A 55,589-nucleotide genomic window follows, 5' to 3' on the forward strand; every position below is an offset into this window, starting at 1 on the left:
CTCTGGCTCTGGCTCAACCTCGGCCAGCGGCTGCAGCACCGGCTCGGCCATCGGCAATACCACCGGCGCCGGCGCTTCGGCAACCGGTTCGGCTTCTACTATAGGGTCCGGGATCGGTTCGGCTGGAACCTGCGGCTGTTCGGCGACGGGGGTTTCCTGCGGCTTTTTGCGCAGCCATCCGAACAGGCCTTTCTTCTCGCCAGCCGCAGCTGGGGTCTTCTTGTCGTCGTTGGAACCAAACATGGAGACGGCTATCTCAAGGTAGCGACGCGCCTGGGGGGCGTCGGTAAATAAAATTCGATGCGTAACAGACTGTTTTTTAGCCAGCTCGTTCATGCGCAACATTTCGTAAGGCCTAAAACGGCCTCAACACGACTGCCGCAGTGGCCGTCCTTAAATCCGATCAGTATCCTAGCACCTCCTCGCCCGCCGACGCTAAGACCAAGCGGGCAGCCCAACAGGTTTAAAAACGAATGAATGCTCTAGCCCGCCACGCCGCAGGCCTGCTGTTCAGCACAGTTTGTCTGCCTCTCTCAGCCCTGGCTGCCGACCCACAACCCACCCACGAACTCACCCTGGATAACGGCCTCAAGGTGGTCGTGCGCGAAGACCATCGCGCGCCGGTGGTGGTTTCCCAGGTCTGGTACAAGGTCGGCTCGAGCTACGAAACCCCGGGCCAGACCGGTTTGTCCCACGCCCTGGAGCACATGATGTTCAAGGGTAGCGCCAAGGTCGGCCCCGGCGAAGCGTCGCTGATCCTGCGCGACCTGGGCGCCGAAGAAAACGCCTTCACCAGCGATGACTACACCGCCTACTACCAAGTGCTGGCCCGTGACCGCCTGGGTGTTGCCTTCGAGCTCGAAGCCGACCGCATGGCCAGCCTGCGCCTGCCGGCCGACGAGTTCAGCCGCGAAATCGAGGTGATCAAGGAAGAGCGCCGCCTGCGCACCGACGACAATCCAATGTCCAAGGCCTACGAGCGCTTCAAGGCCATGGCCTACCCCGCCAGCGGCTACCACACGCCGACCATCGGCTGGATGGCCGACCTGGACCGCATGAAGGTCGAAGAGCTGCGCCACTGGTACCAATCCTGGTATGTGCCGAACAACGCCACCCTGGTGGTGGTCGGCGACGTGACCCCGGACGAGGTGAAAAACCTGGCCCAGCGTTACTTCGGCCCGATTCCCAAGCGCGACGTGCCACCCGCCAAGATCCCGATGGAGCTGGCCGAGCCTGGCGAGCGCCTGCTGACGATGCGTGTGCAGACCCAACTGCCGAGCGTGATCCTCGGTTTCAACGTCCCGGGCCTGGCCACCGCCGAGGACAAGCGCTCGGTACAAGCCCTGCGCCTGATCTCGGCCCTGCTGGACGGCGGATACAGCGCGCGTATTTCGGAGCAACTGGAGCGCGGTGAGGAGCTGGTCTCCGCCGCATCCACCAGCTACGACGCCTACACCCGTGGCGACAGCCTGTTCACCCTGACCGCCACGCCGAACCAGCAGAAGAAAAAGACCGTCGCCCAAGCCGAAGCGGGCCTGTGGCGCCTGCTGGAAGAATTGAAGTCCAAACCGCCGACCGCCGAAGAACTGGAGCGCATCCGCGCCCAAGTGATCGCCGGCGTGGTCTATCAGCGCGACTCCATCACCAGCCAGGCCACAGCCATCGGCTCACTGGAAACCGTGGGGCTGTCCTGGAAGCTCATGGACACTGAACTGGCCGACCTGCAAAGCGTGACCCCGGAAGATATCCAGAAAGCCGCGCGCACCTATTTCACCCGCGAACGTCTGAGCGTCGCCCATGTTATGCCTGAGGAGACCGCTCATGAGTGATCGCAAAAGCAGCCGCCTGGTCCTGCCGGGCTTGATCGTCGTCACCTTGATCGCGGCAAGTGCCGTGTATTTCCTGCGCCCGAGCGACTCGATGGCCAGCCAGGCGCTGGACACGGCGCAATCGGCCAACACGCTGCAATCGCTGGCTGAGCTGGACGGCAAGGCGCCGACCAACCGCAAGCTCGACGTGCAGACCTGGACCACTGCCGAAGGCGCCAAGGTGCTGTTCGTGGAAGCGCATGAACTGCCGATGTTCGACATGCGCATCCTGTTCGCCGCCGGCAGCAGCCAGGACGGCAACACCCCAGGTGTGGCACTGCTGACCAACGCCATGCTCAACGAAGGCGTGCCGGGCAAGGACGTCAGCCAGATCGCCAGCGGTTTTGAAGGCCTGGGCGCCGACTTCGGCAATGGCGCTTATCGCGACATGGCTCTGGTATCCCTGCGCAGCCTCAGCGACAGCGATAAACGCGACGCCGCCCTGGCACTGTTCGACCAGGTGATCGGCAAGCCGACCTTCCCTGCCGACTCTCTTGTGCGGATCAAGAACCAGATTCTCGCCGGCTTCGAGTACCAGAAGCAGAACCCCGCCAAGCTGGCCAGCCTGGAGCTGTTCAAGCGCCTGTATGGCGATCACCCGTACGCGCACCCGAGCGAAGGCACGCCGCAAAGCATCCCGAAGATTACCCTCGCGCAGTTGCAGGCGTTCCACGCCAAGGCTTATGCAGCAGGTAATGCGGTGATCGCCGTGGTCGGCGACCTGACCCGCGCCGAAGCCGAAGCCATGACGGCCAAGGTCTCGGCATCGTTGCCCAAGGGCCCGGCGCTGGCCAAGATTGCCCAGCCGACCGAACCCAAGGCCGGCCTGAGCCATATCGAGTTCCCGTCCAAGCAGACGCACTTGCTGTTCGCCCAACTGGGCATCGACCGCGCCGACCCGGACTACGCAGCCCTGTCCCTGGGCAACCAGATCCTCGGCGGCGGCGGTTTCGGTACGCGCTTGATGAGCGAAGTGCGCGAGAAGCGTGGCCTGACCTACGGCGTGTACTCCGCTTTCTCGCCGATGCAGGTGCGCGGCCCGTTCATGATCAACCTGCAGACCCGCGCCGAGATGAGCGGTGGCACCCTGCGCCTGGTCGAGGAGGTGCTGGCCGACTACCTCAAGACCGGCCCGACACAGAAGGAGCTGGACGACGCCAAGCGTGAGCTGGCCGGCAGCTTCCCATTGTCCACCGCCAGCAACGCGGACATCGTCGGACAACTGGGCGCGATGGGTTTCTACAACCTGCCGCTGAGCTATCTTGAAGATTTCATGAAACAATCCCAGGCCCTGACCGTAGAGCAGGTCAAGGCGGCCATGAACAAACACTTGAGCGCCGACAAGATGGTCATCGTGACCGCCGGCCCGACGATTGCGCAAAAGCCACTACCGCCCCCCACTGACAAACCCGCCGAGCAGCCGCTCGGGGTTCCGGAGCATTAATGGCCAGTTCATCTCGCCCGAAAAAACCTGTCCACAACGTGCATAACGGTGTGGGCCAACTGCGCATCATTGGTGGCGAATGGGGCAGCCGCAAGCTGAGCTTCCCCGACGTCGTCGGCCTGCGCCCCACGCCTGATCGCGTGCGTGAAACCCTGTTCAACTGGCTCGCGCCGTATATCGGCGGGGCCAAAGTGCTGGATCCGTTTGCCGGCAGCGGCGCATTGTTCCTCGAGGCGCTGTCCCGTGGCGCAGCCCAGGCCCAGGCGCTGGATGCAAGCAATGTGGCGGTGTCCACCCTCAAGGAACACCTCGGCACCCTGCGCTGCGCCAACGGCCAGGTGCAAACCGCCGACGCGCTGCGTTATCTGGAAACCCAGCCGGCAAGCGAATACGACGTGGTATTCCTCGACCCGCCCTTCAACCAGAACCTGTTGCCCGCCGTGTGCACCTTGCTCGAAGAGCGCCAATGGCTGGCGGCGGATGCGTGGATCTACACTGAAAGCGAGACCGCGCCGTCAACCCTCGGCTTGCCTGGCGCCTGGCGCCTGCACCGCGAGCAGAAGTCCGGTCGAGTGTATTACGCGTTGTGGCATCGGTTGGTCGACAGCGTCGCTTAATCTGTGGCGAGCAAGCTTGTTGTGATGAGCGGCCTTGCTGTGGTGAGCGGGCTTGTTGTGGTGAGCGGGCTTGCCCCGCGTCGGGCTGCGCAGCAGCCCCATAACCGCGACGGTGCTCTAACTGAATTAATGCGGCGCTCGTGTTGGGGCTGCTTCGCACCCCGACGCGGGTGCAAGCCCGCTCGCCACAGACTGAGAGTTTCATGACACCGTCTTCCGAACTGTTCACCCCCGCCTTCGGCCTCGGCAACCCTCACCTGCAAACCCTGTGGGGGCCGCTATGGCGCCCGACGACCCATATCGAACGCCAGCGCGAACGCCTGTGGCTGGAAGACGGCGATTTTCTGGACCTCGACTGGCATGGTCCGCATGACGCGCAGGCGCCATTGGTGCTGGTGCTGCATGGGCTGACCGGCTCATCCAATTCCCCCTATGTGGCCGGCCTGCAAAAAGTCCTCGCGGCTCAAGGCTGGGCCAGTGCCGCCTTGAACTGGCGTGGCTGTTCCGGGGAGCCGAACCTGTTGGCACGCAGCTATCACTCGGGCGCCAGCGAGGATCTGGCCGCGGCGATTGCCCACCTGCGCGCGAAACGGCCGTTGGCGCCGTTGTATGCAGTGGGTTATTCGCTGGGGGGCAATGTGCTGCTCAAACACTTGGGCGAAACCGGCGAAGCCTCCGGCTTGCAAGGCGCGGCGGCGGTGTCGGTGCCGTTTCGGCTTGACCAGTGTGCGGACCGGATCGGGCTGGGTTTCTCGCGGGTTTATCAAAAGCACTTCATGCGTGAAATGCTCGCGTATATCCGCGTCAAGCAAAGCCGTTTTTTACAGGATGGCCGGGCAGACGGGCTGAAAACCCTAGAAGCCCTCGGCTCACTGGAGAAGATGCGCACGTTCTGGGACTTCGATGGCCGGGTCACCGCGCCACTGCACGGTTTCCTGAGTGCCGAGGACTACTACCGCCGTGCGTCGAGCCGCTACTACCTGGGGGCGATCCGCACCTCGACGCTGATTATCCAGGCCGCCGATGATCCATTTGTATTCGCCCATAGCCTGCCCGAGGCCAGCGAGTTATCGGAGTGCACCGAGTTTGAGCTGACGGCAAAGGGTGGGCATGTGGGGTTTGTCGACGGCTCGCTGAGGCGCCCGGGTTATTACCTCGAACGCCGAATCCCTCAGTGGCTACTGGCACAACACGGCTGAACATGGAGAGGCTGGCTTGCCTGCGATAGCAGTGTGTCAGCCGATTATCCGCTCGCTGACACGCCCTCATCGCAGGTAAGCCAACTCCCACACTTGATGCGGTTCACACCGCAACCTACTCAGTCGCCCGTAGCAATTTCACGCTGCGGATCGGTAATCCACTCACTCCACGACCCCGCATACAACTTGCCCAACGGGTAACCCGCCAGGCTCAGGGCGAACAGGTTGTGGCACGCCGTCACCCCTGAACCGCAATACGCCACCAACTCCTCCGGTGAACGCCCCTGCAATTGAGCGGCGAAACGCTGCTTGAGCTGGTCGGCTGGCAGGAAACGGCCATCACTGCCAAGGTTTTCGGTGAACGCCGCACACTGCGCGCCGGGGATGTGCCCGGCGATCGGGTCGATGGGTTCCACGTCACCGCGAAAACGTGGCTGGGCGCGGGCATCGATCAAGGTCAGGCCCGGTTGGCCCAGGCGTTTTTGCAGGTGTTCGGCATCCAGCACCAGGCGGTTGTCCGGCGTCCCGGCGAAGGTACCCGGCTCGACCACCGGCGCGTCCAGGCTCAGCGGGAAACCGGCGGCGTGCCAGGCCTTGAGGCCGCCGTCCAGGATAAACACGCCGTCACGTTTGCCCAGCCAGGCCAGCAACCACCAGGCGCGGGCAGCAAAAGCACCGGGGCCGTCGTCATACAGCACGACATCGGTGTCGGCGTTAATACCCCAGGCGCGCAATTGCCGGGCAAAGGTGTCCGCCACCGGCAACGGGTGACGACCGGTCACGCCCTTGGTCACCGGGCCGCTGAGATGGCGCTCGAGGTCGGCGTACTGCGCGCCCTCAATATGCCCTTCGGCATAGCTGCACAGCCCGTAGTCCGGGTCTTCCAAGGCAAAACGGCAATCCAGGATCACCAGCCCGGCCGACTTCTGGCGCTCGGCCAATTGCTGGGGGCTGATCAGTTGGGCAAGCGGCATGACGGACTCCTGTGAACAGATTCGGGAAAGGTCCTACTTCACTTCTTCCAGTGCCTGATTCAACGGCACGTAAAACTCTTTGAACAGGGCATCCACCGCGTCTTTCGCCTGGGGCGTGACGAACCCGGCCTCCAGCACCAGCACCTGGTAGACCCCGCGCTTGATGGCTTCGGCGCTCAAATGGGCGGAGTTTTCATTGGTGGTGCACAAGAACCGCACCCACGAGGTGAGGATGATCCACGCATTGAGGGTCAGGGCCTCGGTCTGCACCGGGTCCATGTTGAGGATGCCGGCATCGACAAACCCCTGGTAAATGGCATTGCCCTGGATCAGGCAGCGCTGGGAAAACCGTCGGTAGCCAGTCGCCAGTTCCGGGTCGCTTTCCAGCAAGTGCTCGAGGTCGCGGTGCAGGAAGCGGTAGCGCCACATGCCGGCCAGCACGGCCTGCAGGTAAAAGCGCTTGTCTTCGACGGTCACGGCGCGGCCTTGGGGCGGGCGCAGAAAACTGTCCACCAACGCTTCGTACTCACGAAACAACACGGCGATGATCGCCTGCTTGTTGGGGAAGTGGTAGTACAGGTTGCCCGGCGAAATTTCCATATGGGCGGCAATATGATTGGTGCTCACACTGCGCTCGCCCTGCTGGTTAAAAAGCTCCAGGCTGGTTTGCACAATGCGCTCGCTGGTCTTTACTCGTGGTGCCATAGGGGATCAGCTTCTAAACACGTGATGGGGCATCTTACGGCCTATCCTTGCCAGGATAAATCTGCATGTTGCTGCAATGTTATTTGACAATTTAGAGCAATGACTCTAAAAATCCACGCAGACCTATAACAATCGGGAACTGCGCCATGTCTGCCAACATTGCCTATCTGCAAGATTCCCAGGCGCTGGATCATCTCCAGGACCTGTTCGACGCGCAACGCCGTGCCTATGCCGCCAACCCGATGCCGCCGGCGGCGCAGCGCCAGCAGTGGCTCAAGGCTCTGCGTGATGTGCTCAGCGACGAACGCCAGGCGTTGATCGACGCGATCAGCCAGGACTTCAGCCACCGCAGTGCAGACGAAACCCTGTTCGCCGAATTGATGCCCAGCCTGCATGGCATTCACTACGCCAGCAAACACCTCAAGGGCTGGATGAAACCTTCCCGTCGCGCTGTAGGCATTGCCTTCCAGCCGGCTTCAGCCAAGGTGATCTACCAACCGCTGGGCGTGGTCGGGGTGATCGTGCCCTGGAACTACCCGCTGTACCTGGCCATTGGCCCCCTGGTCGGGGCGTTGGCCGCCGGAAACCGGGTGATGCTCAAGCTCAGCGAGTCCACACCGGCCACCGGCGAGTTGCTCAAGGCGCTGCTGGCGAAGATTTTCCCCGAGGACCTGGTGTGCGTAGTGCTCGGCGAAGCCGAGGTGGGCATGGCGTTCTCCAAGCTGCGTTTCGATCACCTGCTGTTTACCGGCGCCACCAGCATCGGCAAGCATGTGATGCGCGCCGCGGCCGAACACCTCACGCCGGTGACCCTGGAATTGGGCGGCAAGTCACCGGCCATCGTGTCTGCCGATGTGCCACTCAAGGATGCCGCCGAACGAATCGCCTTCGGCAAGGCCTTGAATGCCGGGCAAACCTGCGTGGCGCCGGACTACGTGCTGGTGCCGGAAGATCGCGTTGAGGGTTTCGTTGAGGCTTACAGCAAGGCCGTGCGCGGGTTTTATCCGACGTTAACCGACAACCCGGACTACACCGCCATCATCAATGAGCGGCAACTGGCCCGGCTGAATGCCTACGTCAAGGACGCCACCGACAAGGGCGCCACGCTGATCCCCTTGTACGATCAGGGCCAGGCCCGGCGCATGGCCCACAGCCTGTTGCTGAATGTCAGCGATGACATGACCGTGATGCAGGACGAGATCTTCGGCCCGGTGCTGCCGATCGTGCCGTATCGAGGCCTCGACCAGGCGTTTGCCTACATCAACGAAAGGCCTCGCCCACTGGCCCTGTATTACTTCGGCTACAACAAGGGCGAGCAGAATCGCGTACTCCACGAGACTCATTCCGGCGGCGTGTGCCTGAACGACACCCTGCTGCACGTGGCCCAGGATGACATGCCCTTTGGCGGCATCGGCCCCTCGGGCATGGGCCACTACCACGGCCACGAAGGTTTTCTCACCTTCAGCAAAGCCAAGGGCGTGCTGGTGAAACAGCGCCTCAATGCGGCCAAGTTGATCTACCCGCCGTACGGCAAAGCCATCCAGAAGTTGATCCAGAAGCTGTTCGTTCGCTGATTCCGCCACTCTCGGGATAACAATAACAATGAACCCTAGCCTGACTGATTCACCCGCGCTGTCGCGGCGCGGCGTATTGAAAATCGGCTTGTGCGCCAGTGCTTTCCTGGCCACGGCCGGGCTCGGCGCCAGCCTCAGCGGCTGCTCCAGCAGCACCCCGGCCAGCGGCTTTGCCATGCTGCGCAGCAGTGACCTGCCGTTTTTGCGCGCGGTAATCCCGGTGTTGCTCGAAGGCGCGGCGAGCGCCCAAGAGGTGGTCGCCGGGATTGAAGACACCCTGAAAAAGCTCGACTACAGCCTGCAGCACCTGTCGCCGGAAATGTTCAAGCTCACCCAGCAACTGTTCGACGTATTGGGCATGGGCATCACCCGTGGCCCATTGACCGGCATCTGGGGCAGCTGGGAAAACGCCAGCGCGGAGCAGATCCGCAACTTCCTGCACCGCTGGGAAAACAGCTATCTCAACCTGCTGCGCATGGGCCAGGGCTCGCTGCTCAAGCTGGTAATCATGTCGTGGTACTTCCGCCCGCAGTCCTGGGCGCATTGCGGCTATCCGGGCCCGCCCAAGGTCTAGCCCTGGCTGATAACCCGCTCCAATGTGGGAGCTGTACCCGCAGGCAGGCCGCTTTCGCAGGCAAGCCAGCTCCCACACCGACTGCAACTTCGTATAACAATAAGAGTGCCTGTCTATGCCCGTACCCGATCTGTTCCGCGACGGCCTGGCCCGTGGCTGGAAAACCCACAATGGCGCCGCCCTCGACAACGACCTGACCCTGGAGGCCGACGTAGCGATCATCGGCAGCGGTGCCGGTGGTGGCACCACCGCCGAGATCCTCAGCGCCGCCGGCTACAAGGTGTTGCTGATCGAAGAAGGCCCGCTCAAGACCAGCAGCGACTTCAAGCTGCTCGAGGACGAGGCCTACACCAGCCTGTATCAGGAAGGCATCGGCCGCATGAGCAAAGATGGCGCGATCACCATCCTGCAGGGCCGCGCGGTGGGCGGGACCACGCTGATCAACTGGACCTCCAGCTTTCGTACGCCGGACGCGACACTTTCACACTGGGCCAGCGAATATGCGGTGAAGGGCCACAGCAGTGCCGAAATGGCGCCCTGGTTCGAAAAAATGGAGCAACGCCTGGGGATTGCCCCCTGGGCCATGCCACCCAATGCCAACAATGACGTGATCCGCAAAGGCTGCGAAAAGCTCGGCTACAGCTGGCATGTGATCCCCCGCAACGTGCGCGGCTGCTTCAACCTGGGCTATTGCGGCATGGGCTGCCCGGTCAACGCCAAGCAATCGATGCTGGTAACCACCATCCCCTCGACCCTGGAAAAAGGCGGCGAGCTGCTGTATCTGGCCCGCGCCGAACGCCTGCTCTACAGCGGCGACCACATCAGCAGCCTGGAATGCGTGGCGATGGATGAACGCTGCGTGGCACCGACTGGCCGCAAAATCACGGTCAAGGCCAAGCATTACGTGCTGGCCGGCGGCGGCATCAACAGCCCCGCCTTGCTGATGCGCTCGGATGCCCCGGACCCGCATTCGCGGCTGGGCAAGCGCACCTTCCTGCACCTGGTGAATTTCTCCGCCGGGCTGTTCGAGGAGGTGATCAACCCGTTCTACGGCGCGCCGCAGTCAATCTACTCCGACCATTTTCAATGGCAGGACGGCACCACCGGCAAAATGTCCTACAAGCTTGAGGCGCCGCCGCTGCACCCGGCACTCGCCAGCACCCTGCTCGGCGGCTACGGCACGCAGAACGCCTTGGACATGAAGCAATTGCCCAACACCCACGCGATGCTGGCCTTGCTGCGCGACGGTTTCCACCCCGACAGCCCGGGCGGCAGCGTGGAGTTGCGCGGCGATGGCACCCCAGTGCTCGACTATCAGGTATCGGCGTACGCCTGGGACGGCCTGCGTCGCGCCTTTCACAGCATGGCCGAGATCCAGTTCGCGGCGGGAGCCAAGTCGGTCAAGCCGCTGCACCACGATGCGCGCTACGTGACGAGCCTGGGCGAAGCCCGCACGCTGATCGAAGGGCTGAACCTGGAACTGCACCGCACCTGCCTGGGCAGCGCCCATGTGATGGGCGGTTGCGCCATGGGTGAAGACCCGAAAAATACGGTGGCCGACAGCCTTGGCCGTCATCACCAATTGCGCAATCTGTCGATCCACGATGGTTCGTTGTTCCCCACCAGCATTGGGGCCAACCCGCAATTGTCGGTGTATGGATTGACCGCGCAACTGGCGACAGCCTTGGCCGAACGTCTGAAAACAGCGTGAAAAAACACGCTATTCGCCATGTCTATAGTGCTTTCTTCTGCATAAGTTGACTTGGCCGACCGGGACGGCTGCGATACCATCCGGTTCCCCAACGGACTCCGCCAGGACGACGCGATGAACCGAGTGTTGTACCCAGGTACCTTCGACCCGATTACCAAAGGCCATGGCGATCTGGTCGAACGTGCCTCACGCTTGTTCGACCATGTGATCATCGCGGTCGCGGCCAGCCCCAAGAAAAACCCGCTGTTTCCCCTGGAACAGCGCGTGGAGCTGGCGCGTGAGGTCACCAAGCACCTGCCCAACGTGGAAGTGGTGGGCTTTTCCACATTGCTGGCGCACTTCGCCAAAGAGCAGAACGCCAATGTGTTCCTGCGTGGCCTGCGTGCGGTGTCGGACTTCGAATACGAATTCCAGCTGGCCAACATGAATCGCCAACTGGCACCGGACGTGGAAAGCCTGTTCCTCACGCCGTCGGAGCGTTATTCGTTCATTTCCTCGACGTTGGTCCGTGAAATTGCCGCTCTGGGCGGAGATATCACCAAGTTCGTGCACCCGGCCGTAGCCGATGCGCTGACACTGCGTTTCAAGAAGTAGTTTCTGTAAGCGGGCTTATTGTGGCAAGCGGGCTTGCCCCGCGTTGGGCTGCGAAGCGGTCTCAATAAAGCCACCGCGTAGTTTCAGCCAGCGCACAGCCGCCTGTTCCGGGGCCGCTTCGCAGCTCACGCAGGGCAAGCCCGCTCGCTACAGATCAGCATGCCAGTTGGCCGCAGGTCATGTGCACTCGCACTGCGGGCGCCAATGCGGCACAATTGCGCGCATTAGTTTTCAGATGCCTTGGCTGACAGCCCTGGCAGGAGTTTCCATGTCCCTGATCATCACCGACGATTGCATCAACTGCGACGTCTGCGAACCCGAGTGCCCGAACGCTGCGATTTCCCAGGGCGAAGAGATCTACGTGATCGACCCGAACCTGTGCACCCAGTGCGTCGGCCACTACGACGAGCCTCAGTGCCAGCAAGTGTGCCCGGTGGATTGCATTCCGCTGGATGAAGCCCATCCGGAGACGGAAGAGCAGTTGATGGCCAAGTACCGGTTGATTACCGGCAAGGCCTGAGATTCTTTAGTGACTGTAAGGGCCTCCTCGCGAGCAAGCCCGCTCCCACAGTTGACCGAGTTCCAAAATGAGAATGCGGTCGAATGGGAGAGCAGGCTTGCTTGCGAAGGCGGCAACAGCCATCACCTGGCAATCAGCTCTGGCACTTGGGGCAAAACACACTCGCCCGCTGCCCCAGCACCACATTGCGCAGCTCGGTCCCACAGACCTTGCACGCCTCGCCCCCGCGGCCGTAGACGAACAGCTCCTGCTGGAAATAGCCCGGCTGCCCGTCGCCACCGATAAAGTCCCGCAGCGTCGTGCCACCCCGCTCAATAGCGGCGGCCAGTACGCGCTTGATCTCGATCGCCAGCTTCAAATAACGCGCCCGAGAAATCCCTCCAGCCGCGCGACGCGGATCGATCCCCGCCGCAAACAGCGCCTCGGTCGCGTAGATATTGCCCACCCCCACCACCACCGCGTTGTCCATGATGAATGGCTTCACTGCCATCGACTTGCCGCGGGACAGTTGGAACAAACGCTCACCATCAAACAGGTCGGTCAACGGCTCCGGCCCCAGGCGAATCAGCAGCTCATGGTTGTGCGGGTCCTGGCTCCAGAGCATCGCGCCAAAGCGCCGGGGGTCGGTGTAGCGCAGGGCCATACCCGATTCCAGCTCGATGTCCACATGCTCATGCTTGGCTGCCGGCATGCCGACTTCCACCAGCCGCAAGTTGCCCGACATACCCAGGTGGCTGATCAAGGTGCCGACTTCGGCGTTGATCAACAGGTACTTGGCCCGCCGTTCCACCAGCACGATGCGCTGCCCGGACAGGCGCACATCCAGGTCTTCCGGGATCGGCCAGCGCAGGCGTCGCTCGCGCACTACCACGCGACTGACCCGCTGGCCTTCCAGGTGCGGCGCAATCCCGCGCCGGGTGGTTTCGACTTCTGGTAACTCGGGCATGTGTACCTCTTGAAGGAAGGGTCAGTGCGCGCCCAGTTCGCGGATCGACAACTTCATGCTCTCGAAGTCGTAGTCCGACAGGCCCACGTAGTCCAGCACCATATGCCCGATCGCATTCCATTCATGATCGACCGCCTGGTTGCCCAGCACCCGGTACGACGAACAGATGTGCTCGGCCATTTTCAGGATCGCCAGCAGGTTTTTCAGCTGAGAGTTGCGCGACGACTCATCGCTGAAAATCGCCAGGGCGTTGTGGTGGTTGGCGATGGCGTCGGTTACATGTTCCGGCAGGCGCCAGGACTTGGCGGTGTAGTAGCCGACCACCGCGTGGTTGGTGTTGAACGCGTTGTTCTCGGTGTCGACCACACGGCAGTCGGGGCCGGCATTGCCATAGGCCTCTTCCAGCACCGCCATGTAGTTGGGGAAGCGCTTGAGCATCAGCGGCACGCCGCAATCGTGGAACAGGCCCAGCGCATACGCCTCGTCGACGGCTTGCGAGCCGGTGCGCTTGGCGAGTGTCAGGCAGGTCATCGCCACATCCTGGGCGGTGTCCCAGAAGCGGTTGAGGGTGACGATGGTGTCATCGCTCATCTCGCCCTTGATCGACTGCGCGTTGATCAGGTTGATGATCGAACGGCTGCCCAGCAGGTTCACCGCGCGCTGGATCGAGGCGATCTTGTTGCTCAGGCCGTAATACGGCGAGTTGACGATTTTCAGCAATGCACCGGACAGGCCCGGGTCCTGGGAGATCAATCGCGCGATCACTTCCAGGTCCGGGTCGGGCATGTATTGCTCCATCTGCAAATCCACCATGATTTGCGGCTGGGGCGGCACGCTGATGCCTTGCAGGGCCTGTTGGATCTGTTCGGCGGAAAGCTCTTGGGACATAAGTACATACTCTGGGCTAGGCGGGGATTCTAACCTCTAAGCAAAGGCGACCGACACCTCAAAAACCCGAACCGAACCGCGATCAAATGTGGGAGCTGGCTTGCCTGCGATTGCATCACCGCCGTACGTCAGATACACCGCGCCGTCTGCATCGCAGGCAAGCCAGCTCCCACATGAACGGGTGCGCAAAGGGTATACTCCCGCTCTTTTTTCCGGAGCGACGTCATGTCCCTGCCAAGCCTGCGTCTCAAAGCCAACGCCGATCGTCGTTTGCGCAACGGCCACCTGTGGGTCTACAGCAACGAAATCGACGTGGCCGCCACCCCACTTCACGGCTTCCAGGCGGGCGACCAGGCCATCCTCGAAGCGGCCGGCGGCAAGACCCTGGGCATCGTGGCCATGAGCCCGAACAACCTGATCTGCGCTCGCCTGCTGTCGCGCGACATCAAGCTGCCATTGGACAAGTCGCTGCTGGTGCATCGCCTGAACGTCGCGCTGTCCCTGCGTGATCGCCTGTTCGACAAGCCATTCTACCGCCTGGTCTACGGCGATTCCGACCTGCTGCCAGGCCTGGTGGTCGACCGTTTCGGCGACATCCTGGTGGTGCAGATCGCTTCGGCGACCATGGAAGCGCATAAAGAAGACGTGATCGCCGCCCTGACCCAAGTGCTCAAGCCGAGCGGCATCCTGTTCAAGAACGATTCCGCCGCGCGCGACGCCGAAGGCCTCAACCGCTACGTCGAAACCGTGTTCGGCCTGGTGCCGGAATGGGTTGCGCTGGAAGAAAACGGCGTGAAATTCGAAGCCCCGGTGATCCAGGGCCAGAAGACCGGCTGGTTCTACGACCACCGCATGAACCGCGCACGCCTGGCCCCGTACGCCAAAGGCAAGCGCGTGCTCGACCTGTACAGCTACATCGGCGGCTGGGGCGTGCAGGCTGCGGCCTTCGGCGCCAGTGAAGTGTTCTGCGTCGACGCCTCGGCCTTCGCCCTTGATGGCGTGGAGCGCAACGCCGCGCTGAACGGCTTCGCCGAGAAGATGACCTGCATCGAAGGCGACGTGTTCGAGGCCCTCAAGGAACTCAAAGCCAGCGAAGAACGCTTCGACGTGATCGTCGCCGACCCGCCGGCCTTCATCAAACGCAAGAAAGACATGAAAAACGGCGAAGGCGCCTACCGCCGCCTGAACGAGCAAGCCATGCGCCTGCTCAGCAAGGACGGCATCCTGGTCAGCGCGTCGTGCTCCATGCACTTGCCCGAAGACGACCTGCAAAACATCCTGCTGACCAGCGCCCGTCACCTGGACCGCAATATCCAGATGCTCGAACGCGGCGGCCAGGGCCCGGACCACCCGGTGCACCCGGCGATTGCCGAGACGCGGTATATCAAGAGCATTACGTGCCGGTTGTTGCCGAATAGCTAAGTTTTCCCCGCGATGCTGCCCGACTGGCTCCGGGCAGCATCAATTCACAAAGCCGCCCCTTCAAATAAAAGCAAACTTTTTCATTTCTTGTACAAAGTCAAAAACCACATATAGCTTCATCGTTACAGCAAAAACATACTACAACGCCATCAGAACCCTCCTACGCCTCCTGACTAGATAAATCTAAAGCCAGCGCCTAGCCTAGTTTCCGTCACGATCAATTTGTGTGACAGCCATTTAACTTAATGAAATGGAGAGCTGATATGAACGCAATCGTTCTTGAGTCAAAAGCACTGGCAGCATTCGCATTGATCGGAATGCCTAAATAAGTCGTTGATGACAAGCTGGGTTGTACGCCAACCCAGCCCTAAGAACGGGAAAAAAACAATGCAAATAAATCCCAACTTATTTTTCTTAACCAAATCACAACATCTGATTATCTGGAACTACAAAACTCATGAGCAATTTGAATTAGATCGCGCACACTCGCAGCGACTGCTAGAGCTAATATACGACCTTTCGCTTTATAATCCCGAGCTTGAGATCGACTCGACGTTCACTCACCATGCAATCATTCAACAAAGTGCGCCAACGTTAGATAACCAGTGGGGATGGGATGACTTGTCGAGGATATTCCACATCGGCACAAAAGACCTATCAGACGCTGATCAGCCTACAGACAGCGTCAGTTGGGCAGTTCATTATTTGGCCCACTGCCAGGGCGTAATGCGCACGAGTCCTCCTGATTCGAATCGGTTCGCCCATCTCCAATCAGAAGACTTTATCAGTCTACCGCAACCCTCACCACACGAATCTCTCAGAACATACCCGTTACTGCAACACACGCTAATTAAGCGAAAAACCTGCCGCACCTACTTAAATAAAAGCGTTTCTTTAGAAGACCTAAGTACGCTGCTCTACCTGTCTCTAGGGCACTTAAAAGAACGCCTGCAAGACACCTCATATTTAACGCCCTCCTCTTTCCGCGCTAGACGAAGCAGCCCATCAGGTGGTGGATTAAGCTCCAGCGAAGGTTATCTGTATGCGCACAACATAAGAGGCGTAAATCCCGGATTTTATTATTACCACCCGGAGTTACACGCACTCAGGCTGATTCGTCGAATACAAGAGCCTCTTGGAAACTACCTTAACGGCCAGCATTTCATCGATAACCTTCCCTTTGGTATTTTTATTACATCACGATTCGACAAACTGTGGTGGAAGTATCCACACTCCAGAGCCTACCGAGTTGCCCTGATAGAAGCCGGGCACATCTCACAAACAGCTCAGCTCATTTCAACCGCCATGGGGCTTAACACTTGGATTTCCTCCGCTCTCAACGACACCAAGATCGAGAAAGCCCTTGGCATACAGGACCTTAAAGAGCAGTTGGTTCTTTTCGTAGGCGCCGGTTACAGCGACGGTCAGGTTTTCAGCGATGAATTCGAAAAGCTTTTGAGGACTGATTGAGGCCTTGGCGATGCAGCCTTTTACAACATGCCTTTGGAAGAGAATGACTCCACCTTTATTGATTGAATTCTCGCCACCCAAGGCTAATATCGGTTTTTGGCACCTCATCGGAAATAAAAACAATGTCTGAGTCTTCCTGCTCGCCCTTACTCGGCAGCGAGATAAAACGCCACCAACTCTCACGCTTCATCCTCATCACTTGCATCTCACTTATCAGCTTCTTCCCGATCAACATCCTGCTGCCCTCCTTTCCCGCCTTGGCTGAAAGGTTCGATACACCCACCGCCGATGTGGCGCTGTCCATCAGCCTGTTCACCCTGGTCTTTTCCATCTCCCAACTGATCACTGGCCCGCTCTCGGATAAATGGGGGCGCAAGGAAGTCCTGCTCGGCTGCATCACATTGTCGATCCTGGGAGCGATCGGTTGTGCACTGGCGACAGACTATCTGACCTTCTTGTTGTTTCGCAGCGTCCAGGCCATGGGTTGCGGTTTCTTTGTGTTGGGCCATGCCTTGGTGGAAGACCTGTTCGAGGAACAGGACCGCGCCCGTGTGCGCCTGTACTACATGACGCTCAGCGGCTCTTTTGTCGCGCTGTCACCGCTGATCGGCTCCTGGCTGCAGACCACCTTCGACTGGCAGGGCAGCTTCTATGGTTTTGCGGTGATGGCCGCGGGCATGCTGATCCATGCGTTCTGCATCCTGCCTTCCAAATCCGCCAGCCCACATCGTGCGCCAGTGTCCATCCTCGGCACGCTAAAGGCTGTCGCCCGCAATCGCGACTTCCTGCGCTACTGGTGGATTGCCGCACTGGTATTCGCCTGTTACTTCGCCTTGATCAGCGTGACACCGCTGATTTTCATGGATGTGCTGAAGCTCTCCGAATACCAGTACGCGATGGTACTGATGGTGTACGGCGTGGCCTATCTGCTTGGCGGCGTAGCAGCCTCATACCTGCAAAAGCGCATTTCACTGTCCCGGCAAATCAATATCGGCCTGGGGCTGCTGCTCGCCGCCGGCGTACTGCTGACCCTGATCGTCAGCTTTGAAGCCATCACCACGGTGAGCCTGCTGATTCCGATGTTGATCAGCGCGCTGGGTGTCACCCTTGTGCGGCCCGCTGCGATTTCGGCGGCGATGCTGCTGTTTTCCAGCAGTGCAGGCACGGCGGCATCGGCGGGTAACAGCATCATGTTCCTGACAGCCGCCATCAGCAGTGCCGCTCTGGCGCAAACCGGCCATAATTTGTTGATGACGATTGCCGTCAGCTTCATCGTTTCCAGCCTGTGGGGTTGGCTGACGAACGCACGCGTAGTCCGCTGACCCTTTCCCCCGGAGCGAGGGTGCCTAGTCTTTGCTCGCGAAAACTCAAAGGTGGCGCGAGCTATCTGTTGGTGCTGCGTTATCGTTGACGTTTTTCGCGAGCAAGCTCGCTCCTACGGGTAGACGGCCATTCCCTCCAGCCGCCAGCGGTGTAGAATCGGGCGTATTCATCGCCAGTCATCCCCCGGCGGGTTTATGAGCTCGAGGCCCAAGCACGCGGCGATCCCGCGACGCGAGTGGCAACTTCCGGACACACGGCCATTTTCTGAGTGTTCCAGACGTCAATAGAAGCTCACTCCCCAGTAGTAGTTACCTGATTAGCCGCCCGGAGTGCTCCATGCCAGATTACCGCTCGAAAACATCCACCCATGGCCGCAACATGGCCGGCGCGCGCGCACTGTGGCGCGCCACGGGGATGAAAGATGACGACTTCAAGAAGCCGATCATCGCGATTGCCAACTCGTTCACCCAGTTCGTACCGGGCCACGTCCACCTCAAGGACCTGGGCCAACTGGTCGCCCGCGAGATCGAACGTGCCGGCGGTGTAGCGAAAGAATTCAACACCATCGCCGTGGATGACGGCATCGCCATGGGCCATGACGGCATGCTGTACTCGCTGCCGAGCCGCGAGATCATCGCCGACTCCGTGGAGTACATGGTCAACGCCCACTGCGCCGACGCCATCGTATGCATCTCGAACTGCGACAAGATCACCCCTGGCATGCTGATGGCCGCCCTGCGCCTGAACATCCCGGTGATCTTCGTCTCCGGCGGCCCGATGGAAGCCGGCAAGACCAAACTGGCCTCCCACGGCCTCGACCTGGTCGACGCCATGGTCATCGCCGCCGATTCCAGCGCTTCTGACGAGAAGGTCGCGGAATACGAGCGCAGCGCCTGCCCGACGTGCGGTTCGTGCTCCGGCATGTTCACTGCCAACTCGATGAACTGCCTGGTCGAAGCCCTGGGCCTGGCCTTGCCGGGCAACGGCTCGACACTGGCCACCCACAGCGACCGTGAGCAGCTGTTCCTGCAGGCCGGCCGCACCATCGTCGAACTGTGCAAGCGCTACTACGGCGAGAATGACGAGTCGGTGTTGCCGCGCAACATCGCCAACTTCAAGGCGTTCGAAAACGCCATGACCCTGGACATCGCCATGGGCGGTTCCACCAACACCATCCTGCACTTGCTGGCCGCGGCCCAGGAAGCCGAGATCGATTTCGACCTGCGCGACATCGACCGCCTGTCCCGTCACGTGCCGCAACTGTGCAAGGTCGCGCCGAACATCCAGAAGTACCACATGGAAGATGTGCACCGTGCCGGCGGGATCTTCTCGATCCTCGGCTCGCTGGCCCGTGGCGGCCTGCTGCACACCGACCTGCCGACCGTGCACAGCGCGTCCATCGCCGAAGGCATCGCCAAGTGGGACATCACCCAGACTGACGACGAAGCCGTGCACACCTTCTTCAAGGCTGGCCCGGCTGGCATCCCGACCCAGACTGCGTTCAGCCAGTCGACCCGTTGGGACACCCTGGATGACGACCGTGAAAACGGCTGCATCCGCAGTGTCGAACACGCCTACTCCCAAGAAGGCGGCCTGGCCGTGCTGTACGGCAATATCGCGCTGGATGGCTGCGTGGTGAAAACCGCCGGTGTGGATGAGTCGATCCATGTGTTCGAAGGCAACGCGAAGATCTTCGAAAGCCAGGACAGTGCCGTGCGCGGCATCCTCGCCGACGAAGTGAAGGCCGGCGACATCGTGATCATCCGCTACGAAGGCCCGAAAGGCGGCCCGGGCATGCAGGAAATGCTTTACCCGACCTCCTACCTGAAATCCAAGGGCCTGGGCAAAGCCTGCGCCTTGCTGACCGACGGGCGTTTCTCCGGCGGTACTTCCGGCCTGTCCATTGGCCACGCTTCGCCTGAAGCCGCTGCCGGCGGCGCGATTGGCCTGGTGCAGGACGGCGACAAGGTGCTGATCGACATTCCGAACCGTTCGATCAACCTGTTGATCAGCGATGAAGAGCTGGCGGCACGCCGCGTTGAGCAAGACAAGAAAGGTTGGAAGCCGGTCGAGAAGCGTCCGCGCAAAGTCACCACTGCGTTGAAGGCCTATGCCCTGCTGGCCACCAGTGCCGACAAGGGTGCAGTGCGTAACAAAGCGATGCTCGACGGCCTGTAAGCCTCGCGCATAAAAAATGCCCCGCCAAGTGCGGGGCATTTTTTTGCCTGGAACAACGCTCCAAAACACTGCAGATCAACTGTGGGAGCTGGCTGCCTGCGATTGCGGCCTTGAGTCCTGCATTGATCTCGTTGACGCCATCGCTGGCAAACCGGGCTCCCACACGGGCAGGCTGAGCCTGAACGAACTCGGTTCATGTGGGAGCTGGCTTGCCTGCGATGGCGGCCTTGAGTCCTGCATTGATCTCGTTGACGCCATCGCCGGCAAGCCGGGCTCCCACAGGGGCAGGCTGAGCGTGAACGAACTCGGCTCATGTGAGAGCTGGCTTGCCTGCGATGGCGGCCTTGAGTCCTGTATTGATCTCGTTGACGCCATCGCCGGCAAGCCGGGCTCCCACACGGGCAGGCTGAGCCTGAACGAACTCGGCTCATGTGGGAGCTGGCTTGCCTGCGATGGGCGCGCCTCGGTGTTACTGGATTTCCTCAGGCTTGACGATCACCCAGTTCTTGTCCGCCGTCACCGGCAACCCTTCCTTGGCCTGCGCCGCCGCATGCTTGGCGATCATGCCGTTGAGTTGGGTCATGTATTTGTCCTTGCGGTTGATCCACAGATGGATGCCGCCCTTGGCCACGTCCACATCGTGGAACAGCATGTAGCCATCGCTGGTCGGCGTATCGCCGCCGACGATCACCGGTTTTTTCCATTCGTCGATGTAGGTGAGGATGGCTGCGTGCTTGCCCGCCATCCAGGTGGCCGGGGTCCACAGGTACGGGGTCAGCTCCAGGCCGAGGTTGGCCTTCTCGTCATATTTGCCGGCGGCAATCTGCTTGCGTGCGGTGGTCAGCTCGCCGGTCTTGCGGTCCTTGAGCAAGGTGCTCACGCCGATCACATTCTCCGGCTTGACGTTGTAACCGTACTTCGGATCGGCGGCGACCATGCGCACCAGCTCTTCCGACGCGGCGGTCATCACATACACCTCGATGCCGTTTTCCATCAGCTTGTTGTACAGCTCGGCCTGGCCGGTGAAGACTTTCGGCGGCTGCACCTCAGATTGCTTCACCACGTCGCCTTCAAAATAGCTGACCGGCACGGGCTTGCCGGAGGCCATCAGTTCATCGACCTGCACCTTGAGCTCCTTGAGGGTGAAACCGGAGAACACCTGGGCAACCCACGGGTAGCAGACCATGTCGTCCACTTCGCAGAGGCGATAGTAGTAACTGAACAGACTTTCCTTATGGTCGGCGGTGTCTTTGAACGGCATAAGCTTGAGCGACGGATCAAGGCTGTCGCGGGTGATCAGACCCTTGTTTTCCATGTAGGGCAGCAGGGATTCTTCGAGGTCGTAGCGGTAGCTGGTGTTGTCCATGTCGAACACCGCGTAATTACCCTTGTTGGCGTTGGCGGCGATCATTTTGTTCAGTTGCTCGGCGGCCGGTGCCGGCCAGTGTTTCAACTCGGTGGCGGCCATGGTTTGTCCGGCAAGGCCCAGACACAGCGCGGCGGCAAACAATCTCGAAGCGAGCTTCATATGCGTTTTCTCCCTGAGTTAAAAACATCGACGCTAACAAATCCCTGTGACAGTTACCGCCCGAGCGCGACCGCTTGCGTCGTGATTGCGCCAAAGGCGTGTGCATGCGCGCCAGATGCTTATTCCAAAAACGACAGCCACCATTCCATATCGGTATTAAATCAATATATTTCAAGCTGTTAGGCTTTCCGGTTCGCAATCGCAGGCTCACGCGATTGGCTGCCTTCTCAACGGAGCTTCAATGAATCTGCCCCTGATTCTCAACTTACTGGTGTTCGTGGCCCTGCTGCTGGGCCTGGCACAAACTCGTCGCACCAACTGGAGCCTCGCCAAGAAGGTGCTGGTTGCGCTCGTACTCGGCGTGGTGTTCGGCACTGTCTTGCACACGATCTACGGCGACGGCAACCCGGTGCTCAAAGCCTCCATCGGCTGGTTCGACCTGGTCGGCAACGGCTACGTGCAACTGCTGCAAATGATCGTGATCCCGTTGGTGTTCGCCTCGATCCTCAGCGCCGTGGCGCGCCTGCACAATGCCTCGTCACTGGGCAAGATCAGCTTCCTGACCATCGGCACACTGCTGTTTACCACCGCGATTGCGGCGCTGATCGGCATCGGCCTGACCAACCTGTTCGGCCTCACCGCCGAAGGCCTGGTGGCCGGCACCCAGGAAATGGCGCGCCTGCAGGTGATCCAGAGTGATTACGCCGGCAAGGTCGCCGACCTGAATATCCCGCAACTGCTGCTGTCGTTCGTGCCGGCCAACCCGTTTGCCGACCTGGCCCGAGCGAAGCCGACCTCGATCATCAGCGTGGTGATTTTCGCTGCTTTCCTTGGGGTTGCCGCACTGCAGCTGCTCAAGGATGACGTGGAAAAAGGCCAGAAAGTGCTCAACGCCATCGACACCCTGCAAGCCTGGGTGATGCGCCTGGTGCGCCTGGTAATGAAGCTGACGCCGTACGGCGTATTAGCGCTGATGACCAAAGTGGTCGCCGGTTCCAACCTGCAGGACATCATCAAGCTCGGCAGTTTTGTCGTGGTCTCGTACCTTGCCCTGGGCCTGATGTTTGTGGTGCACGGCCTGCTGCTGTCCCTGGCCGGGATCAACCCGCTGCGTTTCTTCCGCAAGGTGTGGCCGGTGCTGACCTTTGCCTTCACCAGCCGCTCCAGCGCGGCGGCGATCCCGCTGAGCATTGAAGCGCAGACCCGCCGCCTGGGCATCCCGCAATCCATCGCCGGGTTCGCCGCCTCGTTCGGCGCCACCATCGGCCAGAACGGCTGCGCCGGCCTCTACCCGGCGATGTTGGCGGTGATGGTCGCGCCGACCGTAGGCATCAACCCGCTGGACCCACTGTGGATCGCGACGTTGGTAGCAATTGTGACCCTGAGTTCGGCCGGCGTTGCCGGCGTGGGTGGCGGTGCAACCTTTGCCGCGCTGATCGTGCTGCCCGCGATGGGCTTGCCGGTGTCACTGGTGGCGCTGCTGATTTCCGTGGAGCCACTGATCGACATGGGCCGCACGGCACTGAACGTGAATGGCTCGATGACGGCCGGCGCGATCACCAGCCAGGTCATGGGGCAGACGGACAAAACGTTGTTGAATGCGGATGAGCATGCGGAGTTGGCGCAGGCCTGATAGACCGCATTTGCGAGCAAGCCCGCTCCCACATTTTGACCACATTCTCATGTTAGAACTCGGTCAAATGTGGGAGCGGGCTTGCTCGCGAAGCTCTTAGGCTTTTTCCCAAACCTCGAAGTTATACGCCGGCTTATCTCCCTCAGCCGCATTCTCGACATTCGACACCAGCTTCCACTGCTTCGTATCAAACTGCGGAAACCACGCATCCCCTTCCGGACTCAGCGCCACCCGCGTCAAATACAGGCGATCCGCCTGCTCCAGCCCCTGCGCATACAACTGCGCACCGCCGATCAGCATCAGTTCGTCCACGCCTTGCGCCTTGGCCCATTCCTCAGCGCGCTCTACCGCCGCGTCCAGTGACGGAAAAACTTCCGCACCTTCCAGCGCCAGGCCGGTCTGACGGCTAACCACAAGGTTCAAGCGCCCTGGCAGCGGTCGGCCCAGGGAGTCCCAGGTCTTGCGCCCCATGATGATCGGCTTGCCGAGCGTGGTGGCCTTGAAATATTTGAAATCCCCCGGCAAATGCCAGGGCATGCTGTTGTCGACGCCGATCACGCGGTTTTCACCGAGGGCTGCGATCAGGCTTAAAGGGAGAGTTTTTTTCATGGCGACGAGAATACCAGAGGTGCGAGCCAGCGGTTATGCTCCAACCTCACTTGCTCAACAGGACGGCGCGTGACTGCACTGAACCCCCTGCAAAAACTCTGGCTGACAGAAACCGTGCGCCTGCGGGAAGAACACGCCGGCCCCCTGGAAGACCTGGAAGCCAATCGCCTCGCCCGCACCGCCGGTGGCGACCTGCCGACACGCATCCAGCAGCGTGCCTTGCACCTGGCCGAGCGCGATGGGCTCACGGCCGCCCTCACCCGCTGGCTGCAAGGCGCGCGCCTGGCGCTGGTGCTGCTGGCCATCGTCGCGGTGATCAGTGGCGCGGGCCTGGCGTTTGCCGCATTGGGCAACGGCCTGACCCCGGTGAATGTGTTCTGGGCGCTCGGCAGCCTGCTCGGCTTGAACCTGATCCTGCTGCTGAGCTGGGCGCTGGGCCTGCTGTTTGCCGGCGAACACAGCGCCAGCCTTGGGCGCCTGTGGTTATGGCTCAGCGAAAAACTCGCGCGTGATGCCAAGGCCGCCCAACTGGCGCCGGCATTGCTGCTGTTGCTGCAACGGCAAAAGCTCAATCGCTGGGCCGTGGGTGTGCTGGTCAACAGCCTGTGGCTGCTGGCGTTGCTCAGTGCCCTGGTGATTCTTCTGACGCTACTCGCCACCCGCCGCTACGGCTTTGTGTGGGAAACCACCATCCTCGGTGCCGACACCTTTGTTGCCGTGACCCAGGCCCTCGGCACCCTGCCCGCCCTGCTCGGCTTCAATGTGCCGAGCACCGAGATGATTCGCGCCAGCGGCGATGCCGCGCTGAACATCGAAAGCGCTCGCCAGGCCTGGGCCGCCTGGCTGGTGGGCGTGCTGCTGGTCTATGGCCTGCTGCCCCGGCTGATCCTCGCCCTGCTGTGCCTGTGGCGCTGGAAACGCGGGCGCGCCGCGCTGCGCCTGGACCTCAACCTGCCCGGCTACAGCAAACTGCGCGAACGCCTGATGCCGAGCAGTGAACGGCTTGGGGTCAACGACGCTGCGCCCGAACAATTGCATCACGCCACCGGCGGCGTCAGTGAACTGGAAAGCGACGGCGCGTTGCTGGTGGCCATCGAGCTGGATGACCAGCACCCTTGGCCGCCGAAACTGCCGGCCAGCGTGAAGAACGCCGGCATCCTCGACAGCCGCGAATCGCGCAACAAACTGCTGGAGCAGCTCAGCCGCTTCCCGCCGGCCCGCCTGGCCATCGCCTGCGATCCACGCCGCTCGCCCGACCGTGGCAGCCTGGCGCTGATCGCCGAACTTGCGCGCAGCGCCACCGCCACCCGTGTATGGCTGCTGCAGGCCCCGCCTGGCCAGGCGCTGGACGCAGAGCGCCTGGGTGATTGGCATGTCGCGCTGCACCAACTCGAGCTGCCCTTCGCCGACTGCGCGCCGCTGAACTGGCTGGAGACCGGTCATGACTAAACCGCTGAAACTCGCCGTGGTCGGCCACACCAATGTCGGCAAGACCTCCTTGCTGCGCACCCTCACCCGGGATGTCGGCTTCGGCGAAGTCTCCCATCGCCCCAGCACCACGCGGCATGTAGAAGGTGCGCGCTTGTCGGTGGACGGCGAAGCCTTGCTGGAGCTGTACGACACGCCCGGCCTGGAAGATGCCATTGCCCTGCTCGACTACCTGGAGCGCCTGGATCGCCCCGGCGAACGCCTGGACGGCCCGGCACGCCTGGCGCGCTTCCTGGAGGGCAGCGAAGCCCGCCAGCGTTTCGAACAGGAGGCCAAGGTGCTGCGCCAACTGCTGGCCTCGGACGCCGGCCTGTATGTGATCGACGCCCGCGAGCCGGTGTTGGCCAAGTACCGCGACGAGCTGCAAGTGCTGGCCAGCTGCGGCAAGCCGTTGCTGCCGGTACTCAACTTCGTCAGCAGCAGTGACCACCGCGAGCCGGACTGGCGTGAAGCCCTGGCACGCCTCGGCCTGCATGCGCTGGTACGGTTCGACAGCGTCGCGCCGCCGGAAGACGGCGAGCGGCGCCTGTATGAAAGCCTCGCCCTGCTATTGGAAAACGCCCGTCCGCAACTGGAGCGGTTGATTCTTGACCAGCAAGCCCAACGCCAGGCCCGCCAGCAAAGCGCCGCGCGATTGATTGCCGAGCTGCTGATCGACTGTGCCGCGTGTCGACGCAGCGTGGTCACCGAAGACGAACAGCAGGCCATCGTGGAATTGCGCAAGGCCGTACGCCAGCGTGAGCAAAAGTGCGTCGAGGCGTTGCTCAAGCTGTTCGGCTTTCGCCCACAGGACGCCGCCGCCAGTGATTTGCCGCTGCTGGACGGTCGTTGGGGCGATGACCTGTTCAACCCGGAAACCCTCAAGCAGCTCGGCGTGCGCGTCGGCGGCGGGATTGCGGCAGGCGCGGCCGCGGGTGCCGGCGTGGACCTGCTGGTCGGCGGCCTGACCCTCGGCGCCGCCGCCATCGCGGGTGCCATCGCCGGCGGCGCGCTGCAGACCGCGCGCAGCTATGGCAGCCGCCTGCTCGGCAAGATCAAGGGCCAGCGTGAGCTGACCGTCGACGACAGCGTGCTGCGCCTGCTGGCCCTGCGCCAACGCCAATTGCTCAAGGCCCTGAACCTGCGTGGCCATGCGGCGATGCACAGCATCAAGGTCGATACGCCTCAGGACAAAACCTGGCGCGAAGGCAAGTTGCCGGATGCGCTGCACAAGGCTCGCGCCCATCCACAATGGTCATCCCTCAACCCGCACGCCAAACTCAACCAGGCCGAGCGCCAGGAACAGGTCGAAGCACTGGCCCAGCGTCTCGACCAGACTTAAGCCGCCAGCAGCTGCCGAGCCTTGGCCTTGAGCACGTCGAGGTCGAGCACCGGCACGTGCATTTCCTTGGCCTGCTCGTCCCAGTGGCGCAGGCGCAGGCTGACCTGGCACAGCGGATCCTGCTCGAAGGCCCGGGCCTCCTCGGCTGTCATGACCCCGCCCTGGTAACCCAGGGTGCGCCGGCTGGCTTCGCTCAAGCGCGCGTAGTAGTCCGGCTGGCTGAAGGTCAGGTAACGCTTGGCCTGCACGTGGTACTCCACGAGTTTGGCCAGGCGCTCGCTGAAACCCGCGCGCCGCAGGTAATCCGCCCCCAGCCGTTCGTGGCTGACCACGCCGTACCCGCCCATGTTCTCGGCGCCCTGGCCGCACAGGTGGCCGATATCGTGGAAGAACGCCGCCAACACCACTTCATCGTCAAAGCCTTCGGCCATGGCCAACTGCGCCGCCTGGGACATGTGCTCGATCTGCGACACCGGCTCGCCAATGTAATCCGCCGTGCCGTGCTGTTCGTACAAGCCGAAGACGTCGGCTATCGCCTGTTCCGGGTTCATCACGCCTCTCCCCACAGTGTGGTGATATTTCGCTCGGCCAGCGCCGGCCCCACGCTCATGCCCACGCCGGTGTGCATCAGCGCCGCACTCACGCCCGGCGCCGCGCGCAGGAAGGAAAACGGCCCCGGCCCACGAGCCCCGTACACGCCCTGCCAGCGCTCGACCACCTGGATCTTGCACCCCAGCGTCTGCTCTGCCAACTCGATCATCCAGTCATCCACCTGCTCGGCATTGAACGGCGAGGCGTCGCTGCCGTAGTGGTGGGAGTCACCGATGATCAGCTCGCCATGCGGCGTCGGACTGATCAGCAAATGAATGCCGTGTTCGTGCAGGTGCGGCGTTTCGCGCAGGATCTGGGCCTGCACCGGCGCGGCTTCCGGCAGGTCGGCGAAGGCACCGTAGTGCACGCAACTAAGGCCAGTGAGCAGCGCGTGTTGCAGGTTCAGGTTGACCGCCGGGCGCGCACGCAACATTTGCAGGCGGCAGATGCTCGGGTTGAGTTCGGCGATCGATTCGGCCAGCAGGGTCTGGTAGTCGTGGCCGGAGCACACGATGATCTGCTCGCCGCGAAAACTGCCCGCCGTGCTGTGCACTTGGCCCGGCTCGACGTCGCGCACCAGCGTGGAGAAATAGAACTCCACGTTCAGCTCTTGCGCCAGGTAGCTGATCAGCGCCGGGATCGCTTCACGCGAATACAGCTGCTGATCGTCCTTGCCATGCAGCGCGGCACGGTGATGACGGAACTGGCCGCCGTACAGATCCTTCATGGCGGCGCCTTGCAGCAGTTCGACGTTGTAGCCGTGCTCTGCAGCGCGGCCAGCGCAAAAGGCTTCCAGCAGATGCTCCTCCGCTTCGGTGCGGGCGAACAGGTAAGAGCCGTTACGCTTGAGCTGCAGACCTGCCCGCTCAGCCCAGTGCCCCCAGATAGCACGGCTTTCCCGGGCCAGGTCAAGCATCGGCCCCGGCGGTTGGCCGGTGACCAGTGCCTGGCCGAAGTTGCGCACCGAGGCACCCAGCGGCGTGGCGCTGCGCTCGAAGACCTTGACCTTGAGGCCGCGCTTGGCCGCGGCGTAGGCGTGGGACAGGCCGAGGATGCCGGCGCCGATGATCAGCAGTTGTGTCATGAAGACCTCTCGTTCCCGCGCTCCGCGTGGGAATGCATCCTGTGACGCGCTGCGTCACGACTGCAAAAGCGGACGCAGAGCGTCCAGAGCCGCATTCCCACGCAGAGCGTGGGAATGATCAGGGGTTATTGTTTTTCCGATTTGCCGTCATAGCGCTTGCGCCATTCGGTCAGGATGCTGTCGCGGTTTTTCGACGCCCAGGCGAAGTCGTTCTTGATCAGGCGCTGCTCGTAGTCGGCCGGCAACTCGGTCTGCGGCTTGGCAATACCCGGCTGGGCGAGCACGGCAAAGTTGTCCTTGTACAGGTCCATCGCCGCTGCGCTGGCGGAGAAGTCGGCGAGCTTTTTAGCCGCGTCGGCGTGGGCAGTCCCCTTGATCACCGCCGTGGCTTCAATGTCCCAGCCCAGGCCTTCTTTCGGCAGGATGATGTCCAGCGGCGCGCCCTGGCGCTTCAACTGCACGGCGGGGTATTCGAAGGAAATGCCGATCGGGAACTCGCCCGAGGCCGCCAGCTTGCACGGCTTGGAACCGGAGTGAACGTACTGGCCAATGTTCTGGTGCAGGTCGTCCATGTACTGCCAGCCCTGCTTCTCGCCGAAGGTCTGCAGCCAGGCGCTCACATCCAGGAAGCCGGTGCCGGACGACGCCGGGTTAGGCATGACGATCTTGCCCTTGTACTCGGGCTTGGTCAGGTCCTGCCAGCTCACCGGCTTGGTCAGCCCCTGCTTCTCGGCCTCGACGGTGTTGAAGCAGATGGTCGCGGCCCACACGTCCATGCCGACCCAGGCGGGCGGGTTGGCAGCGTCGCGGTAATTCTTGCCGATCTTGTCCAGGTCCTTGGGCGCGTAGTTGTCCAGCATGCCCTGCTGGTCGAGGATCGCCAGGCTGGAGGCGGCCAGGCCCCACACTACGTCGGCTTGCGGGCGATCTTTCTCGGCCAGCAGCTTGGCCGTGATGATGCCGGTGGAGTCGCGCACCCATTTGATTTCGACGTCGGGGTTGGCCTTTTCGAACGCCTGCTTATAGGTCTTCAACTGCTCGGCTTCGAGGGCCGTGTACACGGTCAGCTCGGTCTTGGCGAAGGCATTCAGGCTGAATGCAGTGAGTACGGCAGCGACCAGCGCCAGGGGCTTGAACATGGAGCACCTCCTTCAGGGATGTTTTATTGGCCCGGCGCGCTTTGGCGCCAGGCTTGGGAGCGGCGCAGCGCGCCACGTGAAGCCCACGCCAGCAGCAGCGAGACGCCGGCCGAGGTGAACAGGATCAGGGTCGACATGGCAGCGGCGCCGCCCACGTTGCCGGCGTCGTCCATGTTCAACACGGCGACGGCGGCGAGGATGGTGTCGGGGCTGTAGAGGAAGATCGCGGCCGACACGGTGGTCATCGCCGACACAAACAGGTAACGCACGATATCCAGCAGCGCCGGCAGGCAGATCGGCACCGTCACGCGCAGGTAGTGGCGGTACAGCGGCGCCTTGAGCGACAACGCGGCCGCTTCGAACTCGGCGTCGAGCTGGCGCAGCGCGGTGGTGGCGGTCATCTGTGCAGTGGTCAAATAGTGAGCAATGGTGCACACCACCAGCAACGTCATGGTCCCGTAGAACACATGCAACGGGTTGCCGTTGAGATTGAAAAAGAACACGTAGCCCAGGCCCAGCACCAGCCCCGGCACGGCCATCGGCACGAAGCTGAGCATGCGCAGCGCCAGGTTCAGGCCTTTCTGGCCCTTGGTCTTTTCCATCAGGTAGGCGCCGGTAAAAATCAGCACGCTGCCGATCAACGCGGTGCACAGGGCCATCGTCAGGCTATTGCGATAGGCCAGCCAGCCGCCGCCGGCCGTGTCTTCGAACTGGTAGTGGTTGAGCGACAGCGACAGGTTGTACGGCCAGAACTTCACCAGCGACGAATACACCGCCATGCCGAACACCAGCAGCAACACCGCGCAGATCAGCAGCACGATGGCCAGGTAGCAGCCGTCTCTGGTGCGCGACGGCGCCGGCCGGAAGACCTGGGCGCGGCCGCTCATGGAGTCGCCATGACGACGGCGCAACCAGGCATCCACGCCAAAGCTGAACAGCGCCGGCAGCAGCAACACCATGCCGATCAATGCACCGCGACCGAATTGCTGCTGGCCGACCACCGCCTTGTAGGCCTCCAGCGCCAGCACCTGGTAATCGCCACCGACCACCACGGGCACGCCGAAGTCGGTGATGGTCAGGGTGAACACCAGGCAGAACGCGGCGAATACCGCCTGGCGCGTGGCCGGCCAGGTGATACTGCGAAACGCCCGTGCCGGGCTGGCGCCCATGCTTGAGGCTGCATCGAACAGTCGCGCGTCCGCCAGGGAAAGCGCTGACAGCAGGATCATCAAGGCGTGTGGGAAGGTGTAGATCACCTCACCGAGCACAATGCCCCAGAAGCCGTAGATATTGTCCGAGAGCATCCCACGCAGCATGCCCTGGTTGCCAAACAGATAGACCAGCGCAATGCCCGGTAGCATCGACGGCGCCATCAACGGCAGCAACGACAGGCCACGCCAAATAGCCTTACCTGGAATCAAGGTGCGTTGCAGCGCGTAGGCAAACAGGTAGGCCAGCGGTACGACAATGGCCGCCACGCTGAGGGACACCTTCAGGCTATTGCCCAGCAGCCAGTGGAAGTTATCGCTGGTGACCAATTCCCGCGCCGCGACCAGGCCACCACCCTGCCCGGCCTCGCTGCTGAAGCCGCGCCAGAAGATCGCCAGCAACGGCAGCAACACGGCGATGCCCAGCAGTAACAGCCACACCAGTTTGCCGCCGACCACGAAAATGCGGTCGCCCCGTTCGGCGTGGGACACCTGTCGCGCGGTGGGCAGAGTCATCACGGCCGCCATCTCAGGCAAACACCTGCAGGCTGCGGGGCGGCAACGCCACCCAGATGTCCTGGGCGCCCAGGCGCGGCATGGCTTCCGGGGCGAGTTCGGCGAGCAGCGGATGACCGGGCAGTTGCTCAAGCTCAAAGCTCATGCGGCAGCGATTGCCGAGGAAGGTGATCTCGCGCACTTTGGCCGGGAACAGGTTTTCTTCATGCACCGGCGGATTCACGCTGATCGCTTCCGGGCGGCAGAACAAACGGCCGGAGCGGGCCACGCCGGCATCATCGGCCAGGCGCATGTTCATCCCGCCCACCTGGGCATGGCTGGCACTGTTGCGGCTGAAGGGCAGCCAATTGCCCTGGCCGACAAACTCCGCCACAAACGGCGTGGCCGGGCGGTCGTAGATTTCCTGCGGCGTGGCGTACTGCTCGACCTTGCCGTTGTTCATCACGGCGATGCGGTCGGCCATCAGCATGGCCTCGTCCTGATTGTGGGTAACCATCAGCGTGGTGATGCCCAGGCGCCGCTGCAGCTGACGCAACTCGGTGCACAAATGCTCGCGCACACGGGCGTCGAGGGCCGACATCGGCTCGTCCAGCAGCAGCAACGACGGTGCGGGCGCCAGCGCACGGGCCAGGGCGACGCGTTGCTGTTGACCGCCGGAGAGTTGGCCGGGGTACTTTTTTTCACTGCCGACCAGGCCGACCAATTCGAGCATCTGGCCGACGCGCTTGCGCACTTCATCGCGACCGCTGCCGGTGAGGCCGTAGCCGATATTCGCTTCGACGGTCAGGTTGGGGAACAACGCGTAGGACTGGAACAGAATGCCGTAGTCCCGCGCCTGGGGTGGCAGCAGGGAAACGTCGCGGCTGCCCAGGTAAAGTTCGCCGCTGTCCTGGCGTTCCAGGCCGGCGATGCAGCGCAGCAAGGTCGTCTTGCCGCAGCCGGACGGGCCCAGCAGGCACACCAGCTCGCCGGCGGCGACGTCCAGGGACACGTTGTCCAGCGCGGTAAAGGCGCCGAAGCGTTTCTGGATACCGCGCACCTTCATCGGTGCGCCGGGTTGGGTCAGGGCTGTGTTCATGCAAGGCACCTCATCAAACGGATGAAGGCCATGCTAGGCAGCCAATGCGTCCCTCGTGTGGCAGAAAGGCAAAAGGGAGTGATAGTGGTATTGGTGGATTTGGGTAGGCCTCATAGAGATGCGTCGCCGGGTGTAGCGCTTTCGCTGGCAAGCCCGCTCCCACATTTGGACCTCATTCTCATGCTGGAACTCGGTCAAGCGTGGGAGCGGGCTTGCCCGCGAACATGCCCGTCAATCCCACTCAAAAACTCAGAGCGGCGACATTTCCTGCGCCAACCCCAGGAACGCCGCTGGCAGGCGAGCCGATTTTCTTTCCTTGAGGCAGTACAAATACTCCGGGATCTGCGGCGCATTCTCGATAGTCAGCACCCGCAGCTGCGGGTCATGGGGCACTTCCTGGCGGGCGATGATGCTGATACCAATATTGCGCAGCACCGCCTCGCGGATCGACTCACGGCTACCGATTTCCAGCAATGGCCCGTAGCTCACGCCCGCGCCTTGCAGCATCTCTTCGGTCAGCCGCCGCGTGGTCGAGCCCGCTTCGCGCATCAACAAGGTGTGCCCGGCCAACGCCGTCAGCGGCACATGATCCAGCTTGGCCAGCGGATGGTTGCGATGCACCGCCAGCACCAGCGGGTCGGTGCCCAGTACGCGGCGGATCAGGCGCGGGTCTTCAAGCAGTTGCGAGGAGGCGGCGACATCGACGCGGTAATCGTCGAGCGCTTCGAGCACTTGCTGGGAGTTGCCGATTTCCACTGACACCTCCACCTGAGGCAGGCGTTCGCGAAAGGCTTTGACCAGGTCAAGAATGTAGTACGGCGCGGTGGCGGCAATCCTCAGCGCGCCCTGGACCTGGCCGCTGTTGCGCAGGAAAAACTCGATGTCGGCTTCCTGCTGCAACAACGCCTTGACCATCGGCAGCAAGCGCGCGCCCTCGTCGCTGACAGTGAGGCGGCGCCCGCCGCGGTAGAACAGCTCGACGCCGTACTGGCTTTCCAGGTTACGAATCTGGGTGGTGACCGTGGGCTGGCTCAGGCCGAGTTTTTTCGCCGCCTGGGTAATGCTGCCCAGGCGGGCGACCATGAAAAACGCCTTCAACTCGGCACTCAGCACACCACCCTCTCATCGTCTATTTGCGCAACAGGCGCAGGCCATTGAACACCACCAGCAGGGCCACGCCCATGTCGGCGAACACCGCCATCCACATGGTGGCCAGCCCCAGGAAGGTGACCACCAGGAAGATCGCCTTGATCACCAGCGCCAGGGTGATGTTCTGCCTGAGGATACTCGACGTTTGCCGGGAGAGCCGAATGAAAGCCGGAATCTTGCGCAAATCATCGTCCATCAACGCCACGTCGGCGGTCTCGATGGCGGTGTCGGTGCCCGCTGCGGCCATGGCAAAACCGATCTCGGCGCGCGCCAGGGCCGGGGCGTCGTTGATGCCATCACCGACCATGCCGACCCGATGACCCTGACCATACAGGCTTTCGATGGCTTGCAGCTTGTCGGTAGGCAGCAGGTCGCCCTGGGCCTGATCGATGCCGACCTGGGCCGCGATGGCCTGGGCGGTGTGGGTGTTGTCGCCAGTAAGCATCAGGGTCTTGATGCCCAGCGCATGCAGTTGCTGGATGGCTTCACGGCTGCTGTCCTTGACCGTGTCGGCCACGGCGAACAGCGCCAGCGGGCCGGATTTGTCGAGCAGCAGCACCACGGACTTGCCTTGTTTTTCCAGGGCGAACAGTTTCTCTTCCAGCTCCGGCGAGCACAGGCCCAGGTCTTCGACCAGGCGGTGGTTGCCCAAGTGGTAGGTCTGGCCATTGATATCGCCGCGCACCCCACGGCCGGCCAGGGCCTCGAAGTTATCCACAGGGTGGCTCGGCAGGTTTTTATCCACCGCTGCGTTGGCAATCGCCAGCGACACCGGGTGGTCGGAACGCCCGGCCAAACTGGCAGCAAGCGCCGGGGCACTGTCCTCGACGTTAGGGAACAGCGCCAGGTAATCGGTTTGCACCGGCTTGCCGTGGGTAATCGTGCCGGTCTTGTCGAGGGCCAGGTAGTCAAGTTTGTAACCGCCCTCCAGGTACACGCCGCCCTTGATCAGGATACCTTTGCGTGCCGCTGCCGCCAGGCCACTGACGATGGTCACCGGAGTGGAGATCACCAAAGCACAGGGGCACGCCACGACCAGCAGCACCAGGGCGCGGTAGATCCAGTCGAACCAGGCGCCGGCCATGAACAGCGGCGGGATCAGCGCCACGCCCAGGGCAAACAGGAACACCGCCGGGGTGTAGACCTTCGAGAAGCTGTCGACAAACCGCTGGGTCGGCGCGCGTGCGCCCTGGGCCTGCTCCACCGCGTGGATGATCCGCGCCAGTGTGGATTGATTGGCCGCTGCGGTGACCTTGTACTCCAGCGAACCGGCCTGGTTGATGGTGCCGGCGAACACTTTGTCGCCCACGGTCTTTTCAATCGGCAGGCTTTCACCGGTGATCGGCGCCTGGTCGATGGTGGATTGGCCAGCGGTGACTTCACCGTCCAGGCCGATGCGCTCGCCGGGCTTGACCCGCACGATCGCGCCAAGATCGATACTTTTAACCTCTAGTTCCAGCCAGCTGCCATCGGCCTGTTGCACGGTGGCCTGTTCCGGAGTCATTTGCATCAAGCCACTGATGGCGTTGCGCGCACGGTCCAGGGATTTGGCTTCGATCAACTCGGCCACGGTAAACAGGAACATCACCATCGCCGCTTCTGGCCACTGGCCAATCAACACCGCACCGGTCACCGCGATGCTCATCAAGGCGTTGATGTTCAAGTTGAGGTTTTTCAGGGCAATCCAGCCCTTTTTATAGGTGGTCAGACCGCCGCTGAGGATCGAGACCAGCGCCACCACGGCAATCACCCAGGTCGGCGCGGCATGGGTGAAGTGCAGCACTTCGGCGGCCAGCGCGCCGACGCCGGACACCGCCAGCGGCCACCAATGTTTCTTGGCCGGCGGCGCGGCGGCCGGGGCGCCTTCTTCGATGGGGTCGGCCTGCATGCCGATGGATTTGATGGCGTCGATGATCGGCGTGGTGCTCGGCAGATCGTGGGTGACGCCAAGGATCCGGTTGATGAGGTTGAATTCCAGCTGCTGCACGCCGGCGAGCTTGCCCAGTTTGTTCTGGATCAGCGTCTGCTCGGTGGGGCAGTCCATGGCTTCGATGCGGAAGGTACTCAGGCGCGAACCGGCAGTCGGCGCCTCACTCAGTTGCACCACCGCAGGCGCAGGTGCGCCGGAGCAGCAGGAACCGCCGTGGCCGTGGTCGTGCACGGGGGTGAGTTTCTTCGGGCCATGATCATGGTCATGGTCATGCTTGTGGTCGTGCTTGTGCGGGGTGTGCAGGGAGTCGCTCATCAGGTCGCGTCCGTAAGGTGCCTGTTGCCAAGTAAAGACCCTGTAGCCACTATAGGGTCAAGCACCCATTTGGAGATTGCTGCGATGAAGATCGGCGAACTGGCCAAACTGACCGACTGCCCGGTGGAAACCATCCGTTATTACGAGAAGGAAGGCCTGCTGCCGCCGCCGGCGCGCACCGAGGCCAACTACCGCGTGTACACCCAGGCGCACAGCGAGCGGCTGGTCTTTATCCGCAACTGCCGCAGCCTCGACATGACCCTCGAGGAAATCCGCAGTCTGCTGGGGCTGCGCGACAGCCCACAGGACCAGTGCGAAAGCGTGAATGCGTTGATCGACGAGCATATCCACCACGTGAAAGCGCGGATCGACGGGCTGTTGGCGCTGCAGGAACAACTGCTGGACCTGCGCCAGCGCTGTGGCGGCGGGCCAGAATGCGGGATATTGCAGCGGTTGGAGGTCAGCGGAAGCGTGCTGGCCAGCGAGGCCGAGCCTTCACATGTGGGCCGAAGCCACGGGCATTAACTCAATGCGAACACAGAACCCAATGTGGGAGCTGGCTTGCCTGCGATAGCGGTGTATCAGCACCCGAAAGGTGACTGATATACCGCTATCGCAGGCAAGCCAGCTCCCACAGTTCAGACCAAGGCAGTTTTTAAATGGCGACGTCAGCCTTGATGCTCGGATCAGCGTCGTAGCCCACGATCTCGAAGTCCTCGAACTTATAGTCGTAGATCGATGCAGGCTTACGCTTGATCACCAGCTCCGGCAGCTTCTTCGGCGTGCGCGTCAGCTGGGTGCGGATCTGCTCCATGTGGTTGCTGTAGGCGTGGGTATCGCCAGTGGTGACGATGATCTCGTGCGGGATCAGGTCGCACTGCTGGGCCAGCATATGGGTCAGCAACGCCAGTGCGGCAGTGTTGTACGGCAGGCCGAGGAACACGTCGGAGCTGCGGATATACAGCTGCATCGACAGATGACCGTCATGCACGAACGCCTGGTACAGCAAGTGGCACGGCGGCAGGGCTTGCTTGCCGTTGCGCGCGTTTTCCTGCGGGCTCTTGGTTTCGTCGGGCAGGTACTCGACGTTCCAACCGTGGAACAGGATGCGGCGGCTGTTGGGGTTGGTCTTGAGCGTGTGGACCATGTAGTCGATCTGGTTGATCTTACCGCCGTCCTTGGTCGGCCAGGCGGTCCACTGCTCGCCGTACACCGGGCCCAGGTCGCCGTCTTCGGTGGCCCATTCGTCCCAGATACGCACGCCGTTTTCGTTCAGCCACTTGATGTTGGTATTGCCGCTCAACATCCAGATCAATTCGTTGGCGATGCTTTTGAAGTGAAGCTTCTTGGTGGTCAGCAGCGGGAAGCCGTCGGCCAAGTTATGCCGATACTGACGGGCGAACACGGCCTTGGTGCCGGTGCCGGTGCGATCGCCCTTGGTCAGGCCATTGGTCACGACGTCGTTCAGTAGTTCGAGATATTGCTTCATGTGTTTACCCGTATCGTTGAAGCCGAGACCTCCTGGCCTCGGCGTTCGAATTTAAAGCGCGGTGTTCTTGATCGGCTGTGGACGGTTGTAGGCCCACCACAACAGGCCCAGGCCGCCGAGGATCATCGGCAGGCTGAGGATCTGGCCCATGGTCACCCAGCCCCACGCCAGGTAGCCCAGCTGCGCATCCGGCACGCGCACGAACTCGACGATGAAACGGAAGATCCCATAGAACAGCGCGAACATCCCCGACACGGCCATGGTTGGGCGTGGCTTGCGCGAGAAGATGTACAGAATGAGGAACAGTGCCACACCTTCCAGGGCGAACTGGTACAGCTGCGACGGATGGCGCGGCAGTTGCGCCGGGTCGCTGAACGGTGGGAACACCATGGCCCACGGCACGTCGGTCGGCTTGCCCCACAGCTCGGCATTGATGAAGTTGCCAATCCGCCCGGCGCCCAGGCCGATCGGCACCATCGGCGCGACGAAGTCCATCAGTTGGAAGAACGACTTGCCATTGCGACGGCCGAACCACCAGGCGGCGATCATCACACCGATGAACCCACCGTGGAACGCCATGCCGCCCTTCCACACTTCAAAGATCAGCGTCGGGTTGGCGATGTACGCCGACAGATCGTAGAACAGCACATACCCCAGTCGCCCGCCGACGATGACGCCCATCGACAGCCAGAACACCATGTCGGAGAGCTTCTCCTTGGTCCAGGTCGGGTCGAAACGGTTCAGGCGGCGGGAGGCCAGCAGCCAGGCCCCGCCGATGCCGATCAGGTACATCAACCCGTACCAGTGGATTTTCAGCGGACCGATGGCCAGGGCCACCGGGTCGATCTGCGGGTAAGGCAGCATTGCGACTCCTCGTTAATCATTCGATAGTGCGACCGGACCATGCCCGTGCGCGATTAAGCCTGCGTTACAACAAAAAGTTTAAACCGACGCAAAACAACAATCCGGCGAACAGCCGCTTGAGCAAACGCGGCGACAACCGATGTGCCAGGCGTGCGCCGAAGCGGGCGAACACCATGCTGGTCAGGGCGATGCCCAGCAGCGCCGGCAAATACACGAACCCTAGACTATGAGCGGGCAAGAGCGGGTCATGCCAGCCCAGAATCATGAAACTTAATGCACTGGCCACGGCAATCGGCAGGCCACAGGCCGATGAAGTGGCCACCGCCTGCTGCATCGGCACGCTGCGCCAGGTCAAGAACGGCACGGTCAGCGAGCCGCCGCCAATCCCGAAAATCGCCGAGGCCCAGCCGATCACCGAGCCGGCTACGGTCAGGCCGACCTTGCCCGGCACCGTGCGGCTGGCCTTGGGCTTGACCTCCAGGGCCAGTTGCACGGCCACCAGCAGGGCAAACACCCCAATGATCTTCTGCAGATGCGGGCCGGAAATCGCCTCGGCGGTCAGCGCACCAAAACCGGCGCCGATCAGGATGCCCAAGGTCATCCACAGGAAGATCGGCCAACGCACCGCGCCACACCGGTGGTGCTCACGCACGGCATTCACCGAGGTGAAGATAATCGTCGCCAGGGACGTGCCCACGGCCAGGTGCGTCAGCACCTGCGGGTCGAAGCCCTGCAAGGTAAAGCTGAACACCAGCACCGGCACGATGATGATCCCGCCGCCCACGCCAAACAGCCCGGCGAGCACGCCCGCACAGGCGCCGAGTAGCAAATACAGGAGAAATTCCATGGGAGCCCCCAAACCAAGTCCGGCATGTTAACGGATGGAAGGCATGCGACCCAACTGGATACGATGGAACGCCGCTGCCTGTATGGGTAGAGTGGCTAAAAACACAAAAGGGAATCGCCTGATGTGCCTGATTGTTTTCGCCTGGCGGCCGGGCCACGCCCAACCGCTGATCGTCGCGGCCAACCGCGATGAGTTCTACGCCCGCCCCAGCCTGCCGCTGGCCCAGTGGCCGGATGCGCCAGCTATCTACGCCGGCCGCGACCAGGAAGCGGGTGGCACCTGGCTGGGGGTCAATACCGATGGGCGGTTTGCCGCCCTGACCAATATCCGCGACCCGCATCAGCCGCCGGCACGCAAGTCACGCGGTGAACTGGTCTCACGTTTTCTCAGCGGATCGCTGCCGATTGACCAATATCTCGCCGACGTTAACGGACGTTCGATTGAATATGCCGGTTTCAACCTGCTGGTGGGCACGCGGGATGCGTTATGGCATTACAACGCCAACCACACCGAGCCGACGCAGTTGAAGGCTGGGATTTATGGATTATCCAACGCAGGACTGGACACGCCGTGGCCCAAGTTGCTCAAGGCCAAGGCAGCACTGAGCGAGTTGCTGGACGATCCGCAGCCGGAGGCCTTGCTGGCAATCTTGAGCGACCCGCAGACCGCGCCGTTTGCCGACTTGCCGGATACCGGCGTGGGACTGGCGACCGAGAGCCTGTTGTCGAGCGTGTTTATTGCGAGTCCCAGCTACGGGACAAGGGCGAGTACGGCGTTGATTGTGAATGCCGACGGCACGCGGCGGATGGTGGAGCGCAGTTTCGGGCCGCACGGGGGACGTTTGGGCGAGGTGGAACTGAGTATTTGACGGCGCCTGGATTGGCGCCATCACCGGCAAGCCGGCTCCTACAGGGGAATGCATTCCAACGGTAGGAGCTGGCTTGCCAGCGATGTCTAGAGGGTCTTGGCCGAAGCCGGGTTGATCATCCGCGTCAGCCCCAGGTTCTTCAGCGCCAACTGCAGCGAACTGTGGATAACTTGCGGGTTGTCGATGGTCATCAACTCCGCCAGCAGGTCCTTGGCCATGCTCAGTTCGACCTGGCGCAGCATCCACTTCACCTTCGGCAGGTTGGTGGCGTTCATCGACAGGCTGTCAAAGCCCATCGCCATCAGCAGCACCGCCGCCGCCGGGTCGCCGGCCATCTCACCGCAGATACTCACCGGCTTGCCTTCGGCATGGGCGTCGCGCACCACGTGTTGCAGGGCTTGCAGCACCGCCGGGTGCAGGTAGTCGTAGAGGTCGGCCACCCGTGGGTTGTTGCGGTCCACGGCCAGCAGGTATTGGGTCAGGTCATTGGAGCCCACCGACAGGAAGTCCACCTGGCGCGCGAGCTCCTTGGCCTGGTACACCGCTGCCGGAATCTCGATCATCACGCCAATCGGCGGCATCGGCACGTCGGCGCCTTCGTCGCGCACTTCACCCCAGGCACGGTGGATCAGGTGCAGGGCCTCTTCCAGCTCATGGGTGCCGGAGATCATCGGCAGCAGAATGCGCAGGTTGTTCAGGCCCTCGCTGGCCTTGAGCATGGCGCGGGTCTGCACCAGGAAGATTTCAGGATGGTCGAGGGTGACGCGGATACCGCGCCAGCCGAGGAAGGGGTTGTCTTCCTTGATCGGGAAATACGACAGTGACTTGTCGCCGCCGATGTCCAGGCTGCGCATCGTCACCGGTAACGGGTGGAAGGCGGACAGTTGCTCGCGATAAATCGCCAGCTGCTCCTTCTCACTCGGGAAACGCTGGTTGATCATGAACGGCACTTCGGTGCGGTACAGCCCCACCCCTTCAGCACCGCGCTGCTGGGCACGGGCCACATCGGCGAGCAGGCCGGTGTTGACCAGCAGCGGCACGCGATGGCCATCGAGGGTCACGCACGGCAACTCGCGCAACGAGTCGAGGCCCAGCGCCAGTTGTTTCTCTTCCTCGACCACCTCGGCGTATTGCTTGCGCAGCACTTCGCTGGGGTTGGTGAAGACTTCACCGCGATGGCCATCGACGATCATGTCGATGCCGTCGACCTTGGAATACGGCAGGTCCACCAGGCCCATCACCGTCGGAATGCCCATGGCCCGGGCCAGGATCGCGACGTGGGAGTTACCCGAACCCAGTACCGAGACCAGGCCCACCAACTTGCCTTCCGGCACTTCGCCGAGCATGGTCGCGGTCAGTTCTTCACTGATCAGGATGGTGTTGTCGGGGTAGACCAGGTTGGTGGTGCGGTCTTCCTGCAGGTAGGCCAGCAGACGGCGACCGAGGTCACGCACATCCGAGGCCCGTTCGCGCAGGTAGGCGTCGTCCATCAATTCGAAACGGTTGACGTGATCGGTGACCACCTGGCGCAGCGCGCCCTGGGCCCACTGACCGGTCTTGATCACAGTCTTGACTTCGTTACCCAGGGACGCGTCGTCGAGCATCATCTGGTACACGTCGAACAGTGCGCGCTCTTCAGGTCGCAACTGCGTGGCCAGCTTGGTCGACAGGTTGCGCATGTCGGCGCGCACGCCTTCCAGGGCGGTCTTGAACAGTTTGATTTCAGCGTCGATGTCATCGACGGTCTTGTCCGGCACCACATCCAGATCGGCCGGCGGCAGCATGACCACGGCGGTACCGACCGCCGCACCCGGCGAACCCGGCACGCCGACGAACTTGGCTTCCTGGATGCCCTTGCCCTGGCGCCCCAGGCCGCGAATCGAGCCGGTGGCCTCGGCGTGGGCAATAACCCCGGCGAGCTGCGCGCTCATGGTCACGAGGAAGGCTTCTTCACCTTCGTCGAACTGGCGGCGTTCTTTTTGCTGGATGACCAACACGCCGACAACGCGGCGGTGGTGAATGATCGGTGCGCCGAGGAACGAGGCGTAGCGCTCTTCGCCGGTTTCGGCAAAGTAGCGATAACGCGGGTGATCGGCGGCGTTTTCAAGGTTCAGGGGTTCTTCACGCGTCCCCACCAGGCCCACCAGACCTTCATTGGGCGCCATGCTGACCTTGCCGATGGAGCGCTTGTTCAAGCCCTCGGTGGCCATCAGCACAAAACGGTTGGTCTCGGGGTCCAGCAGGTAAACCGAGCAGACCTGGCTGCCCATGGCTTCCTTGACGCGCAACACAATAATCCCCAACGCCGCCTTGAGATCCTTGGCGGAGTTAACTTCCTGGACGATCTTGCGCAGCGTATTGAGCATGGCTCGGGGTCGAACTCCGTCGTCAGTCGCGCGCTAAAAGGCGCGGGGCAAGCTCTTTGAGAGCGCGACGATAAACCTCGCGCTTGAATGTCACCACCTGGCCCAACGGGTACCAATAGCTGACCCAGCGCCAGCCATCGAACTCCGGTTTACCGGTCAAATCCATCCGCACCCGCTGCTCGTTGGAGATCAGGCGCAGGAGAAACCATTTCTGCTTCTGGCCGATGCACAGCGGTTGGCTGTGGGTACGCACCAGGCGTTGCGGCAAACGATAGCGCAACCAGCCACGGGTACAGGCCAGAATTTGCACATCTTCGCGCTCAAGGCCGACTTCTTCATTCAACTCACGGTACAAGGCGTCTTCAGGGGTTTCATCGGGGTTGATTCCGCCTTGAGGAAACTGCCAGGCATCTTGGTTGATTCGGCGAGCCCATAGCACCTGTCCGGCATCATTCGTAAGAATAATCCCGACATTAGGACGGAAACCATCGGGGTCGATCACGGCAACAACCTCGCAAACGCATGTCGCCGCATTGTTCCACAAAGGTTGCTGAAGCGGCAACGAGGCTTCTTACCTTATGTGCACTCTTGTGAAAAGACCGTATTCTGGACGCCTTTTTACAGACTTTTCAGCGAGTAACTGCAATGCGCCTGGCTTTATTCGACTTGGACAACACCCTTCTCGGCGGTGACAGCGACCACGCCTGGGGCGATTACCTCTGCGAGCGCGGGATTCTCGACCCGGTGGCCTACAAGGCCCGCAACGACGAGTTCTACCAGGATTACCTGGCCGGCAAGCTGGACAACGCCGCCTACCTGAACTTCTGCCTGGAAATCCTCGGCCGTACCGAGATGGCCCAGCTGCAGGAATGGCACAACGACTATATGCGCGACTGCATCGAGCCGATCATCCTGCCGCTGGCCGTAGAGCTGCTGGCCAGGCACCGCGCCGCCGGTGACAAGTTGGTGATCATTACCGCCACCAACCGCTTCGTCACCGCGCCGATTGCCGCACGCCTGGGCGTGGAAACCCTGATCGCCACCGAGTGCGAGATGGAAAACGGCCGCTACACCGGGCGCAGCACCGATGTGCCGTGCTTTCGCGAAGGCAAGGTGACGCGCCTGAATCGCTGGCTGGAAGAAACCGGGTACACCCTGCAAGACAGCTACTTCTATAGCGACTCGATGAATGACCTGCCGCTGCTGGAGCAGGTGACGCATCCGGTGGCAGTGGATCCGGATCCGAATCTGCGCGCTGAAGCCGAGAAGCGCGGCTGGCCAGTCATCACCCTGCGCAACTGATACCCCTGTGGTGAGCGGGCTTGCCCGCTCACCACAAAAAGGCCTACTTGTCAGAGTAACCGCCTGAAGCCCTAGACCGGCTTGGCCCCCATCAACCCCGCAATCGCCACGAACCCCACCAGGCTGACCACCGCCAGCACCAGGGTGAAATTCAAACTGCCGCCCTCGCCTTTGCGCAGGCGATTGAGCCGTGCCACCAACCAGAACCAGGCCAGCGCCGCGACGGTATAGAGGATGCTGGAGCCCAGGATCCAGGTCTGCCCCAGTGGCCAGCCGATCAGGTGCACCAGCCACCAGCCGGTGAATGGCATGCTCAGCAGGCAAATCCCCATCAACAACCATACGAACGCCCACGGGCGCTGCACGATCACCGCCGGGCCGGCGCTGCGTTTGCGCCAGGCCAGCAACGCCAGGCCGAGACCGCTGAGCAGCAGCAGGACCGTGGCGGTGATGTGGATAACTTTCAGGGTGGTCAGGGTTTCCATGTCTCGTCTTCCTTAAAGGCCGCCCCCATCAGCGTAGTCGCTCAACCGAGGAACAGTTTGTAGGCCGGGTTATCACTTTCATCCCAGTACGGGTAGCCGATCGCTTCAAGCGCTGCCGGCACCAGGTGACGCTCGTCCGCCGGAACCTGCAGGCCAGCGACCACACGGCCGTCTGCTGCGCCGTGGTTGCGATAGTGGAACATCGAGATGTTCCAGCGCCCGCCCAATTTGTTAAGAAAGTTGAACAAGGCCCCCGGACGCTCCGGGAATTCAAAGCGCAGCACCACTTCATCACTGACCTGGGCCGCATGCCCGCCGACCATGTGGCGAATGTGCAACTTGGCCAGTTCGTTCTCGGTCAGGTCCAGCACCGGGAAGCCTTTGCTGGTAAGACTGGCGATCAGCGCGCTGCGCGGGTCGTTTTCCGGATGCGTCTGCACGCCAACAAAGATGTGCGCCTCGCTGCCGGAGTGGTAGCGGTAGTTGAATTCGGTGATCTGGCGCTTGCCCACGGCCTCGCAGAACGCCTTGAAGCTGCCCGGCTTCTCGGGAATGGTCACGGCGATGATGGCTTCGCGACCCTCACCCAGCTCCGCGCGCTCGGCCACATGGCGCAGGCGGTCGAAGTTGACGTTGGCGCCGGAGTCGATGGCCACCAGGGTCTGCCCGGTGACGCCACGGGTCTCCACGTACTTCTTGATCCCCGCCACGCCCAGCGCGCCCGCCGGCTCGGTGATGGAACGGGTGTCGTCGTAGATATCCTTGATCGCCGCGCAGATTTCATCCGTGCTGACGGTGATCACTTCATCCACATAGTCTTTGCAGATGTCGAAGGTGTGCTGGCCGATCTGCGCCACCGCCACGCCGTCGGCAAAGATGCCCACGGTCGGCAGGACCACGCGCTCACCCGCGGCCATGGCGGCCTGCAGGCAGTTGGAGTCGTCCGGCTCGACGCCGATGATCTTGATTTCCGGGCGCAGGTATTTCACGTACGCCGCGATGCCGGCGATCAGCCCGCCGCCGCCCACCGGCACGAAAATCGCGTCCAGCGGCCCTGGGTGCTGGCGCAGGATTTCCATCGCCACGGTGCCCTGCCCGGCAATGGTGTGCGGATCATCGTAGGGGTGGATGTAGACGTAGCCTTTTTCGTCGACCAGTTTCAGCGAGTAGGCCAGGGCTTCCGGAAAGGAATCACCGTGCAGCACCACTTTGCCGCCCCGCGAGCGCACGCCTTCGACCTTGATTTCCGGAGTGGTCTTGGGCATCACGATAGTCGCCTTGACCCCCAGCACCTTGGCCGCCAGGGCCAGGCCCTGGGCATGGTTGCCCGCCGACGCGGTGACCACGCCACGCGCGCGCTCCTCGGCCGTCAGTTGGGTCAGCTTGTTGTAGGCGCCGCGAATCTTGAACGAGAACACCGGCTGCAGGTCTTCGCGCTTGAGCCAGACCTTGTTGCCAAGGCGCTCGGAAAGCTGGCGGGCGGTCTGCAGCGGGGTTTCTACGGCAACGTCGTAGACGCGCGAGGTGAGGATCTTTTTGACGTACTGTTCAAGCATCGGCAGGCATCACTGGGCGGGTTGGGCAGGGCCAAGGAGTCTAACCCAGCGTTTGGCCGGGAGACCACACGAATCCCAAGGTTTGTTGGGGTATACTCGCGCCCCTCTTTTACTCCCCGCCCGTTCCGGAGCCCGCATGACCCAGGATCAACTCAAACAGGCAGTGGCCCAGGCCGCCGTCGATTTAATCCTTCCCAAACTCGACGACAAGAGCATCGTCGGTGTCGGCACCGGTTCCACTGCCAACTGCTTCATCGATGCACTGGCCCAGCACAAGGGCGCGTTCGATGGCGCCGTGGCCAGCTCCGAAGCCACCGCCGCTCGCCTCAAGGGCCATGGCATTCCGGTGTACGAGCTCAACACCGTGAGCGACCTGGAGTTCTACGTCGACGGCGCCGATGAAAGCGACGCGCACCTGAACCTGATCAAGGGCGGCGGCGCGGCCCTGACCCGCGAGAAGATCGTCGCGGCCGTGGCCAAGACCTTCATCTGCATCGCCGACGCCAGCAAGCTGGTGCCGGTACTCGGCGCGTTCCCGCTGCCGGTGGAAGTGATCCCGATGGCCCGCAGCCACGTGGCCCGCGAGCTGGTGAAGCTGGGCGGCGACCCGGTGTACCGCGAAGGCGTGCTGACCGACAACGGCAACATCATCCTCGACGTGTTCAACATGCAGATCACCAACCCGGTGGAGCTGGAGACGCAAATCAATGCAATCGTCGGCGTGGTCACCAATGGCCTGTTCGCCGCGCGCCCAGCCGATGTACTGCTGCTGGGCACTCCCGAAGGCGTGAAAACCCTCAAGGCCTGACGCGTTACTCAATGTGGGAGCGGGCTTGCTCGCGAAAGCGGTGTGTCAGTAAAAGATTCTTCAACTGAACCACCGCTTTCGGAGCAAGCCCGCTCTCACATTGGTCCTGCGGTACTTCAGGGATGGGGTTTCTTGAACACGTAGAACAGGTTCGGCTCGCTGACCAGGTATAACGTGCCCTCGTCATCCATGGCGATCCCCTCGGCCTGCGGCACCCGCTTCTTCAGGCCATGGCGCCCGTTGAGCAGCGACAGGCTGCTCAGCGGGCGACCGTCGATATCCAGCTCCAACACCAGGAAGGACTCATCCGAGAGCGCCAGCAAGTGACCGCTGCGCTCGTCGTATTGCAGGCTCGACAGGTCGCGCACAAACAGCCCGGCGTCACGCTTGGGGTTGTTGATCACATGCACCGAGTAGGTTTTTTCCGGTTTGAAATGCGGGAAGCCGTGGACCTCATAGATCAGCATCGGGTCGCGCTCCTTGGCCACGAACAGGCGCTTGCCGACAGAATCGTAGGCCAGCCCCTCGAAGCCCTTGTTGCCACCCACATGCAAGCCCAGGGTCATCTGTTCCGCATCGGCGGCGTCGAGGAATTTGGTGTCGTCATCCACATGCACCTTGATCAGGCGCTGCTGGCGCTCGTCGCTGATGACGTAGATGTTGTCACTGATGAACTCCACCGCCTCGGCATCGCCAAATCCTACCAGCGGGATACGCCGCAAAATCTTGCCTTGAAGGGACAGCTCGATCAGCTCGGCATTTTTATTGGTGACGGTAAACAGGCTTTTGCGCAGCGGATCGTAGGTGAGGGCCGAGACGTCGTCGTCGAGCCCGTCGATAACCTGGGCTTCCAGGACCACCCGGTAATCGGCCAGGCCGATCGAGCGCTCATCGGTCGGCTGGCGCCAGGCCTGCCAGTTGAACCAGGCGCGCTCGAACAGACGAAAATGCTGCGCAACGGCCCCGGCACTGATCAGGGCGATCAGCGCGAGCACGAAGAATAGAGGTTTGGGGCGGGCAAGTCGGCGCATCGGGCGAGCTCAAAGTCAAAAGTGGCGAATGAATATCACGCCTGTCTGAATTTAAACTTAAACGCACCCCGGTGTCTGGCGAATGCCGCTGATAGAGAAATATCCGACGTAATTTGTCTGCTATTTCTGTTTTTCGAAACGATAAAACAGATTTGGCTCACTGACCATGTACAACGTGCCGTCCTCGTCCATGGTCACTCCTTCCGCCCGTGGAATGGTTTTTTTCAGCCCGTTGAAACCGCCGAGCAGGGTCATGAAGCTGACTTGCTCGCCCTTTTCATCCAGTTCCAGCAACAGGTGGGAGTCGGCCGAGAGCACCAGCAAGTGCCCGGTACGCGGGTCGATAGCCAGGGCCGAGAGGTTGCGCATGTCCAACTCTTTACTCGCCAGCTTTTGCTTATCGCCCGTCAGGGTCTGGCTGCCATCGCTTTTCCAGGTGAACAACGCCGGCGGACGCTCTTCGCCCAGGATCAGCTGCTGGTTGCGCTTGTCCCAGGTGATGCCTTCGAAGGCCTTGTTCTGGTCTTTGGACGGGCCGAGGTCGTACGTCGGGAAATCGGCCTTGTTCAATTGCTGGGTGGTCGCGTCGACCTTGACGATGGTGAGCGTGTGCTGGCGCTCATCGACGACTGCCAGCAGGCCATTTTCCATCACTGTCACGCCTTCCGGATTGTCCCAGCCGTTGAGCGGCATCTTGCGCAGCACATCGCCCTGCAGGCTCAGCTCGGCGAGGAAGGGGTTCTTGCCCATCACGGAAAACAGGGTTTTGGTCTTTGGGTTGTAGGAGACGTCCGAAGCTTCGTCCTTCTCCATGCCAGGCAACAACTTGCCATCGATCACCGCATGGTAATCCGGCAGCCACACACTCTCCTGGCGCTCGGCCGGAGTTTCAAAGCGCTCCAGCACCCACAGCAGTCCGCGATCATCCCAGTGCATGGCCCAGGAAACGCCGTACACGATCGCCCCCGCCAGGAAAAGCCAGGAATACCAGCGCAAGGCAAAGCGAGAACGCGGCTTGGAAGTAGCAGAGGGCAGAGGCACGGCCATTGAACGCTTTTCCGGAAATTCAGCTTTAGGGATTAGCACAGGATCAACGGGCCCGCGCGCTGGAGGCTGAGGATTATCCGGATGGCGTGTGAAAAAAATGCAAAAACTTGAATTTCAGGCTCAAACGAACACCTGTGGGAGCCGGGCTTGCCCGCGATGAGGGTGGGTCAATCAACACTCAAGCTGACTGACACACCGCCATCGCGGGCAAGCCCGGCTCCCACATTGTTGACCGCGCCTGGTTAGCGAACGCTGCTTTCGAAGCGGTTCACGCCGGTCAGTTCCAGCACCAGCTCATCACCGACATTCAACGGGCCGACGCCGGCCGGGGTGCCGGTGAGGATCACGTCGCCGGCCTGCAGCGAGAAGCAGCCGGCCATGTGCTGGATCATCGGGATGATCGGGTTGAGCATCTGCGAGCTGTTGCCATCCTGGCGCACTTCGCCATTGATGCTCAGGCGGATGCCGATATCGGTGACGTCCGGGAACGTGCTGCCGACCACAAACGGCGCGATCACCGCCGCGCCGTCGAAGGACTTGGCGATTTCCCACGGCAGGCCCTTGGCTTTCAGCTCGGCCTGCTTGTCGCGCAGGGTCAGGTCCAGGGCCGGGGCGAAGCCGGAAATGGCGTCCAGCACTTCTTCACGGCTGGGCTTGGTCGACAGGGGCTTGCCGATCAGCACCGCGATTTCGGCTTCGTAATGCACCGAACCGCGCTCGGTCGGAATGCTGAAACCGCCTTCAAGCGGCACCACGCAGCTGCCCGGCTTGATGAACAGCAGCGGCTCGGTCGGCACCGGGTTATCCAGTTCCTTGGCATGTTCGGCGTAGTTGCGCCCGATACACACCACTTTACCCACAGGAAAGTGGATGTTGGTGCCGTCGACATACTTGTGCTGGTAGCTCATGGAACGACTCCTTCAGGGCGATTAAACAGCGAAGATCTTGCCGGGGTTCATGATCCCGTTCGGGTCGAACACCGCCTTGACGGCCTTCATGTATTCGATTTCAACCGGCGAACGGCTGTAGGTCAGGTAGTCGCGCTTGGTCATGCCCACGCCATGTTCGGCGGAGATCGAGCCGTTGTACTTCTCGACGGTCTCGAACACCCACTTGTTGACGGTGGCGCACTTGGCGAAGAACTCATCCTTGCTGAGGTTTTCCGGCTTGAGGATGTTCAAGTGCAGGTTGCCGTCGCCGATGTGACCGAACCAGACGATTTCGAAGTCCGGGTAGTGTTCACCGACGATCGCATCAATTTCCTTCAAGAACGCCGGCACTTTGGAGACAGTCACCGAGATATCGTTCTTGTATGGGGTCCAGTGCGAAATCGTCTCGGAGATGTACTCGCGCAGCTTCCACAGGTTATGCAGCTGGGTTTCGCTCTGGCTCATCACGCCGTCCAGCACCCAGCCCTGCTCGACGCAATGCTCGAAGGTTTCCAGCGCATGGTTGGCGACTTCTTCGGTGGTGGCTTCAAATTCCAGCAACGCGTAGAACGGGCACTCGGTGTCGAACGGCGCCGGCACGTCGCCACGGCCCATGACCTTGGCCAGGGCCTTGTCGGAGAAGAATTCGAAGGCCGTCAGGTCCAGCTTGCTCTGGAACGCATGCAGTACCGGCATGATCGAGTCGAAATCGGTAGTACCGAGCACCATGGCGGTGAGGTTTTTCGGCGCCCGGTCCAGGCGCATGGTGGCTTCGACCACAAAGCCCAGGGTGCCTTCGGCGCCGATGAACAGCTGGCGCATGTCGTAGCCGGTGGCGTTCTTGATCAGGTCGCGGTTCAGCTCCAGTACGTCGCCCTTGCCGGTGACGACTTTCATGCCGGCCACCCAGTTACGGGTCATGCCGTAGCGAATGACCTTGATCCCGCCGGCATTGGTGCCGATATTGCCGCCAATCTGGCTGGAACCGGACGACGCGAAGTCCACCGGGTAGTACAGGCCTTTCTCTTCGGCGGCGTTCTGCAATTGCTTGGTAACCACGCCCGGCTGGCACACGGCGGTGCGGTCGGTGAGATTGATGTCGAGGATCTGGTTCATGTAGTCGAACGACACCACCACCTCGCCATTCGCCGCCACGGCAGCGGCCGACAGCCCGGTACGACCACCGGACGGCACCAGCGCGACCTTGTGTGCATTGGCCCAACGAACGATAGCCTGCACCTGCTCGATGGTCTTGGGGAACACGATGGCGGTCGGCGCAGGGGCGAAGTGCTTGGTCCAATCCTTGCCGTAAGCCTCGAGGGAGTCGGCATCGGTCAGCACTTTGCCGGGCTCAACCAGGGTCTTTAGCTCATCAATCAGGGCAGGATGGGTCATCGACAGAACTCTCGAACAATTCATGGTCATCCTGAGAACGCTTCACGTCGCAGGAATGAGTGTTTAGCGGGGCGCGTATGCTAGCATACCGCCCCCGCAGGACAGAGCCCAAGGGCGTTTCTGCGGTGACGGCTTTCCTGCCGTCCGGGTCAGCTTAAGCGATCCGATTCCCTGCCATTTTTCTCCGGGATACAGGTTTACGCAGATGAGCAAGACTTCTCTCGATAAGAGCAAGATCAAGTTCCTTCTTCTGGAAGGCGTCCACCCATCGGCCGTCGACGTTCTGAAGGCCGCCGGGTACTCCAGCATTGAGTACATCACCAGTTCTCTGCCGGAAGCCCAGCTCAAGGAAAAGATCGCCGACGCGCACTTTATCGGCATTCGCTCCCGCACTCAGCTGACCGAAGAGATCTTCGACCACGCCAAGAAACTCGTGGCGGTCGGCTGTTTCTGCATCGGCACCAACCAGGTCGACCTCAATGCAGCGCGCGAGCGCGGCATCGCGGTGTTCAACGCCCCGTACTCCAACACCCGTTCCGTCGCGGAACTGGTGCTGGCCGAGGCGATCCTGCTGTTGCGCGGTATCCCTGAGAAGAACGCTTCCTGCCACCGTGGCGGCTGGATCAAGAGCGCAGCCAACTCCTTCGAAATCCGGGGCAAGAAGCTGGGTATCGTCGGTTACGGCTCGATCGGCACCCAACTGTCGGTCCTGGCTGAAGGCCTGGGCATGCAGGTGTTCTTCTACGACACCCTGACCAAGCTGCCGTTGGGCAACGCCACCCAAGTGGCGAGCCTGACCGAGCTGCTGGGCATGTCCGATATCGTCACCCTGCACGTGCCGGAAACCGCTGAGACCCAGTGGATGATCGGCGAGAAGGAAATCCGCGCCATCAAGAAAGGCGGCATCCTGATCAACGCTGCACGCGGCACCGTGGTCGAGCTGGACGCCCTGGCCGACGCGATCAAGGACAAGCACCTGATCGGCGCCGCCATTGACGTGTTCCCGGTGGAGCCACGCTCCAACGACGACATCTTCGAAAGCCCGCTGCGTGGCCTGGATAACGTGATCCTGACCCCGCACATCGGCGGTTCCACCGCTGAAGCCCAAGCCAACATCGGCCTGGAAGTGTCGGAGAAGCTGGTCAAGTACAGCGACAACGGTACGTCGGTGTCCTCCGTCAACTTCCCGGAAGTGGCGCTGCCGGCTCACCCTGGCAAGCACCGTCTGCTGCACATCCACCAGAACATCCCTGGCGTGATGATGGAGATCAACAAGGTCTTCGCGGAAAACGGCATCAACATCTCCGGTCAGTTCCTGCAGACCAACGAGAAGGTTGGCTACGTGGTGATCGACGTCGACGCCGAGTACTCGGACCTGGCACAAGAGAAGCTGCAGCACATCAACGGCACGATTCGTAGCCGCGTGTTGTTCTAACGCTGCAAACGCTGCACAAAAAAATGGGAGACCCACAGGGGTCTCCCATTTTTTTGTCTGAACAAATCTTACTTGACGTTAACCGTGATGACTTTCGACGCTACAGTCGGGTTGAACTGCATGTGCAGTTTGTCGCCAGCTACGAGTTGCAGCGTGTGCTTGCCTGGGGTGAGGGTCAGTTCGGTTTCGGTCTGGGCCTTGCCGTAGTGAATCACGGTGTCGGTGGCGGGAATCGGCACGCTGGCGTCAGGCAGTTCTTTCTGGTCGACCAGCAGATGGTGGTGGCCGGTACCTGGATCCTGGCTGGTAGCCGGAGCCAGTTTCAGACCTTCCATGCCGAATTTTACGGTGAAGGTTTTATCCACGGTGGCGCCGTCTTTTGGCGACACGATAAATACCTTGGCGCCTTCAGGTGGCGCGCTGCGCGGGATACCGTCGGCGGCAGTGGCCAACATCGAAGCACCCAGCAGCAGGCTGGCCAGGGTGGCACGGGACAATAAGGCTTTCATTCGCTTCTCCAGTTTTTCCAGGAAATCTGTTCGGTTATGACAACTTAGCGACAAATTGCTGTCCAAGGCACTCAACACCATAGCAAAGCGATGCTGAACGGCGCCTCGCACATTCGAAATCTCTAGGAGTGACCATGCGCTTTTCGCCTGGCCTGTTACTTTTGCTTCCCCTCATGAGCCCTTTGGCTCACGCCGAACTGGTTGATGATGTGTTTGATCGCGGCGAACTGCGCATCGCGCTCGAAGCCAACACCCCGCCGTTCAACTTCAAGGAAGGCGACAAACTCACCGGCTTCGAAGTGGAACTTGGCGAGCAATTGGCCAAGGAAATGGATGTACGCCCCTCGTTCATCACCACCGATGACACCGACCTGCTGCCAGGCGTGGCAACCGGCAAGTACGACGTGGCCATCAACCATATCGCTATGACTGCCGAGCTGCAGGATCGTTTCGATTTCAGCGAGGCCTACCTCGAAAAGCCGCAACTGGCGATTCCCTTCCAGAAGGGCAACCCGGCGTTCAAGGCGAGCCTGGACAAGGCGTTGCAGCGCGTGAAGGCCGATGGCCGATTGAATGCGCTGACCCAGAAGTGGCTGGAACCCCAATTGTAGGAGCCGGCTTGCTGGCGATAGCAATCCTCCAGCCACCTCATCTGCAGCTGATTCACCGCGGTCGCCGGCAAGCCGGGTCCTACAGGTGATTCAGCGCCTGGGCCGCTTGGGGTAGTTCCAGCTCACTGAACACCTGCACCCCATGCTGCCTGAGCAGCGCCGCGGTCACGCCTTCGCCGCTGACTTTCACACCGGTAAAGCTGCCGTCGTAGGTCAGCAGGTTGCCGCAGGATGGGCTATTGGCCTTGAGGATGGCGATGCGGATGTTGTGGCGCTGCACCAGCGCCAGGGCCTGGCGGGCGCCGTCGAGGAAGGCGGCGCTGAAGTCCTCGCCCTCGGCCGTCAGCACCTGGGCGCGCCCTTCCCACACATCGACGCCCTGCCCACCCGCAATCTCGGCCGCCGGGCGCGGCGTGGGCAGGCCACCCGAGACCTCGGGGCAGATCGCAACCACACGGCCTTCGGCCTGCCATGCCGCCAGTTGGTCGAACGGCCCGCTGGCCCCGCCGTCATAGCGCACCTTGTGGCCAAGCAGGCAGCGACTGATCAGAATCTTGTGCATGATTAAAACGGCTCGTTGCCCCGCCGCCGAAACCAGCCGGTGAGGGACAGGCGTTCGCGCGTGGCGGGCATGACTTCGTGGGGCACCTCGCCCGACAGGAACACCACCAGGCAACCGCCGGTGGGCACCACATCGTATTCGACGCCGTCCTTGAGGTACATGCGTAACTGGCCACCGTGCTCGGGCAGCCAGGCGTCGTTCAGGTAGATCACCGCCGAGACCATGCGCCGGTCATCGTCACGGAAACGATCGAGGTGCTTGAGGTAAAACGCCCCGGGCGGGTACATCGCGAAGTGGCTTTCGAAATCTTCCAGACCCAGGAACAGGCTGCGGTTCATCGCCAGGCGCAGGCTGTCCATCAACCCCATATAACGGTCGCAGACCGCCGCATCCCCCTCCTCCAACCACTGGATATGGTCACCGCGAATGCCCTCGCGAATCTCCTGGGCCGGCCCGCGGCCGACTGCCGCCGGGGCCAATTCACCTTCGGCCGCACGTTTACGGCACTCAGCCGCCAGTTCCAGGGTCAGAGCCTGGGGCAGGAAGCCGTTCTGCTGCGACCAGCCTTTTTCGGCCAGGTCATCAACGATGCGTTGCAGCAGGGGGTGATCGAGGGGTATTTGCATGGCGCGCATAGTATCCATACGCCTGGGAATCCGACAGAGCCGCCGAGCGTCTGAACACACTTTAGTCAGGTGACCGATAGGATTTCTCGACAAATCCTACGCCCGACACGGACAATAGTGGCCGACTGACAGGAGTCCATATGCGTCGTTTGTTTTTTTCCTTGCTGATGTTCTGCGTTTTGCCCGCTTGGGCAGACGGCCATGACCAGTTGTACAAGGTCGCCGGCTGGGCCGAACAACGTGCGCATTTCAATGACGCCCTCAGTGCCGCCCAGCAACGCTACCGCAATAGCCTGCCGCCGGCGGTGTACCAGGCGCTGGTCGACAACAGCAATAAACGCTTTGCCGCCCAGGCCATGGACCAGCGTGCCGAGGCGCAATTGCGCAAGAACCTCGCCGACCCTGCACCTGCCCTGGCGTTTTTCCAATCGCCGCTGGGCCGCAAGATCGTCGCCGCCGAGTTGCTCGCGACCCGCCGTGACCAGTTGGCCAAAAACGCCCAGGGCCTGCCGCACATCGAAGCCGACGCCACTCGCAGCCTGATCATCGGCCACCTGGCGCAAGCCCTGCCGGCACGCGAGGCCGGTGCGGAAGTCAGCCTGGCCATCGCCGGCGTCGCCGCCGACAGCCTCAGCCAGATGATCCCCGGCCTGCTGGGCGGTGGTCAGGCCCAGGGCATGTTGAACGGCCAGCGCGAGCGGCTGATGCAACAGATCGGCAATGACTTGAACAATACGTTGCTGTACGTCTACCGGGACTTGTCCGACCCTGAGCTGGAAGAATTCGCCACTTTTGCCGAATCGCCGCAGGGCAAGGCGTATTACCAGGCCGCCCTGGCAGCCATTCGCGCAGGCCTGGCGGTGGGCCAAAGCACTTCCAGCCTGGCCCCCTGACCCTCTGTAGGACCTGGCTTCAGCTCAGGTGGCGAGTCAGAAAGTTGAAGTACTCCTGGCGAATCTCGGGAATCTCGTTCGCCAGGTGATGCCTGCCCCGCGCCAACATCAATACCTCGGGCTGGTCGAACTTGCCGCGCAGCACCTGCAAGTTGTGCTGCCAGTCCACCGTCATGTCTTCCTCACCCTGCACAATCACCGGTCGCCGTGGGCTGCGCGGCGCGGCTTCGATGCGCTTGATCCAGCGCGCCAGGGCGCCCACCCACGCGGTGGGCAGTTGGCGGGGCTGCAGCGGATCGGCTTCCAGGAACGGCTTGAAGGCCGGGTCATGAGTGTTGTCGCTGAAGCGCCGCGCAATGCCTTTGACGAA

The 55,589-nt window shown here is 61.9% G+C and carries 52 protein-coding genes (2 of these 52 cut by a window edge); 23 read left to right on the forward strand and 29 right to left on the reverse strand.

The features are described from left to right. Positions 1–243, reverse strand: partial view of a signal recognition particle-docking protein FtsY gene (gene ftsY / locus JFU04_RS27820; protein ID WP_201146064.1) — the beginning only. Its footprint begins 1,164 nt before the window's first position; only the first 243 of its 1,407 coding nucleotides appear in the window; its start codon is at positions 241–243; the stop codon falls past the left edge of the window. A gap of 230 nt (positions 244–473) precedes the next feature. Here ftsY and JFU04_RS27825 point away from each other — a divergent pair, with 230 nt between their 5' ends. From JFU04_RS27825 to JFU04_RS27840, 4 genes are all read left to right on the forward strand, one after another. After that, on the forward strand, positions 474–1,829 hold the full coding sequence (locus tag JFU04_RS27825; protein WP_201146065.1) for a M16 family metallopeptidase: 1,356 nt from the start codon (positions 474–476) through the stop codon (positions 1,827–1,829). Then, positions 1,822–3,312, forward strand: a complete 1,491-nt coding sequence (locus JFU04_RS27830; RefSeq protein ID WP_201146066.1) for a M16 family metallopeptidase — start codon at positions 1,822–1,824, stop codon at positions 3,310–3,312. Before JFU04_RS27825 ends, JFU04_RS27830 begins: the two co-directional genes overlap by 8 nt. Next, entirely contained in the window at positions 3,312–3,929 is a 618-nt protein-coding gene (rsmD, locus tag JFU04_RS27835; RefSeq protein WP_201146067.1) for a 16S rRNA (guanine(966)-N(2))-methyltransferase RsmD, read from the forward strand. Before JFU04_RS27830 ends, rsmD begins: the two co-directional genes overlap by 1 nt. A gap of 203 nt (positions 3,930–4,132) precedes the next feature. Next, positions 4,133–5,128, forward strand: coding sequence for a hydrolase (locus JFU04_RS27840; RefSeq protein ID WP_065902180.1), 996 nt, complete (start codon positions 4,133–4,135; stop codon positions 5,126–5,128). Between the two features lie 119 nt (positions 5,129–5,247). Here JFU04_RS27840 and JFU04_RS27845 read toward each other — a convergent pair whose 3' ends face one another. Next, complete coding sequence (locus JFU04_RS27845; protein WP_120450355.1) at positions 5,248–6,102, reverse strand: sulfurtransferase; 855 nt, start codon at positions 6,100–6,102, stop codon at positions 5,248–5,250. A gap of 33 nt (positions 6,103–6,135) precedes the next feature. Continuing rightward, on the reverse strand, positions 6,136–6,807 hold the full coding sequence (locus tag JFU04_RS27850; RefSeq protein WP_065902184.1) for a TetR/AcrR family transcriptional regulator: 672 nt from the start codon (positions 6,805–6,807) through the stop codon (positions 6,136–6,138). 146 nt (positions 6,808–6,953) lie between these two features. Between JFU04_RS27850 and JFU04_RS27855 the strand changes: the two genes are divergently transcribed. From JFU04_RS27855 to JFU04_RS27875, 5 genes are all read left to right on the forward strand, one after another. Next, positions 6,954–8,381 carry a coniferyl aldehyde dehydrogenase gene (locus JFU04_RS27855; protein WP_201146068.1) on the forward strand — a complete coding sequence of 476 codons (1,428 nt, stop codon included), beginning with the start codon at positions 6,954–6,956 and terminating at the stop codon, positions 8,379–8,381. Between the two features lie 28 nt (positions 8,382–8,409). Continuing rightward, positions 8,410–8,955, forward strand: coding sequence for a twin-arginine translocation pathway signal protein (locus tag JFU04_RS27860; protein WP_106802377.1), 546 nt, complete (start codon positions 8,410–8,412; stop codon positions 8,953–8,955). 115 nt (positions 8,956–9,070) lie between these two features. Next, positions 9,071–10,666: a GMC family oxidoreductase gene (locus JFU04_RS27865; RefSeq protein ID WP_201146069.1), complete on the forward strand. Its 1,596-nt coding sequence runs from the start codon at positions 9,071–9,073 to the stop codon at positions 10,664–10,666. 114 nt (positions 10,667–10,780) lie between these two features. After that, positions 10,781–11,260, forward strand: coding sequence for a pantetheine-phosphate adenylyltransferase (coaD, locus tag JFU04_RS27870; RefSeq protein WP_003176711.1), 480 nt, complete (start codon positions 10,781–10,783; stop codon positions 11,258–11,260). Positions 11,261–11,528: 268 nt separating this feature from the next. Further along, on the forward strand, positions 11,529–11,780 hold the full coding sequence (locus JFU04_RS27875) for a YfhL family 4Fe-4S dicluster ferredoxin (protein ID WP_017139475.1): 252 nt from the start codon (positions 11,529–11,531) through the stop codon (positions 11,778–11,780). A gap of 133 nt (positions 11,781–11,913) precedes the next feature. Here JFU04_RS27875 and mutM read toward each other — a convergent pair whose 3' ends face one another. Further along, positions 11,914–12,726, reverse strand: coding sequence for a bifunctional DNA-formamidopyrimidine glycosylase/DNA-(apurinic or apyrimidinic site) lyase (gene mutM, locus JFU04_RS27880; protein WP_065902194.1), 813 nt, complete (start codon positions 12,724–12,726; stop codon positions 11,914–11,916). Between the two features lie 21 nt (positions 12,727–12,747). Then, entirely contained in the window at positions 12,748–13,560 is an 813-nt protein-coding gene (locus tag JFU04_RS27885; protein WP_177343930.1) for an HDOD domain-containing protein, read from the reverse strand. Positions 13,561–13,839: 279 nt separating this feature from the next. On the opposite strand from JFU04_RS27885, the gene JFU04_RS27890 reads away from it, so the two are divergent. The 4 genes from JFU04_RS27890 to ilvD all read left to right on the forward strand — a co-directional run bounded on the left by JFU04_RS27890 (position 13,840) and on the right by ilvD (position 20,007). Then, positions 13,840–15,036 (forward strand): class I SAM-dependent rRNA methyltransferase, encoded by a 1,197-nt coding sequence (locus JFU04_RS27890; protein WP_003195152.1) that lies wholly within the window; start codon positions 13,840–13,842, stop codon positions 15,034–15,036. A 387-nt stretch (positions 15,037–15,423) separates the two neighbouring features. Then, the gene (locus JFU04_RS27895) at positions 15,424–16,506 is read left to right on the forward strand and encodes a SagB/ThcOx family dehydrogenase (protein WP_201146070.1); all 1,083 of its coding nucleotides are present in this window, start codon (positions 15,424–15,426) and stop codon (positions 16,504–16,506) included. 122 nt (positions 16,507–16,628) lie between these two features. Further along, complete coding sequence (locus JFU04_RS27900; RefSeq protein WP_106802374.1) at positions 16,629–17,828, forward strand: MFS transporter; 1,200 nt, start codon at positions 16,629–16,631, stop codon at positions 17,826–17,828. A 337-nt stretch (positions 17,829–18,165) separates the two neighbouring features. Next, entirely contained in the window at positions 18,166–20,007 is a 1,842-nt protein-coding gene (gene ilvD / locus JFU04_RS27905; protein ID WP_065902201.1) for a dihydroxy-acid dehydratase, read from the forward strand. A 469-nt stretch (positions 20,008–20,476) separates the two neighbouring features. Here the strand turns inward: ilvD and JFU04_RS27910 are convergent, their stop codons facing one another. Continuing rightward, positions 20,477–21,535 (reverse strand): phosphorylcholine phosphatase, encoded by a 1,059-nt coding sequence (locus JFU04_RS27910; protein WP_065902203.1) that lies wholly within the window; start codon positions 21,533–21,535, stop codon positions 20,477–20,479. Positions 21,536–21,776: 241 nt separating this feature from the next. On the opposite strand from JFU04_RS27910, the gene JFU04_RS27915 reads away from it, so the two are divergent. Beyond that, positions 21,777–23,168, forward strand: coding sequence for an L-cystine transporter (locus tag JFU04_RS27915; protein ID WP_201146071.1), 1,392 nt, complete (start codon positions 21,777–21,779; stop codon positions 23,166–23,168). A 96-nt stretch (positions 23,169–23,264) separates the two neighbouring features. On the opposite strand, the gene JFU04_RS27920 is transcribed toward JFU04_RS27915, so the two are convergent. Then, complete coding sequence (locus JFU04_RS27920; RefSeq protein ID WP_201146072.1) at positions 23,265–23,777, reverse strand: dihydrofolate reductase; 513 nt, start codon at positions 23,775–23,777, stop codon at positions 23,265–23,267. A gap of 69 nt (positions 23,778–23,846) precedes the next feature. On the opposite strand from JFU04_RS27920, the gene JFU04_RS27925 reads away from it, so the two are divergent. Together JFU04_RS27925 and JFU04_RS27930 are read left to right on the forward strand one after the other, a co-directional pair. Continuing rightward, on the forward strand, positions 23,847–25,226 hold the full coding sequence (locus tag JFU04_RS27925) for a DUF2868 domain-containing protein (protein WP_201146073.1): 1,380 nt from the start codon (positions 23,847–23,849) through the stop codon (positions 25,224–25,226). Next, positions 25,219–26,586, forward strand: a complete 1,368-nt coding sequence (locus JFU04_RS27930) for a DUF3482 domain-containing protein (protein ID WP_201146074.1) — start codon at positions 25,219–25,221, stop codon at positions 26,584–26,586. The genes JFU04_RS27925 and JFU04_RS27930 overlap by 8 nt, the downstream gene beginning before the upstream one ends. Here the strand turns inward: JFU04_RS27930 and JFU04_RS27935 are convergent. The 7 genes from JFU04_RS27935 to JFU04_RS27965 all read right to left on the reverse strand — a co-directional run bounded on the left by JFU04_RS27935 (position 26,583) and on the right by JFU04_RS27965 (position 35,596). Beyond that, complete coding sequence (locus JFU04_RS27935; protein WP_201146075.1) at positions 26,583–27,137, reverse strand: phosphonate degradation HD-domain oxygenase; 555 nt, start codon at positions 27,135–27,137, stop codon at positions 26,583–26,585. The two genes, JFU04_RS27930 and JFU04_RS27935, sit on opposite strands and share 4 nt — an antisense overlap. Then, on the reverse strand, positions 27,137–28,261 hold the full coding sequence (locus JFU04_RS27940; protein ID WP_201146076.1) for a TIGR03364 family FAD-dependent oxidoreductase: 1,125 nt from the start codon (positions 28,259–28,261) through the stop codon (positions 27,137–27,139). The genes JFU04_RS27935 and JFU04_RS27940 overlap by 1 nt, the downstream gene beginning before the upstream one ends. Before the next feature lie 125 nt (positions 28,262–28,386). Then, positions 28,387–29,400 carry a putative 2-aminoethylphosphonate ABC transporter substrate-binding protein gene (locus JFU04_RS27945; RefSeq protein WP_159960711.1) on the reverse strand — a complete coding sequence of 338 codons (1,014 nt, stop codon included), beginning with the start codon at positions 29,398–29,400 and terminating at the stop codon, positions 28,387–28,389. Positions 29,401–29,423: 23 nt separating this feature from the next. After that, a complete protein-coding gene (locus JFU04_RS27950; protein ID WP_106802366.1) occupies positions 29,424–31,136 on the reverse strand; it encodes a putative 2-aminoethylphosphonate ABC transporter permease subunit in 1,713 nt (570 codons plus the stop codon). A gap of 1 nt (position 31,137) precedes the next feature. Further along, positions 31,138–32,202, reverse strand: a complete 1,065-nt coding sequence (locus tag JFU04_RS27955) for a putative 2-aminoethylphosphonate ABC transporter ATP-binding protein (protein WP_201146077.1) — start codon at positions 32,200–32,202, stop codon at positions 31,138–31,140. A gap of 249 nt (positions 32,203–32,451) precedes the next feature. Next, complete coding sequence (locus JFU04_RS27960; protein WP_065902221.1) at positions 32,452–33,315, reverse strand: LysR family transcriptional regulator; 864 nt, start codon at positions 33,313–33,315, stop codon at positions 32,452–32,454. A 16-nt stretch (positions 33,316–33,331) separates the two neighbouring features. Beyond that, positions 33,332–35,596 carry a heavy metal translocating P-type ATPase gene (locus tag JFU04_RS27965; protein WP_201146078.1) on the reverse strand — a complete coding sequence of 755 codons (2,265 nt, stop codon included), beginning with the start codon at positions 35,594–35,596 and terminating at the stop codon, positions 33,332–33,334. A gap of 84 nt (positions 35,597–35,680) precedes the next feature. On the opposite strand from JFU04_RS27965, the gene cadR reads away from it, so the two are divergent. Next, on the forward strand, positions 35,681–36,121 hold the full coding sequence (cadR, locus tag JFU04_RS27970) for a Cd(II)/Pb(II)-responsive transcriptional regulator (protein WP_065902224.1): 441 nt from the start codon (positions 35,681–35,683) through the stop codon (positions 36,119–36,121). A gap of 130 nt (positions 36,122–36,251) precedes the next feature. Here the strand turns inward: cadR and JFU04_RS27975 are convergent, their stop codons facing one another. From JFU04_RS27975 to JFU04_RS27985, 3 genes are all read right to left on the reverse strand, one after another. Beyond that, entirely contained in the window at positions 36,252–37,085 is an 834-nt protein-coding gene (locus JFU04_RS27975; RefSeq protein WP_201146079.1) for a thymidylate synthase, read from the reverse strand. A 51-nt stretch (positions 37,086–37,136) separates the two neighbouring features. After that, positions 37,137–37,949 (reverse strand): prolipoprotein diacylglyceryl transferase, encoded by an 813-nt coding sequence (gene lgt, locus JFU04_RS27980; protein ID WP_065902226.1) that lies wholly within the window; start codon positions 37,947–37,949, stop codon positions 37,137–37,139. A gap of 64 nt (positions 37,950–38,013) precedes the next feature. Continuing rightward, a complete protein-coding gene (locus tag JFU04_RS27985) occupies positions 38,014–38,796 on the reverse strand; it encodes a sulfite exporter TauE/SafE family protein (RefSeq protein ID WP_201146080.1) in 783 nt (260 codons plus the stop codon). A gap of 121 nt (positions 38,797–38,917) precedes the next feature. On the opposite strand from JFU04_RS27985, the gene JFU04_RS27990 reads away from it, so the two are divergent. Beyond that, complete coding sequence (locus JFU04_RS27990) at positions 38,918–39,664, forward strand: NRDE family protein (protein WP_201146081.1); 747 nt, start codon at positions 38,918–38,920, stop codon at positions 39,662–39,664. A gap of 86 nt (positions 39,665–39,750) precedes the next feature. On the opposite strand, the gene ptsP is transcribed toward JFU04_RS27990, so the two are convergent. Together ptsP and JFU04_RS28000 are read right to left on the reverse strand one after the other, a co-directional pair. Continuing rightward, positions 39,751–42,030 (reverse strand): phosphoenolpyruvate--protein phosphotransferase, encoded by a 2,280-nt coding sequence (gene ptsP / locus JFU04_RS27995; RefSeq protein WP_065902236.1) that lies wholly within the window; start codon positions 42,028–42,030, stop codon positions 39,751–39,753. A 22-nt stretch (positions 42,031–42,052) separates the two neighbouring features. Continuing rightward, positions 42,053–42,532: an RNA pyrophosphohydrolase gene (locus JFU04_RS28000; protein ID WP_003176750.1), complete on the reverse strand. Its 480-nt coding sequence runs from the start codon at positions 42,530–42,532 to the stop codon at positions 42,053–42,055. Positions 42,533–42,675: 143 nt separating this feature from the next. Between JFU04_RS28000 and JFU04_RS28005 the strand changes: the two genes are divergently transcribed. Next, the gene (locus tag JFU04_RS28005; protein ID WP_065902238.1) at positions 42,676–43,332 is read left to right on the forward strand and encodes a histidinol-phosphatase; all 657 of its coding nucleotides are present in this window, start codon (positions 42,676–42,678) and stop codon (positions 43,330–43,332) included. 71 nt (positions 43,333–43,403) lie between these two features. On the opposite strand, the gene JFU04_RS28010 is transcribed toward JFU04_RS28005, so the two are convergent. Together JFU04_RS28010 and ilvA are read right to left on the reverse strand one after the other, a co-directional pair. Beyond that, a complete protein-coding gene (locus JFU04_RS28010) occupies positions 43,404–43,817 on the reverse strand; it encodes a DUF2269 family protein (protein WP_201146082.1) in 414 nt (137 codons plus the stop codon). Between the two features lie 41 nt (positions 43,818–43,858). Continuing rightward, a complete protein-coding gene (gene ilvA, locus JFU04_RS28015) occupies positions 43,859–45,373 on the reverse strand; it encodes a threonine ammonia-lyase, biosynthetic (RefSeq protein WP_065902242.1) in 1,515 nt (504 codons plus the stop codon). Between the two features lie 136 nt (positions 45,374–45,509). On the opposite strand from ilvA, the gene rpiA reads away from it, so the two are divergent. Beyond that, positions 45,510–46,181: a ribose-5-phosphate isomerase RpiA gene (rpiA, locus tag JFU04_RS28020; protein WP_065902245.1), complete on the forward strand. Its 672-nt coding sequence runs from the start codon at positions 45,510–45,512 to the stop codon at positions 46,179–46,181. 116 nt (positions 46,182–46,297) lie between these two features. Here rpiA and JFU04_RS28025 read toward each other — a convergent pair whose 3' ends face one another. The 4 genes from JFU04_RS28025 to JFU04_RS28040 all read right to left on the reverse strand — a co-directional run bounded on the left by JFU04_RS28025 (position 46,298) and on the right by JFU04_RS28040 (position 50,583). Then, a complete protein-coding gene (locus tag JFU04_RS28025; RefSeq protein WP_065902246.1) occupies positions 46,298–47,212 on the reverse strand; it encodes an SdiA-regulated domain-containing protein in 915 nt (304 codons plus the stop codon). Positions 47,213–47,332: 120 nt separating this feature from the next. Next, positions 47,333–48,259 (reverse strand): SdiA-regulated domain-containing protein, encoded by a 927-nt coding sequence (locus JFU04_RS28030; RefSeq protein WP_201146083.1) that lies wholly within the window; start codon positions 48,257–48,259, stop codon positions 47,333–47,335. Between the two features lie 242 nt (positions 48,260–48,501). Then, the gene (locus tag JFU04_RS28035; protein WP_065902254.1) at positions 48,502–49,167 is read right to left on the reverse strand and encodes a fumarylacetoacetate hydrolase family protein; all 666 of its coding nucleotides are present in this window, start codon (positions 49,165–49,167) and stop codon (positions 48,502–48,504) included. A 21-nt stretch (positions 49,168–49,188) separates the two neighbouring features. Continuing rightward, entirely contained in the window at positions 49,189–50,583 is a 1,395-nt protein-coding gene (locus tag JFU04_RS28040) for an FAD-binding oxidoreductase (protein WP_201146084.1), read from the reverse strand. A 205-nt stretch (positions 50,584–50,788) separates the two neighbouring features. On the opposite strand from JFU04_RS28040, the gene serA reads away from it, so the two are divergent. Next, complete coding sequence (serA, locus tag JFU04_RS28045; protein ID WP_065902258.1) at positions 50,789–52,018, forward strand: phosphoglycerate dehydrogenase; 1,230 nt, start codon at positions 50,789–50,791, stop codon at positions 52,016–52,018. 68 nt (positions 52,019–52,086) lie between these two features. On the opposite strand, the gene JFU04_RS28050 is transcribed toward serA, so the two are convergent. Beyond that, positions 52,087–52,527 (reverse strand): DUF4399 domain-containing protein, encoded by a 441-nt coding sequence (locus JFU04_RS28050; RefSeq protein ID WP_065902261.1) that lies wholly within the window; start codon positions 52,525–52,527, stop codon positions 52,087–52,089. 134 nt (positions 52,528–52,661) lie between these two features. On the opposite strand from JFU04_RS28050, the gene JFU04_RS28055 reads away from it, so the two are divergent. Next, entirely contained in the window at positions 52,662–53,138 is a 477-nt protein-coding gene (locus tag JFU04_RS28055) for a transporter substrate-binding domain-containing protein (protein WP_065902263.1), read from the forward strand. Between the two features lie 79 nt (positions 53,139–53,217). Here JFU04_RS28055 and JFU04_RS28060 read toward each other — a convergent pair whose 3' ends face one another. After that, a complete protein-coding gene (locus tag JFU04_RS28060; RefSeq protein ID WP_201146085.1) occupies positions 53,218–53,700 on the reverse strand; it encodes a DUF523 domain-containing protein in 483 nt (160 codons plus the stop codon). Between the two features lie 2 nt (positions 53,701–53,702). Beyond that, positions 53,703–54,335 (reverse strand): 2OG-Fe(II) oxygenase, encoded by a 633-nt coding sequence (locus JFU04_RS28065; protein WP_065902265.1) that lies wholly within the window; start codon positions 54,333–54,335, stop codon positions 53,703–53,705. Positions 54,336–54,466: 131 nt separating this feature from the next. On the opposite strand from JFU04_RS28065, the gene JFU04_RS28070 reads away from it, so the two are divergent. Continuing rightward, a complete protein-coding gene (locus tag JFU04_RS28070) occupies positions 54,467–55,219 on the forward strand; it encodes a DUF2059 domain-containing protein (protein ID WP_065902266.1) in 753 nt (250 codons plus the stop codon). A 19-nt stretch (positions 55,220–55,238) separates the two neighbouring features. Here JFU04_RS28070 and JFU04_RS28075 read toward each other — a convergent pair whose 3' ends face one another. Further along, positions 55,239–55,589, reverse strand: partial view of an alpha/beta hydrolase gene (locus JFU04_RS28075; protein WP_201146086.1) — the final stretch only. 591 nt of this gene lie beyond the right edge of the window; the window shows 351 of its 942 coding nt (coding positions 592–942); its start codon lies beyond the right edge, outside the window — the gene reads right to left on this strand; it ends in the stop codon at positions 55,239–55,241.

This window comes from Pseudomonas sp. TH21 (assembly GCF_016651025.1).
In the GTDB taxonomy this organism is placed as follows: Bacteria; Pseudomonadota; Gammaproteobacteria; order Pseudomonadales; family Pseudomonadaceae; genus Aquipseudomonas; species Aquipseudomonas aylmerensis.

Excerpts from the sequence above, each read along its gene's own strand:
- JFU04_RS27825 (WP_201146065.1), top strand. The coding sequence starts at position 474 with ATGAATGCTCTAGCCCGCCACGCCGCAGGCCTGCTGTTCAGCACAGTT.
- JFU04_RS27830 (WP_201146066.1), top strand. The coding sequence starts at position 1,822 with ATGAGTGATCGCAAAAGCAGCCGCCTGGTCCTGCCGGGCTTGATCGTC.
- rsmD (WP_201146067.1), top strand. The coding sequence starts at position 3,312 with ATGGCCAGTTCATCTCGCCCGAAAAAACCTGTCCACAACGTGCATAAC.
- JFU04_RS27840 (WP_065902180.1), top strand. The coding sequence starts at position 4,133 with ATGACACCGTCTTCCGAACTGTTCACCCCCGCCTTCGGCCTCGGCAAC.
- JFU04_RS27845 (WP_120450355.1), bottom strand. The coding sequence starts at position 6,102 with ATGCCGCTTGCCCAACTGATCAGCCCCCAGCAATTGGCCGAGCGCCAG.
- JFU04_RS27850 (WP_065902184.1), bottom strand. The coding sequence starts at position 6,807 with ATGGCACCACGAGTAAAGACCAGCGAGCGCATTGTGCAAACCAGCCTG.
- JFU04_RS27855 (WP_201146068.1), top strand. The coding sequence starts at position 6,954 with ATGTCTGCCAACATTGCCTATCTGCAAGATTCCCAGGCGCTGGATCAT.
- JFU04_RS27860 (WP_106802377.1), top strand. The coding sequence starts at position 8,410 with ATGAACCCTAGCCTGACTGATTCACCCGCGCTGTCGCGGCGCGGCGTA.
- JFU04_RS27865 (WP_201146069.1), top strand. The coding sequence starts at position 9,071 with ATGCCCGTACCCGATCTGTTCCGCGACGGCCTGGCCCGTGGCTGGAAA.
- coaD (WP_003176711.1), top strand. The coding sequence starts at position 10,781 with ATGAACCGAGTGTTGTACCCAGGTACCTTCGACCCGATTACCAAAGGC.
- JFU04_RS27875 (WP_017139475.1), top strand. The coding sequence starts at position 11,529 with ATGTCCCTGATCATCACCGACGATTGCATCAACTGCGACGTCTGCGAA.
- mutM (WP_065902194.1), bottom strand. The coding sequence starts at position 12,726 with ATGCCCGAGTTACCAGAAGTCGAAACCACCCGGCGCGGGATTGCGCCG.
- JFU04_RS27890 (WP_003195152.1), top strand. The coding sequence starts at position 13,840 with ATGTCCCTGCCAAGCCTGCGTCTCAAAGCCAACGCCGATCGTCGTTTG.
- JFU04_RS27895 (WP_201146070.1), top strand. The coding sequence starts at position 15,424 with ATGCAAATAAATCCCAACTTATTTTTCTTAACCAAATCACAACATCTG.
- JFU04_RS27900 (WP_106802374.1), top strand. The coding sequence starts at position 16,629 with ATGTCTGAGTCTTCCTGCTCGCCCTTACTCGGCAGCGAGATAAAACGC.
- ilvD (WP_065902201.1), top strand. The coding sequence starts at position 18,166 with ATGCCAGATTACCGCTCGAAAACATCCACCCATGGCCGCAACATGGCC.
- JFU04_RS27910 (WP_065902203.1), bottom strand. The coding sequence starts at position 21,535 with ATGAAGCTCGCTTCGAGATTGTTTGCCGCCGCGCTGTGTCTGGGCCTT.
- JFU04_RS27915 (WP_201146071.1), top strand. The coding sequence starts at position 21,777 with ATGAATCTGCCCCTGATTCTCAACTTACTGGTGTTCGTGGCCCTGCTG.
- JFU04_RS27920 (WP_201146072.1), bottom strand. The coding sequence starts at position 23,777 with ATGAAAAAAACTCTCCCTTTAAGCCTGATCGCAGCCCTCGGTGAAAAC.
- JFU04_RS27930 (WP_201146074.1), top strand. The coding sequence starts at position 25,219 with ATGACTAAACCGCTGAAACTCGCCGTGGTCGGCCACACCAATGTCGGC.
- JFU04_RS27935 (WP_201146075.1), bottom strand. The coding sequence starts at position 27,137 with ATGAACCCGGAACAGGCGATAGCCGACGTCTTCGGCTTGTACGAACAG.
- JFU04_RS27940 (WP_201146076.1), bottom strand. The coding sequence starts at position 28,261 with ATGACACAACTGCTGATCATCGGCGCCGGCATCCTCGGCCTGTCCCAC.
- JFU04_RS27945 (WP_159960711.1), bottom strand. The coding sequence starts at position 29,400 with ATGTTCAAGCCCCTGGCGCTGGTCGCTGCCGTACTCACTGCATTCAGC.
- JFU04_RS27950 (WP_106802366.1), bottom strand. The coding sequence starts at position 31,136 with ATGGCGGCCGTGATGACTCTGCCCACCGCGCGACAGGTGTCCCACGCC.
- JFU04_RS27955 (WP_201146077.1), bottom strand. The coding sequence starts at position 32,202 with ATGAACACAGCCCTGACCCAACCCGGCGCACCGATGAAGGTGCGCGGT.
- JFU04_RS27965 (WP_201146078.1), bottom strand. The coding sequence starts at position 35,596 with ATGAGCGACTCCCTGCACACCCCGCACAAGCACGACCACAAGCATGAC.
- cadR (WP_065902224.1), top strand. The coding sequence starts at position 35,681 with ATGAAGATCGGCGAACTGGCCAAACTGACCGACTGCCCGGTGGAAACC.
- JFU04_RS27975 (WP_201146079.1), bottom strand. The coding sequence starts at position 37,085 with ATGAAGCAATATCTCGAACTACTGAACGACGTCGTGACCAATGGCCTG.
- lgt (WP_065902226.1), bottom strand. The coding sequence starts at position 37,949 with ATGCTGCCTTACCCGCAGATCGACCCGGTGGCCCTGGCCATCGGTCCG.
- JFU04_RS27985 (WP_201146080.1), bottom strand. The coding sequence starts at position 38,796 with ATGGAATTTCTCCTGTATTTGCTACTCGGCGCCTGTGCGGGCGTGCTC.
- JFU04_RS27990 (WP_201146081.1), top strand. The coding sequence starts at position 38,918 with ATGTGCCTGATTGTTTTCGCCTGGCGGCCGGGCCACGCCCAACCGCTG.
- ptsP (WP_065902236.1), bottom strand. The coding sequence starts at position 42,030 with ATGCTCAATACGCTGCGCAAGATCGTCCAGGAAGTTAACTCCGCCAAG.
- JFU04_RS28005 (WP_065902238.1), top strand. The coding sequence starts at position 42,676 with ATGCGCCTGGCTTTATTCGACTTGGACAACACCCTTCTCGGCGGTGAC.
- JFU04_RS28010 (WP_201146082.1), bottom strand. The coding sequence starts at position 43,817 with ATGGAAACCCTGACCACCCTGAAAGTTATCCACATCACCGCCACGGTC.
- ilvA (WP_065902242.1), bottom strand. The coding sequence starts at position 45,373 with ATGCTTGAACAGTACGTCAAAAAGATCCTCACCTCGCGCGTCTACGAC.
- rpiA (WP_065902245.1), top strand. The coding sequence starts at position 45,510 with ATGACCCAGGATCAACTCAAACAGGCAGTGGCCCAGGCCGCCGTCGAT.
- JFU04_RS28025 (WP_065902246.1), bottom strand. The coding sequence starts at position 47,212 with ATGCGCCGACTTGCCCGCCCCAAACCTCTATTCTTCGTGCTCGCGCTG.
- JFU04_RS28030 (WP_201146083.1), bottom strand. The coding sequence starts at position 48,259 with ATGGCCGTGCCTCTGCCCTCTGCTACTTCCAAGCCGCGTTCTCGCTTT.
- JFU04_RS28035 (WP_065902254.1), bottom strand. The coding sequence starts at position 49,167 with ATGAGCTACCAGCACAAGTATGTCGACGGCACCAACATCCACTTTCCT.
- JFU04_RS28040 (WP_201146084.1), bottom strand. The coding sequence starts at position 50,583 with ATGACCCATCCTGCCCTGATTGATGAGCTAAAGACCCTGGTTGAGCCC.
- serA (WP_065902258.1), top strand. The coding sequence starts at position 50,789 with ATGAGCAAGACTTCTCTCGATAAGAGCAAGATCAAGTTCCTTCTTCTG.
- JFU04_RS28050 (WP_065902261.1), bottom strand. The coding sequence starts at position 52,527 with ATGAAAGCCTTATTGTCCCGTGCCACCCTGGCCAGCCTGCTGCTGGGT.
- JFU04_RS28055 (WP_065902263.1), top strand. The coding sequence starts at position 52,662 with ATGCGCTTTTCGCCTGGCCTGTTACTTTTGCTTCCCCTCATGAGCCCT.
- JFU04_RS28060 (WP_201146085.1), bottom strand. The coding sequence starts at position 53,700 with ATGCACAAGATTCTGATCAGTCGCTGCCTGCTTGGCCACAAGGTGCGC.
- JFU04_RS28065 (WP_065902265.1), bottom strand. The coding sequence starts at position 54,335 with ATGCGCGCCATGCAAATACCCCTCGATCACCCCCTGCTGCAACGCATC.
- JFU04_RS28070 (WP_065902266.1), top strand. The coding sequence starts at position 54,467 with ATGCGTCGTTTGTTTTTTTCCTTGCTGATGTTCTGCGTTTTGCCCGCT.